At 71.8% G+C, this 54,319-nt stretch carries 57 protein-coding genes, 1 pseudogene and 2 riboswitches (1 of these 60 running past the window's edge); of the genes and pseudogenes, 33 read left to right on the top strand and 25 right to left on the bottom strand.

Annotated elements, in window-relative coordinates:
• Positions 1–454, top strand: the 3' portion of a protein-coding gene (locus ACPXCS_RS26305) for an HAD family hydrolase (RefSeq protein WP_425951103.1). 173 nt of this gene lie to the left of the window's left edge; 454 of the gene's 627 nt are visible here — the last part of the coding sequence; its start codon lies off the left edge, out of view; it ends in the stop codon at positions 452–454.
• A gap of 268 nt (positions 455–722) precedes the next feature.
• Here ACPXCS_RS26305 and ACPXCS_RS26300 read toward each other — a convergent pair whose 3' ends face one another.
• Positions 723–1,100: an STAS domain-containing protein gene (locus ACPXCS_RS26300; protein ID WP_425951104.1), complete on the bottom strand. Its 378-nt coding sequence runs from the start codon at positions 1,098–1,100 to the stop codon at positions 723–725.
• 163 nt (positions 1,101–1,263) lie between these two features.
• Here ACPXCS_RS26300 and ACPXCS_RS26295 point away from each other — a divergent pair, with 163 nt between their 5' ends.
• From ACPXCS_RS26295 to ACPXCS_RS26285, 3 genes are all read left to right on the top strand, one after another.
• Positions 1,264–1,743 carry an ATP-binding protein gene (locus ACPXCS_RS26295; RefSeq protein WP_425951105.1) on the top strand — a complete coding sequence of 160 codons (480 nt, stop codon included), beginning with the start codon at positions 1,264–1,266 and terminating at the stop codon, positions 1,741–1,743.
• 77 nt (positions 1,744–1,820) lie between these two features.
• Positions 1,821–2,720 carry a macrolide 2'-phosphotransferase gene (locus ACPXCS_RS26290; RefSeq protein ID WP_425951106.1) on the top strand — a complete coding sequence of 300 codons (900 nt, stop codon included), beginning with the start codon at positions 1,821–1,823 and terminating at the stop codon, positions 2,718–2,720.
• Positions 2,721–2,887: 167 nt separating this feature from the next.
• Complete coding sequence (locus ACPXCS_RS26285; protein ID WP_425951107.1) at positions 2,888–4,573, top strand: ribonuclease J; 1,686 nt, start codon at positions 2,888–2,890, stop codon at positions 4,571–4,573.
• On the opposite strand, the gene ACPXCS_RS26280 is transcribed toward ACPXCS_RS26285, so the two are convergent.
• Positions 4,560–5,000, bottom strand: coding sequence for a hypothetical protein (locus ACPXCS_RS26280; RefSeq protein WP_425951108.1), 441 nt, complete (start codon positions 4,998–5,000; stop codon positions 4,560–4,562). The two genes, ACPXCS_RS26285 and ACPXCS_RS26280, sit on opposite strands and share 14 nt — an antisense overlap.
• 284 nt (positions 5,001–5,284) lie before the next feature.
• Here ACPXCS_RS26280 and ACPXCS_RS26275 point away from each other — a divergent pair, with 284 nt between their 5' ends.
• Complete coding sequence (locus ACPXCS_RS26275) at positions 5,285–6,088, top strand: class I SAM-dependent methyltransferase (protein WP_425951199.1); 804 nt, start codon at positions 5,285–5,287, stop codon at positions 6,086–6,088.
• Between the two features lie 310 nt (positions 6,089–6,398).
• Here ACPXCS_RS26275 and ACPXCS_RS26270 read toward each other — a convergent pair whose 3' ends face one another.
• Positions 6,399–6,638, bottom strand: coding sequence for a DUF4383 domain-containing protein (locus ACPXCS_RS26270; RefSeq protein ID WP_425971028.1), 240 nt, complete (start codon positions 6,636–6,638; stop codon positions 6,399–6,401).
• Between the two features lie 45 nt (positions 6,639–6,683).
• Positions 6,684–7,250, bottom strand: coding sequence for a hypothetical protein (locus ACPXCS_RS26265; RefSeq protein WP_425951110.1), 567 nt, complete (start codon positions 7,248–7,250; stop codon positions 6,684–6,686).
• Between the two features lie 646 nt (positions 7,251–7,896).
• On the opposite strand from ACPXCS_RS26265, the gene ACPXCS_RS26260 reads away from it, so the two are divergent.
• The 5 genes from ACPXCS_RS26260 (at position 7,897) to ACPXCS_RS26240 (ending at position 10,327) form a co-directional block, all read left to right on the top strand.
• Positions 7,897–8,244 carry an ANTAR domain-containing protein gene (locus ACPXCS_RS26260; RefSeq protein ID WP_425951111.1) on the top strand — a complete coding sequence of 116 codons (348 nt, stop codon included), beginning with the start codon at positions 7,897–7,899 and terminating at the stop codon, positions 8,242–8,244.
• A 508-nt stretch (positions 8,245–8,752) separates the two neighbouring features.
• Positions 8,753–8,920: a hypothetical protein gene (locus ACPXCS_RS26255; RefSeq protein ID WP_425951112.1), complete on the top strand. Its 168-nt coding sequence runs from the start codon at positions 8,753–8,755 to the stop codon at positions 8,918–8,920.
• Positions 8,921–9,430: 510 nt separating this feature from the next.
• Positions 9,431–9,562: a hypothetical protein gene (locus tag ACPXCS_RS26250; protein WP_425951113.1), complete on the top strand. Its 132-nt coding sequence runs from the start codon at positions 9,431–9,433 to the stop codon at positions 9,560–9,562.
• Positions 9,563–9,710: 148 nt separating this feature from the next.
• Complete coding sequence (locus ACPXCS_RS26245; RefSeq protein WP_425951114.1) at positions 9,711–9,950, top strand: hypothetical protein; 240 nt, start codon at positions 9,711–9,713, stop codon at positions 9,948–9,950.
• Positions 9,950–10,327, top strand: coding sequence for a fic family toxin-antitoxin system, toxin component (locus ACPXCS_RS26240; protein WP_425951115.1), 378 nt, complete (start codon positions 9,950–9,952; stop codon positions 10,325–10,327). The genes ACPXCS_RS26245 and ACPXCS_RS26240 overlap by 1 nt, the downstream gene beginning before the upstream one ends.
• 51 nt (positions 10,328–10,378) lie before the next feature.
• Here the strand turns inward: ACPXCS_RS26240 and ACPXCS_RS26235 are convergent.
• A pseudogene (locus ACPXCS_RS26235) lies at positions 10,379–10,507 on the bottom strand (endonuclease domain-containing protein); the annotation flags it as partial.
• Between the two features lie 96 nt (positions 10,508–10,603).
• Complete coding sequence (locus ACPXCS_RS26230) at positions 10,604–10,984, bottom strand: helix-turn-helix domain-containing protein (protein ID WP_425951116.1); 381 nt, start codon at positions 10,982–10,984, stop codon at positions 10,604–10,606.
• 214 nt (positions 10,985–11,198) lie between these two features.
• On the opposite strand from ACPXCS_RS26230, the gene ACPXCS_RS26225 reads away from it, so the two are divergent.
• Positions 11,199–11,741 carry a JmjC domain-containing protein gene (locus ACPXCS_RS26225; RefSeq protein ID WP_425951117.1) on the top strand — a complete coding sequence of 181 codons (543 nt, stop codon included), beginning with the start codon at positions 11,199–11,201 and terminating at the stop codon, positions 11,739–11,741.
• A 587-nt stretch (positions 11,742–12,328) separates the two neighbouring features.
• Here ACPXCS_RS26225 and ACPXCS_RS26220 read toward each other — a convergent pair.
• The 5 genes from ACPXCS_RS26220 to ACPXCS_RS26200 form a co-directional block, all read right to left on the bottom strand.
• Positions 12,329–13,141 (bottom strand): ABC transporter ATP-binding protein, encoded by an 813-nt coding sequence (locus ACPXCS_RS26220; RefSeq protein ID WP_425951118.1) that lies wholly within the window; start codon positions 13,139–13,141, stop codon positions 12,329–12,331.
• The gene (locus ACPXCS_RS26215) at positions 13,138–14,214 is read right to left on the bottom strand and encodes a FecCD family ABC transporter permease (protein WP_425951200.1); all 1,077 of its coding nucleotides are present in this window, start codon (positions 14,212–14,214) and stop codon (positions 13,138–13,140) included. The genes ACPXCS_RS26220 and ACPXCS_RS26215 overlap by 4 nt, the downstream gene beginning before the upstream one ends.
• Positions 14,215–14,246: 32 nt before the next feature.
• Positions 14,247–15,290 (bottom strand): ABC transporter substrate-binding protein, encoded by a 1,044-nt coding sequence (locus ACPXCS_RS26210; protein ID WP_425951119.1) that lies wholly within the window; start codon positions 15,288–15,290, stop codon positions 14,247–14,249.
• Between the two features lie 29 nt (positions 15,291–15,319).
• Positions 15,320–15,517: riboswitch (cobalamin riboswitch) on the bottom strand.
• Positions 15,518–15,555: 38 nt separating this feature from the next.
• Positions 15,556–15,693 (bottom strand): hypothetical protein, encoded by a 138-nt coding sequence (locus ACPXCS_RS26205; RefSeq protein ID WP_425951120.1) that lies wholly within the window; start codon positions 15,691–15,693, stop codon positions 15,556–15,558.
• A gap of 52 nt (positions 15,694–15,745) precedes the next feature.
• Positions 15,746–16,594, bottom strand: coding sequence for a hypothetical protein (locus ACPXCS_RS26200; RefSeq protein WP_425951121.1), 849 nt, complete (start codon positions 16,592–16,594; stop codon positions 15,746–15,748).
• A gap of 70 nt (positions 16,595–16,664) precedes the next feature.
• Positions 16,665–16,908: riboswitch (cobalamin riboswitch) on the bottom strand.
• A gap of 211 nt (positions 16,909–17,119) precedes the next feature.
• Between ACPXCS_RS26200 and ACPXCS_RS26195 the strand changes: the two genes are divergently transcribed.
• Both ACPXCS_RS26195 and ACPXCS_RS26190 read left to right on the top strand, forming a co-directional pair.
• Positions 17,120–18,124 (top strand): ferric reductase-like transmembrane domain-containing protein, encoded by a 1,005-nt coding sequence (locus ACPXCS_RS26195; protein ID WP_425951122.1) that lies wholly within the window; start codon positions 17,120–17,122, stop codon positions 18,122–18,124.
• Positions 18,125–18,231: 107 nt separating this feature from the next.
• Positions 18,232–20,178, top strand: a complete 1,947-nt coding sequence (locus ACPXCS_RS26190) for an ATP-binding protein (protein WP_425951123.1) — start codon at positions 18,232–18,234, stop codon at positions 20,176–20,178.
• Here the strand turns inward: ACPXCS_RS26190 and ACPXCS_RS26185 are convergent.
• On the bottom strand, positions 20,132–20,854 hold the full coding sequence (locus tag ACPXCS_RS26185; RefSeq protein ID WP_425951124.1) for an alpha/beta fold hydrolase: 723 nt from the start codon (positions 20,852–20,854) through the stop codon (positions 20,132–20,134). The two genes, ACPXCS_RS26190 and ACPXCS_RS26185, sit on opposite strands and share 47 nt — an antisense overlap.
• A gap of 163 nt (positions 20,855–21,017) precedes the next feature.
• Here ACPXCS_RS26185 and ACPXCS_RS26180 point away from each other — a divergent pair, with 163 nt between their 5' ends.
• Both ACPXCS_RS26180 and ACPXCS_RS26175 read left to right on the top strand, forming a co-directional pair.
• Positions 21,018–21,887, top strand: coding sequence for a helix-turn-helix domain-containing protein (locus tag ACPXCS_RS26180; protein ID WP_425951125.1), 870 nt, complete (start codon positions 21,018–21,020; stop codon positions 21,885–21,887).
• Positions 21,888–21,979: 92 nt separating this feature from the next.
• A complete protein-coding gene (locus tag ACPXCS_RS26175; RefSeq protein WP_425951126.1) occupies positions 21,980–22,690 on the top strand; it encodes a helix-turn-helix domain-containing protein in 711 nt (236 codons plus the stop codon).
• Here ACPXCS_RS26175 and ACPXCS_RS26170 read toward each other — a convergent pair.
• Positions 22,672–23,247, bottom strand: coding sequence for a dihydrofolate reductase family protein (locus tag ACPXCS_RS26170; protein ID WP_425951127.1), 576 nt, complete (start codon positions 23,245–23,247; stop codon positions 22,672–22,674). The genes ACPXCS_RS26175 and ACPXCS_RS26170 overlap by 19 nt on opposite strands.
• 152 nt (positions 23,248–23,399) lie before the next feature.
• Here ACPXCS_RS26170 and ACPXCS_RS26165 point away from each other — a divergent pair, with 152 nt between their 5' ends.
• The 3 genes from ACPXCS_RS26165 to ACPXCS_RS26155 all read left to right on the top strand — a co-directional run bounded on the left by ACPXCS_RS26165 (position 23,400) and on the right by ACPXCS_RS26155 (position 26,153).
• Positions 23,400–23,849, top strand: coding sequence for a VOC family protein (locus ACPXCS_RS26165; RefSeq protein WP_425951128.1), 450 nt, complete (start codon positions 23,400–23,402; stop codon positions 23,847–23,849).
• A gap of 97 nt (positions 23,850–23,946) precedes the next feature.
• A complete protein-coding gene (locus ACPXCS_RS26160; RefSeq protein ID WP_425951129.1) occupies positions 23,947–24,852 on the top strand; it encodes a MerR family transcriptional regulator in 906 nt (301 codons plus the stop codon).
• 62 nt (positions 24,853–24,914) lie between these two features.
• On the top strand, positions 24,915–26,153 hold the full coding sequence (locus ACPXCS_RS26155; RefSeq protein WP_425951130.1) for an ATP-grasp domain-containing protein: 1,239 nt from the start codon (positions 24,915–24,917) through the stop codon (positions 26,151–26,153).
• A gap of 33 nt (positions 26,154–26,186) precedes the next feature.
• Here ACPXCS_RS26155 and ACPXCS_RS26150 read toward each other — a convergent pair whose 3' ends face one another.
• The 9 genes from ACPXCS_RS26150 to ACPXCS_RS26110 all read right to left on the bottom strand — a co-directional run bounded on the left by ACPXCS_RS26150 (position 26,187) and on the right by ACPXCS_RS26110 (position 36,991).
• A complete protein-coding gene (locus ACPXCS_RS26150) occupies positions 26,187–27,458 on the bottom strand; it encodes an MFS transporter (RefSeq protein ID WP_425951131.1) in 1,272 nt (423 codons plus the stop codon).
• Between the two features lie 94 nt (positions 27,459–27,552).
• Complete coding sequence (locus tag ACPXCS_RS26145; RefSeq protein ID WP_425951132.1) at positions 27,553–28,806, bottom strand: ATP-grasp domain-containing protein; 1,254 nt, start codon at positions 28,804–28,806, stop codon at positions 27,553–27,555.
• A complete protein-coding gene (locus ACPXCS_RS26140; RefSeq protein ID WP_425951133.1) occupies positions 28,799–30,061 on the bottom strand; it encodes an ATP-grasp domain-containing protein in 1,263 nt (420 codons plus the stop codon). Before ACPXCS_RS26140 ends, ACPXCS_RS26145 begins: the two co-directional genes overlap by 8 nt.
• Complete coding sequence (locus tag ACPXCS_RS26135; RefSeq protein WP_425951134.1) at positions 30,058–31,338, bottom strand: aspartate aminotransferase family protein; 1,281 nt, start codon at positions 31,336–31,338, stop codon at positions 30,058–30,060. Before ACPXCS_RS26135 ends, ACPXCS_RS26140 begins: the two co-directional genes overlap by 4 nt.
• Complete coding sequence (locus ACPXCS_RS26130; RefSeq protein WP_425951135.1) at positions 31,332–32,879, bottom strand: amino acid adenylation domain-containing protein; 1,548 nt, start codon at positions 32,877–32,879, stop codon at positions 31,332–31,334. Before ACPXCS_RS26130 ends, ACPXCS_RS26135 begins: the two co-directional genes overlap by 7 nt.
• Complete coding sequence (locus tag ACPXCS_RS26125) at positions 32,872–34,053, bottom strand: acyl-CoA dehydrogenase family protein (RefSeq protein WP_425951136.1); 1,182 nt, start codon at positions 34,051–34,053, stop codon at positions 32,872–32,874. Before ACPXCS_RS26125 ends, ACPXCS_RS26130 begins: the two co-directional genes overlap by 8 nt.
• Complete coding sequence (locus ACPXCS_RS26120) at positions 34,050–34,316, bottom strand: hypothetical protein (RefSeq protein WP_425951137.1); 267 nt, start codon at positions 34,314–34,316, stop codon at positions 34,050–34,052. The genes ACPXCS_RS26125 and ACPXCS_RS26120 overlap by 4 nt, the downstream gene beginning before the upstream one ends.
• Before the next feature lie 18 nt (positions 34,317–34,334).
• Positions 34,335–35,594, bottom strand: coding sequence for a pyridoxal phosphate-dependent aminotransferase (locus ACPXCS_RS26115; RefSeq protein WP_425951201.1), 1,260 nt, complete (start codon positions 35,592–35,594; stop codon positions 34,335–34,337).
• An 80-nt stretch (positions 35,595–35,674) separates the two neighbouring features.
• Positions 35,675–36,991, bottom strand: coding sequence for a KamA family radical SAM protein (locus ACPXCS_RS26110; protein ID WP_425951138.1), 1,317 nt, complete (start codon positions 36,989–36,991; stop codon positions 35,675–35,677).
• Between the two features lie 337 nt (positions 36,992–37,328).
• Between ACPXCS_RS26110 and ACPXCS_RS26105 the strand changes: the two genes are divergently transcribed.
• From ACPXCS_RS26105 to ACPXCS_RS26055, 11 genes are read left to right on the top strand one after another with little or no spacing between them, the layout of a single operon-like run.
• On the top strand, positions 37,329–38,069 hold the full coding sequence (locus tag ACPXCS_RS26105) for a thioesterase domain-containing protein (protein ID WP_425951139.1): 741 nt from the start codon (positions 37,329–37,331) through the stop codon (positions 38,067–38,069).
• Entirely contained in the window at positions 38,062–39,312 is a 1,251-nt protein-coding gene (locus ACPXCS_RS26100; protein ID WP_425951140.1) for a glutamate-5-semialdehyde dehydrogenase, read from the top strand. The genes ACPXCS_RS26105 and ACPXCS_RS26100 overlap by 8 nt, the downstream gene beginning before the upstream one ends.
• A gap of 33 nt (positions 39,313–39,345) precedes the next feature.
• Positions 39,346–39,627: an acyl carrier protein gene (locus ACPXCS_RS26095; RefSeq protein WP_425951141.1), complete on the top strand. Its 282-nt coding sequence runs from the start codon at positions 39,346–39,348 to the stop codon at positions 39,625–39,627.
• Positions 39,624–40,949: a TrpB-like pyridoxal phosphate-dependent enzyme gene (locus ACPXCS_RS26090; protein WP_425951142.1), complete on the top strand. Its 1,326-nt coding sequence runs from the start codon at positions 39,624–39,626 to the stop codon at positions 40,947–40,949. The genes ACPXCS_RS26095 and ACPXCS_RS26090 overlap by 4 nt, the downstream gene beginning before the upstream one ends.
• Positions 40,946–41,839 (top strand): hypothetical protein, encoded by an 894-nt coding sequence (locus ACPXCS_RS26085; protein ID WP_425951143.1) that lies wholly within the window; start codon positions 40,946–40,948, stop codon positions 41,837–41,839. Before ACPXCS_RS26090 ends, ACPXCS_RS26085 begins: the two co-directional genes overlap by 4 nt.
• Positions 41,836–42,099, top strand: a complete 264-nt coding sequence (locus ACPXCS_RS26080) for an acyl carrier protein (protein WP_390984484.1) — start codon at positions 41,836–41,838, stop codon at positions 42,097–42,099. The genes ACPXCS_RS26085 and ACPXCS_RS26080 overlap by 4 nt, the downstream gene beginning before the upstream one ends.
• A complete protein-coding gene (locus ACPXCS_RS26075; protein ID WP_425951144.1) occupies positions 42,096–43,205 on the top strand; it encodes an acyl-CoA dehydrogenase family protein in 1,110 nt (369 codons plus the stop codon). The genes ACPXCS_RS26080 and ACPXCS_RS26075 overlap by 4 nt, the downstream gene beginning before the upstream one ends.
• Positions 43,202–43,804 carry a 4'-phosphopantetheinyl transferase family protein gene (locus ACPXCS_RS26070; RefSeq protein ID WP_425951145.1) on the top strand — a complete coding sequence of 201 codons (603 nt, stop codon included), beginning with the start codon at positions 43,202–43,204 and terminating at the stop codon, positions 43,802–43,804. The genes ACPXCS_RS26075 and ACPXCS_RS26070 overlap by 4 nt, the downstream gene beginning before the upstream one ends.
• Complete coding sequence (locus ACPXCS_RS26065; RefSeq protein ID WP_425951146.1) at positions 43,801–44,679, top strand: hypothetical protein; 879 nt, start codon at positions 43,801–43,803, stop codon at positions 44,677–44,679. Before ACPXCS_RS26070 ends, ACPXCS_RS26065 begins: the two co-directional genes overlap by 4 nt.
• Positions 44,666–45,223 (top strand): flavin reductase family protein, encoded by a 558-nt coding sequence (locus tag ACPXCS_RS26060; protein ID WP_425951147.1) that lies wholly within the window; start codon positions 44,666–44,668, stop codon positions 45,221–45,223. Before ACPXCS_RS26065 ends, ACPXCS_RS26060 begins: the two co-directional genes overlap by 14 nt.
• A 14-nt stretch (positions 45,224–45,237) precedes the next feature.
• A complete protein-coding gene (locus ACPXCS_RS26055) occupies positions 45,238–46,818 on the top strand; it encodes an AMP-binding protein (RefSeq protein ID WP_425951148.1) in 1,581 nt (526 codons plus the stop codon).
• A gap of 45 nt (positions 46,819–46,863) precedes the next feature.
• Here ACPXCS_RS26055 and ACPXCS_RS26050 read toward each other — a convergent pair whose 3' ends face one another.
• Complete coding sequence (locus tag ACPXCS_RS26050; protein ID WP_425951149.1) at positions 46,864–47,742, bottom strand: LysR family transcriptional regulator; 879 nt, start codon at positions 47,740–47,742, stop codon at positions 46,864–46,866.
• A 355-nt stretch (positions 47,743–48,097) separates the two neighbouring features.
• Between ACPXCS_RS26050 and ACPXCS_RS26045 the strand changes: the two genes are divergently transcribed.
• The 3 genes from ACPXCS_RS26045 (at position 48,098) to ACPXCS_RS26035 (ending at position 51,206) form a co-directional block, all read left to right on the top strand.
• Complete coding sequence (locus ACPXCS_RS26045; RefSeq protein ID WP_425951150.1) at positions 48,098–48,664, top strand: PadR family transcriptional regulator; 567 nt, start codon at positions 48,098–48,100, stop codon at positions 48,662–48,664.
• An 81-nt stretch (positions 48,665–48,745) separates the two neighbouring features.
• On the top strand, positions 48,746–50,464 hold the full coding sequence (locus ACPXCS_RS26040; RefSeq protein ID WP_425951151.1) for an acyl-CoA dehydrogenase family protein: 1,719 nt from the start codon (positions 48,746–48,748) through the stop codon (positions 50,462–50,464).
• A gap of 94 nt (positions 50,465–50,558) precedes the next feature.
• Positions 50,559–51,206 carry a hypothetical protein gene (locus ACPXCS_RS26035; RefSeq protein ID WP_425951152.1) on the top strand — a complete coding sequence of 216 codons (648 nt, stop codon included), beginning with the start codon at positions 50,559–50,561 and terminating at the stop codon, positions 51,204–51,206.
• Positions 51,207–51,262: 56 nt separating this feature from the next.
• Here ACPXCS_RS26035 and ACPXCS_RS26030 read toward each other — a convergent pair whose 3' ends face one another.
• Together ACPXCS_RS26030 and ACPXCS_RS26025 are read right to left on the bottom strand one after the other, a co-directional pair.
• The gene (locus ACPXCS_RS26030; protein WP_425951153.1) at positions 51,263–52,078 is read right to left on the bottom strand and encodes an SAM-dependent methyltransferase; all 816 of its coding nucleotides are present in this window, start codon (positions 52,076–52,078) and stop codon (positions 51,263–51,265) included.
• 78 nt (positions 52,079–52,156) lie between these two features.
• The gene (locus ACPXCS_RS26025; protein WP_425951154.1) at positions 52,157–52,813 is read right to left on the bottom strand and encodes a TetR family transcriptional regulator; all 657 of its coding nucleotides are present in this window, start codon (positions 52,811–52,813) and stop codon (positions 52,157–52,159) included.
• A gap of 231 nt (positions 52,814–53,044) precedes the next feature.
• On the opposite strand from ACPXCS_RS26025, the gene ACPXCS_RS26020 reads away from it, so the two are divergent.
• Positions 53,045–54,208 carry an alkane 1-monooxygenase gene (locus tag ACPXCS_RS26020; RefSeq protein WP_425951155.1) on the top strand — a complete coding sequence of 388 codons (1,164 nt, stop codon included), beginning with the start codon at positions 53,045–53,047 and terminating at the stop codon, positions 54,206–54,208.
• Positions 54,209–54,319: the final 111 nt, after the last annotated feature.

The following is a 54,319-nucleotide window of genomic DNA, read 5'->3' as shown; positions in this document are numbered from 1 at the left end:
GCTGCGCGCCGAACTGGGGGATCTCGCGCCCCTCCCCGGCGTCCAGGAGACCACCGACTGGTGCTGGCGCAGCGGACTGGTCCCGGTCGCCCTGTCCCTCACCTGGACGCCGATCGCCGCTCACCTGGCCGACCGGTTCGGCTTCCACTCCTACTCGGGCCGGCCCCTGGAGGTCAGGTCGGGCCACTTCACCGGCCGCGCGACCGCCCCGGTGCGGGTCATGACACAACGCGAGTTCGCCGTGCGACGGGCCGACGAACTCGGTGTGCCTCTCACCGACTGCGCCGCCGTCGGGGCGTGCCCCGCCGAGGGCCCGCTCTTCGACGTGGTGGGCATCGGCATCGCCTTCAACGCTCCGGACGACGTCCGCGCCTTGGCGACCACGGCCGCGGACGGCGACGACCTCCGTACGATCATCCCCGCACTGGAACGGCTGGCCGCCCGGACGAGGTAGCGCACGTCCGCACGGCCCACCTCGCTCACCGCCGCCGGCGCGTCCGTGGCGGCGCTCGGGCCGGCCAGGTCCTGTCTGACAAAAGATCCTGGTTGGGTACGACCACGCCCATCCACCTGCGGCAACAGGGGCTCTATTCGCTCCCACGCCGTGGCCCGTCTAGTTTCTAGTCCTCGGCGGCGGCGGTGCTCAATGAGCGTCGCGTCCCTGGGCGGACGCCTTCCCCGCGGCTCATGAGCCCCCCGAGGGGGCCTGCGGCGGGAGCGGCTCAGTAGGCCAAGGCTTCATCCAGGGTGGGGTGGCATTCGATGATCTCGTCGATGCCGACGATATGCAGGACGTATAGGACGGAGTCGGTGGCTCCGGACAGGCGAAGCCAGCCGCCGGCCCCAGTGAGGGCCTGGTAGGCGGCGATGAGGATATTGATGCCGGTGGAGTCCATGAAGGTGACCTGGCGCATGTCGATCACAATCCGGGGCCGGGCGGTGCCGGTGACGTCCAAGGCGCGGCGCAGCTGGTCTCCGGTGTGGTGGTCGATCTCCCCGGTCACGGTGAGCACGCGGATGCCGTCTGTAGCGGTGGCCACGACCGACAGCCCGCCGGCCGGTGCAGCCCACCCGGTGCCTGTCTTTCGTTCCTCGGCCATTCGGTGATACTTGCACATCAAGACCTTCTGCCCGAAGTGCTGCCCTGCACGTGCGGGCGATGCTGCCGCGCCGGTGGGGAGCCGGCGCGGCAGAGTGGTGCGTGTGCCGCGCGGGTGCGGGTAGGCGCGGGGGTGTGAACGGGGTAGCAGAAGCGGGCCGTGAATGGAAGCAGTCCCTGTGAGTGAGGACGGCGCCGCACCAGAGGAGCAGACCATCCAGACCACGATGGCCCTGGAAGGTGACGGCACGGTCATCGCCCAAGCCCGCCACCTCGCGACACAGTTCCTCACCCGGGTCCAGAGCGAGCAGGGCCTGCCCGTCTCGCAGCGTGCGATGGACCTGACGCAGCTGGTGGTCAGCGAGCTGGTCACCAACGCCCGCAAGTACGCGCCCGGCCCGGTGCTGTTGAACCTGCGCATCGCCGGCGACATGGTGGAGGTAGTGGTGTGGGACTCCGAGCCGGTGCTGCCGGTGGCCCGGGCCGCGGATGCCGGACGGGTCGGACAGCACGGGCTGGAGATCGTGATGGCTGTCGCTCAGGGCTTCGAGGTCCAGCGCGAGCCGGTCGGCAAGCGCATCACCGCTCGCATCGCCCTGCTGGACGACCCCGGCGGAGCCATCACAGGACGCAGCCCTCAGTAGACGCAGTCGACGATGCGTGCCTGAGAGGAGCAGAAATGCGGTGGCTCCGTGGCTCTGGCCGGTGAGAGCGTGGGTGCATGAGTAGCATCGACGACATCGTCGCCCTGGCGGCCTCTCACGGCTTGCACCTGCTTCCCGCGACTGCGGATGTGAACGAGGCAGGCCTGGACTACCAGGTCGTCATGGCCTCCGAGAGCTCCGGACGACGATGGGTGCTGCGCGTGCCGCGACGGCCGGACGTCTCGGCCGGGATGACTGCCGAGGCACGCATCCTCGACCTGGTGGGCCCAGCGCTGGCGGCTGACGGCGTTGCTGTGCCGGACTGGCAGGTTCGCGAGCCCGGACTCGTCGCGTACCCGGCCCTGCCGGGGGCGCCCGGCCTGACCCTGACCGGCGCCGGCGAGCCCGAGTGGCACATGGACCCGGCCAGCCCGGACTACGCCGCACGGCTGGGCCGCCTGCTGGCACGTCTGCACTCCATCACTCCCGCCCAGGCCGAGGCAGCCGGCGTCGAGGTGCGCACCCCCGAACAGGTCCGGCAGGCGTGGAGGGACGACGTCGAGAAGGTGCGCGCGGAGTTCACCGTCGCGCCCGAGCTCCTGGAGGCCTGGGACGCCTGGCTGGCCGACGACTCCTGCTGGCCCCAGGCCACGGTGATGACCCACGGCGAGATCTACCCTGCGCACGTCCTGCTCGGCGAGGACGGCGCGATCACCGGGGTGTTGGACTGGACCACGGCGCGCGTGGACGACCCGGCCCGTGACCTGTCCGCCCAGTACGGCGCAGCGGGCGAGGAGATGCTGCAGGTCACCCTGGACGCCTACGCCGCAGCTGGCGGACGGCCGCACCCGGGTCTGGCCGCGCAGGCCAAGCACCTGTGGCAGGCCTCCCCGATCGGGTTCGCCCTGTACGCGCTGATCACCTGTACCGAGGAAGATCGCATGACTGCCGCCGCGATGCTGGAGCAGAGGGCCTGACCTCGCCCACCCGCTTCGGCTCTGCGACGGCCGGCACTGGCGCCCCTGCCCGGTCACTGTCTGCCAAGATGGCACGGTCGCTACGCGTCGGCTGCCCGCAGACCCTCCCGACACCCGCAAGGAGGGCAGTGGATCATCCCATCCCCGCCTCGGGGTAGCGTCAAAGGATGAGTCATCCGCACCCCGAACTTAAAACCGCTCCGCCCCTGCCAGAAGGAGGGCTGCGGGTCATCGCCCTGGGCGGCCTGGGGGAGATCGGCCGCAACATGACCGTCTTCGAGCACGCCGGCAAGCTGCTCATCGTCGACTGCGGCGTGCTCTTCCCCGAGGAGACCCAACCCGGCGTGGACGTGATCCTGCCGGACTTCACCTCGATCCGCGATCGCCTGGACGACATCGTGGCCGTGGTGCTGACCCACGGCCACGAGGACCACATCGGAGGCGTCCCGTACCTGCTGCGCGAACGGTCCGACATTCCCGTCGTCGGTTCCAAGCTGACGCTGGCTTTTCTGGAGGCAAAACTAAAGGAACACGGCATCCGGCCGCGCACCGTGCGGGTGCGGGAGGGCGACCGGCGCGGCTTTGGCCCCTTCGACTGCGAGTTCGTCGCGGTCAACCACTCCATCCCGGACAGCCTCGCGGTCGCGATCCGCACCGGCGCCGGGATGGTGCTGCACACCGGCGACTTCAAGATGGACCAGTTCCCCCTCGACGACCGCATCACCGATCTACGCGCCTTCGCCCGTCTCGGCGAGGAGGGCGTGGACCTGTTCCTCACCGACTCCACCAACGCGGAGGTCCCGGGCTTCACCACCTCCGAGCGTGAGCTGAACCCGGCGATCGAACAGGTGATGCGGACCGCGCCGCGCCGGGTCATCGTCTCCAGCTTCGCCAGCCATGTGCACCGCATCCAGCAGGTGCTGGACGCTGCTCACGAGCACGGCCGCAAGGTCGCCTTCGTCGGCCGGTCCATGGTCCGCAACATGGGCATCGCCCGTGACCTGGGCTATCTGAAGGTCCCGTCCGGTCTGGTCGTGAGCACGAAGGAGCTGGAAAAGCTCCCCGACCACAAGGTCACGCTGGTGTGCACCGGCTCCCAGGGCGAACCGATGGCCGCACTGTCCCGCATGGCCAACCGGGACCACATGATCCGCATCGGCAAGGGCGATACCGTCCTGCTTGCCAGCTCCCTCATCCCCGGCAACGAGAACGCCATCTACCGGGTGATCAACGGACTCACCCGGTGGGGCGCCCACGTGGTCCACAAGGGCAACGCCAAGGTGCACGTCTCCGGGCACGCCAGCGCCGGCGAGCTCGTCTACTGCTACAACATCGTCAAGCCGCACAACGTCATGCCGGTGCACGGCGAGTACCGGCACCTGCGGGCCAACGCCGACCTCGCCATCCGCACCGGCGTCGACCCCGAGCGGGTCGTCATCGCCGAGGACGGTGTCGTCGTCGACCTCGTCGACGGCCGTGCCCGTATCACCGGCAAGGTCCCCGCCGGCAACGTCTACGTGGACGGCATGGAGGTCGGCGGTGCCACCGAAGCGTCCCTCAAGGACCGACTCACCCTTGCGGAGGAGGGCGTCGTCACCGTGGTGGCCATCGTGGACGCGGACACCGGAGCCCTCGCCGAGGCGCCCGACTTCCTGGCCCGCGGCTTTGTCCACGACGACACCACCTTCGAGCCGGTCGTCCCCGTCATCGAAAAGACACTGGCTACGGCGGCCGAGGAAGGTGTCGGGGACGCACGCCAACTCGAACAGCTCCTCGCCCGCGCCGTCGCCAACTGGGCCTTTCGCACCCACCGCCGCAAGCCACTCATCATCCCCGTCATCATCGACGCCTGAACACGCCGCGCCCCGGGCGACGCCCGCGTCCCGGTAAGGACGCTTGGCGGAGAGGCTTCAGGCGCACGAACGGCAACAGTCCGGGGCCCAGGCCGCCGCGGCTCAGGGTGCGACGAACCAGCCTGCGGCCGGCCTCAGCCCGGGTGGCGGCCCGGGTGTTCGCACCGAACAGGAGATGTGGATGCAGGTTCGACTCGCCAGGCAGTTCACTCCTCGGGTCATCATCCGATGGTGTGAGCAGCGCGGGCAGCCGGCATCTGACGGCCGTGTACTTGAGCTTTGCGTTGATGGCAGGGCTCACCCTGATCGGTTTGCCGGGCTCGGTGGCGCCGTTGCAGGCCAGCTTGGCCGAGCGCGCGGTGGCCCTCTTCGTCGTTACGGTGAGGGCCTGGCGCGCGGGGGTGGGCGCCGCGGCGCTCAGCGCCATGACACTCACCACGGCGGCGACGACGCTCGTACTGACCCTCATACCTGCCAGGAACCAGCACGCGCCGGCTACACGGGGCAGCTGTGGTGGCAGGCCACCGGATAGCGCCGGTGCAGTGGGGACCTGCGTCGGTGCGGCGTGTCGCGGGTTCCCACGCAATCCGGTGGAGTCTCAGCGGCCGGAAGTGGTTGGGTCCTGCTCAATGCTTTGCTGACACGGCCCGGCGCAGTGCGAGGAGCAAGGTGCGCATCGCAGGCGCGGTCCAGTCCGCGTGTCGTCGAGTGATGGAGGTTATCGCGGTGGCTGGTTATGGGGCGCTTTCCGACGTGTACGAGTGGCTGATCGGGGACGACAGGTTGACCCCCGCCAAGGCAGCTGCGGTCTACTACAGCGATGTCGTGGGCTCTCTGCCGCCCAACGCGCGCGTCCTCGACTGCGCGTGTGGAACCGGCCAGCTCGCCGTCGGTCTCGCGAGTCTCGGCCTTGACGTGGTCGCCGCAGACGCCAGTGATGGGATGGTTCGCCGGACCGAGAAGGCCGCCGACGAGCAGGGTGTCTCGCTTCGAGCCCTCCGCGCGAGCTGGGACGAGCTGCCCGACCACCTGGAGGACTCCACGTTCGATCTGGTGTTCTGCGTCGGTAACTCGCTCGGGCACGCCAAGGGCGCAGCCGGGCGCCTGACCGCACTGGAGGCGATGTCGCGGCTGCTGGCTCCGGGCGGACGCCTTGTGCTCCACTCACGCAACTGGGAGCTCGTGCGCTCCGCCGGCTCACGGGTAGACGTCCGTGATCGACTCATCCGCCGTAACGACCGCGATGCGGTCGTCAGCTACTACTGGCAGATCGAGCAGCGCTGGGAGCAGGAACACTTCCTTGAGATCGTGGTCGCCCAGATCGAGCCGGACGGGGCAGTGCGAGCCTGCTCGGAGCGGTTGTCCATCTGGCCCTACCGGTACGAGGACCTCGTGGCGCAGTTGCGGAGCGTCGGGCTCACGGTGCAGTCCACCACCTTCGACCCAGAGAGCGATGGATACCTGGTGGTCGCCAGCCGCGACCAGGCGCGAGGCACGTCTGAGCCGGCGCGCTGATCCGCCTTTCGTCGTTGTCGTTGCCGACCTGCCGGCTCGCGACCACCTGCAATCCGTCCTCACCTTGCATCTGACCTGCTCAAGCGGAGTGGAAACAGCTCACGAACTGCCTCGCCATCAGCTCACATCTGTGGCCGGGGAATTACCCGAACTTCCGCCTGGGGAATTTCGCGATCGTCCACACCGTTGCGGCAACCGCAAGGCGCAAGGGCGCGATGTGGGGGATCGGCAGGCGGTCTGACCGCAAGGTGCCATGGCCTCGAAGCGTTGGCCGTGTTTGTCCGAACTGCTCCACGAGTGCCTGCGCCGATCACCCGGCGGCCTGTGTCGCGTTCCGTCCTCGGCTGAGCAGAACGCCCAGTGCGATCACCCCTGGGCCCAGCAGTTTGGCCTCGGAGTGGTGGGCCGCGAACCGCATGGTGTCGTAGTTCGTGGTGATGTCCGGGATGAAGCCGAGAACACCGACCAGGAGGAAGACCGCCCCACGATCAGGGCGGCCTGCTGAACCGGTGTCCGGCGGGCAGGACGGGCCGTGTGTGCAGACATGCAAACTCCTGCCCAAGACGCGAGAATGCCGGGTCGTCCAGCAGCACCCTTACCTCAGGTGGGTAGCGGAGCGGGCTCGCTCCCACATGCCGGGAATCTGCTCCGTTGGACGCTGCTGTTCGCCGTGCAGAGCGTTGAGCACTACCAAGCATCCGGTCAGGGCTGGCACCGCCCACTGGGCGGCGGCCAGCTGCCGCCGAGCCTTGTCCAGATCGATCGGGTGCTGCTGGGCCTTTTCCGCGTCAGCGGGATCGGTGGAAGAGGCCAACTCGACCTTCTTGCCCAGGATGCGGGCGTAGGCGGTGGCGGCCAGAGCAGCGGCGGTGATGACGGTCTTGGCCGCCGTAGAAGCGCCGACACCCTGCTGCGTGGCGACACGGTGCGCGTTCACGGCGAGCAGCCCGCCACCACCGAACAGGTGCGCTCCGATCGCGCCGGCGTTGACCGGTGCCCACTTCGCCCAGCCTGACGAAGAGATTCGGTCCCGGTTCGCCTCCGTGCCGCCTTCGTCTTGGGCCGCCCCGTTGAGGCCTACCGCCCCCATCAGTGAGCCGCCGAACCATGCGGCCAGACCAAGGTCGTGGAGGCTGCGGATGGCGGTGTTGCGTTCAGACATGGCCAGGCTCCTTCTTCAGGTTGCTGGAAGGGCTTGGCCGTCGTGGATGGCGAAGCCCATCCCACCCTCACCGCAAGGTGTATGCCCTGCCATCAGGGCAGGCCAGACGGGTGACGCCGGGGGCAGGACCTGTTTCGACTCCCCGTCCCGGCCCGTGGTTGGGAGCGGGATGCCTGGGGTCTGCGACCGGCGCCTGCCGGCTCTTCCGGGAAGGGCCCGGGAGTACCACGCCGGCATCCAGGGCCCTGAGGCACGGACAGCGTGGGGACGTACCTCACCAAGGCCACGACGCGCACCCACAGCATGGCCTGGGTCGCAGCGGCGCTAGGCGCCGGGTCGGACATTCATGGCGCGAATGCCCGGTTCAACGGCAGCTCTGAGCGGCGTGTCAACGCTCGCGCACTGGATCTTCACAGCCAGGCCGCGCTTCATCCTCGTACAGGCGTGTCGGCGCACCGCTGAGGGTGACTCGGCGGGTGAGGGGTTGGGACGTAGCCTCTCGGGGTTCTTCGCCGGCCGGATGGCACGGCCGGCGAAGAACCCTCACGGCTTGCGTGTGGTCTTCGCGCAGGTGGCAGGTCTCGCGGCTCCGTGACCGGGCAGGCGTACTGAAAGCAGCCCTCGTCCCGTGATGGAGACCCCGGCGATGACGACTTCCCGTGCACAGCACCACATATCCGTGGACGGTCGAGAGGGCGTGGTGGCCCGGCTGGAGCGGGAGAACGCGCAACTGCGCCATGCGGTCGCTTCGCACGCCACGGTCGACCAGGCCATCGGTGTCCTGCTCACGGTGCACCGGCTTGAGCCGGGGGCCGGCTTCGACGTACTGCGCGAGGTGTCCCAGCACACCAACACGAAGCTGCACACGGTCGCCGAAGCAGTCATCGAGTGGGCCCTGCGCGAGGAGCCTTTGCCACCGCCGGTCGACCGGGAACTGCAGGCGGCACTGCAGCGGCACCCGCAGATCGGCAGCAGCCGGCACCCATCCGGTTAGCGCCCAGGACGGAAGGCAGGGCACCGGCGACGCGCAGCCACCCGCCCGCGTCGTCAACTGCCAATCCCAGCCTGCTCCTCGGCCGGAGCAGGGGGCGCGCAGTTGATTCTGTCCGAGCCCGGCCCCCGGGCGCACCCGTGTGCCCGCAGGCAGAGTGATGTGCCCGCCCGAGCGGCATTCGCACCCGAGGGGCGTGGTACTGGCGGGCGAGAGAGAAGCAAGGGCGAGGTCATCGGGATCGGATGCCGAAAGCGGCCGTAGCGGCTGGGCGACCACCTGATGCGCGCGGGCTACGCCCTGAGCGGCAGCCGCTGCATCGCCGAAGCCAGCCAGCACGCCACCGTCTTCTTCAACCAGGCCGCAAGCGACCACCAGGTGACCGTATTCGCACGGTAAGGGAGCTCACGCGGCTGGTCGTCAGCGAGTTCGTCACCAATACCCGCAAATATGCCCCCGGCCCTGTGCTGATGGAGCTGCGCCTGACCGCCCGTACCGTGGAGGTCGTCGTGTGGGACAGCGACCCCACAGCCCCTGTGGTACTGCCCCTGATCCCGCCCAGATCGGCCGGCACGGCCATCACACCACCCTCGCAGCCGAGGACCTGCTGGAGCTGGCCGCCGCCGCCCTCGTCGGCGCCCCGGACGCGGGCGGCGCCGGCCACGCGACCGTGCTGTAGCGCCTCGTAACGGCAGCCATCGCCGCCGCTGCGAGCGCTGCACGCTACCCCTAAAATTTGGCGCGAGCCCACCCGGCCTGTACGGCTTCCCGAGCCGCGCCGGCATCGCGTCGCCCCTCGGCCGCAGTTTCCGGCCGGCATGCCGGCAGCGCCGCCCGGGTGCCGGCCGGCAGCTCCGCGGACCGGTGCAGCGCCGCTCTCGTGCGCGCAGTCCGAGACGCCACAGCTATAAGGCGCGTACATCGTCCCCCATCGCGCCGTACGCAGAGCCTTAGGGTTCCAGCATCCCCTCCCGCTGGAACGGCGATACACCGGATGAGGACGCGCGGCTCCCGAGCCGTTGGTGCGCCGATGAGCCGGTCCGGCCCGCCCGGCCGCTGGCGGTGCCCGGCGGCGGCAGCATCGGCCGGATACAGGCACGCCGCCGAGCGGTTCAGTCTCTCTCCTGAGCCAACCCGGTCCGGCGGGGGTCCCAGGGACACCGGCCCGATCGAAGCCGTCTCCGGCGGGATGGGTACGGAGGGGCAGTGGGTCCTGGCGGCGGTGGAGCTGGAGCAGGCCCAGGAGGCGCAGGATGCACAGGTCGCCGAGGAGGCCATCCAGGGTGCGGTGGGCCCGGAACAGGCCGCGTTCCGGCGTTGAGGGCCGGGGGCCGTGCCCGAGCGGCGGGCCAGCCAACTGGACGCTGGTCATCAACGCCTGGGCACCTGCCCTCTTCGACGGTACTGGACGGGGCAACCACCGGTTCGCGGCCACCCCCTATCCCGGTAACAGCTGTTACCATGCTGGCATGGCGAAGACACAGCTGGGCGCACGCGTGGACGAGGACGTTGCGGAACTCGCGAGGAAACGCGCCGCAGACCTGGGACTGAGCATCGGGGACTACCTCGCCAGGCTGGTACAGGACGATGCCAGCGGCCTGCGCGCCCGAGCGGTGGACGCGGCCGCCCGTTTCCTGGCCGAACACCAGGCGGTCTTCGACGAAGCCGAGCAAGCCCAACAGGGATCCAGGGGAGCACGCGCGGCCTGATGGACCTCAGCATCGACGTTCCCTGGATCCTGCAAGTCGCCGAGGCTGCCGGGGCGCACGATCCGGCCCCCGACGACTACGGTGTCCCCATCGCGGCGGTTGCCCGCCACCGCGCCGAGTTGTTCGAGCAGCCCGTCTACGGCGGCCCCTACGCAAAAGCCGCCGCCCTGGTGCACACACTGGGCCGGTGCCGCTGGCTGGAGCGCTCCAACATGGCCGTCGCCGCCGCGTCCGGCGTCATGTACCTCGAAGCCGCCGGGATCTCCGTCAAACCCGGCCGCGAGGACGCCATCGCCCTGAAGGACCTGCTCCTTGACCCCGCCTGCACCGCAGGGAAGATCGCCGCTCTGCTGCGGACCTGGCCCACCACCACCTGACGCCCCTGAGGACACCGAGTACGAGCAACTGGCTGGGCCTTTGCCATCCAAGGTGTTGCCACTGGCGCAGAGTGGGCCGCGGACCAGGTCGTGTCCGTGGCAGTGGTCCCGCACCGAGGCCCTGCTCGACTGGCACAGCCGGCACAGGTAGTCGTCGGCCCGCAGCTTCCGGGCCCTCATCTGCCCGTACGGCACGCCGCGCAGGTGCCCGATGTACGCGGTGAAGTGTGCTGCAACATCGTTGTCAGCGCCTGCTCGGACCCCCGGGGTGGCGGCTTATGTACTGGCCCCACGCCGGGCCGACGGCATGGGGACGCCGAACTCCGGCATTGGCTCGCCTGGTCCTGGGCCGCGCCGGGGCGGGTGGATCGGGCGGTCGGGCGCGCGCATCCGGCTGCCGAGGGCCACCCCCAGCTGGAAGCGGTTGTCGACCCCCAATCTGTCCATGAGCGCGCGGAGGATGTTCGTCACCGTGCGGGGGCTGATGCCGAGCCGGCCGGCCGCGCTCGCGTCCGTGTGCCCGGCGAGCAGCAGCGCCACCAGTTTGCGCTGGCGCTCGTCGAGGGGCATGACCGTGGCCAGCCTCTCCTCCAAGGCCGGCCGTACGGGGACGGACCGCTGCTCGCCGCCAGGAGTCTGGCGGCTGCTGCGGCGCACAGGTGTGGGGTTCGTTGGGCTAAGCACGGGACTCCCCTGGTCGCTGTGGTCGGATGTGGTGCGGCGGTCGGACCCGTGCGCGGGCAATGGTGCCCTGAAGTGCCGGGTGTCGGTTCCGAGGGGGATACGCTGGTTGAGATGGTGACCGGAGGGTGACTGTTGTCAATAAACGGCTAACGGAAGAGAGCGGTGGCCGTATCAGAGCCCTGCGGGAATGCGTATCCTCCGGCTTCCCGGGAAATCGGCACACCGGCCGGGTTCGCCGACGCCCGCAGCATTCGAGAACTACAGCTGGCACGCGGGCCGGGTCGCCGATCAGGACGGTCCCCGGCCGGCCGAAATCCTGGAAACCACCCTGCGCCCCGGCGATGTCCTGTACGTCCCGCGCGGCTTCGCTCACCTGGCCACCGGGGATCAAGGGCTGTCCGCCCACCTCTCCCTGACCATCCGTGAGGTTGGCGCCGCCGAGCTGACCGACACAGTGCGATCCCTCATCTCCGACGAACTGCAACCCGCCGCACGCCCGTTGGGCGAGGAGGCGCTGCTCTCTGCCGCGACCCGGCTGCTCGCCCGCACCGTCGAACGCCTGGCCGCTCTGACCCCGGCCGACCTGCTGGCCCGGACTCGGGCGCGCGGCCGGGCCACCATGCCCCCGACGCCCGACACCACCTCCTTCACGGAGCTGGCGGCTCACTGGCCGGCATCACCGGACACCGGGTCTCCGTCCGAGCCCCGCCGGCTCACCGGCATGCCCTGACTGGCGTCGCCTTGGCCCGCTGGCCTGGCCTGCACGGCCACGTGCGTCGGCGGCGGAGGCTGTTGATCACCCGCGCCCAACGCGTGCTCCCCGGCCGGATACCGCCGCTCCCACCCCGCACCCACCGGCCGGCCACGACCAGTCTCTCTTGCACTGGCCCGGTTGCACGCACCAGCTGGCGTGCATCACCGTGACTCGCCCAGGGCGGAGACCGCGGCGGCTACTGGCACAACCGCTGCGAACTGCATCACGACGCAGGGTCCGCCGGCGGTCCTCCTCGTCGCGTACCTGGCTGACATGGTGGTGCTCGGTCAGCCGGCGTGACGAGGTAGTGACCGTCGAAACGGTCCAGCGAGGTGAGGCGCGCGAGGGTGCGCTGGTCGATGCCGGGGCCGCGACTGGGGATCTTGAGGACGGAGGTGCTCTTCCGTACACGTGCCGGTACTGCAACGAGGTGCGGTTCACTCGATCGGCACGCTCGTGCTCGCATGGGGCGAGCGCCACCTCCCGTTGGGAGGACGCGCACGCTCGTGCTCGCATGGGGCGAGCGCCACCTCCCGTTGGGAGGACGCCCCCAGGGGGAGTGGTCACGGCTTCGCTGCCTTGGCCAAGGCGGCTGGATGTGGTTCGCCGGGGAGGAACGTCACCTGCGGTGCGCCCGTCCGTGGATGGATCGTGACCTCGCTCCTCACGCCGTAGACCTCGTCCAGTAGTTCGGGTGTGAGGACGTCGGAGGGTCGGCCGGTGGCGGTGACCGTGCCGTCGCGCAGGACGTAGAGGCGGTCGCAGTAGTACGCGGCGAGGTTGAGGTCGTGCAAGGCGAGGAGCACCGTGGTTGGCAGGCGGCGCAGCGTGTTGAGGACATCCAGCTGGTGCCGGATGTCGAGGTGGTTGGTGGGCTCGTCCAGGACGAGCAGGGACGGCTGCTGGGCCAGCGCGCGGGCGATGAGGATGCGTTGGCGTTCGCCGCCGGAGAGCTGGTCGAACGGGCGGTGGGCCAGGCCGGTGGCGTCCACCGCATCCAGGGCCGTGTCGATCAGGTCGGCGTCCTGGGGGGTATCCCCATCCAACAGCCGCTTGTGCGGGGTGCGGCCCATCGCGACGACCTCGCGCACGGTCAGGTCGAAGTCGGCGCCCGACTCCTGGATCACCGCCGCCACGGTGCGGGCCAGTCGCCGCACGGGCAGCGACCAAGCGTCGGTGCCGTCGACTCTGACATGACCGGCAGCGGGGCGCAGGACGCGGTAGACGGCGCGCAGCAGGCTGGACTTGCCGCTGCCATTGGGGCCGACGACGCCGATGACCTCGCCGGGGCGTGCGGTCAGGGAGACGTCCTCGATGAGGCGGTGTGCACCGGCGGTGAGGGTGACGCCGTCGATGACGAGTTCGGTGGCGGTCATGCCCCTCCTCGGTCGGTGGTCTGCCGTGCGTCGCGGCGCATCAGCCACAGGAAGAACGGGCCGCCGCACAGGGCCGTGAGTACGCCGACGGGGATCTCCATGGGGGCGGCGACCACGCGTGCGGCGATGTCGGCCCAGATGAGGAAGACCGCGCCGCCGAGTGCGGCCGTGGGCAGGACGCGGCGGTGGTCGCCGCCGACGGCCAGGCGGACGATGTGCGGCAGCATCAGCCCAACGAAGCCGATCGGCCCGCACGCCGCCACGAGGACGCCGGTGACGAGGGAGAGCAGGACGAACATGCGTGCGCGGAAGCGGGCCACGTCCAGCCCCATGGTCGTGGCGGCCTCCTCGCCGGCGAGGAGCAGGTTCAGGTTGCGGGCCTGCACCATCAGGACGGCGATGCCCACCAGCAGGGCAGCGCTGGGCAACCACAGAGTGTCCCAGTTGACGCCGCCGAGGCCGCCGAGGGTCCAGGCGAGGACCGCGCGGGCCTCATTGCCCCGGTCGGTGGTCAGCAGCAGCAGATACAGCACCGCGGTCAGGACCGCGGCGATGGCCACTCCGGACAGGACCAGCCGCGCGGAGGTGATCCGGCCGCCGGTGCGAGCGGTTGAGTAGACGAGCAGCAGTGCGCCGAGCGCGCCCGCGAACGCGGCAACGGACAGCGACACCGGCCCGAACACAGTGATGCCGAAGACGATCACTACCACGGCGCCCAGCGATGCCCCGGAGGAGACACCGAGCAGGTAGGGCTCGGCGAGCGGGTTGCGGATCAGAGCCTGCAAAGCGGCCCCCACGACGGCGAGCCCGGCACCGGCCACCGCGCCGAGCAGTACCCGTGGCGCACGGACGTCCAGCACGATGGTCTCCCGCGCCCGCGACCAGTCCTGCTTGACCCAGTCGGCGCCCAGCGCGTGCGTCGTGATGCCCCACACCTGGCCGGGCGGTACCTGAACCGAACCGATCGCCAAGCCCGCTGTGGCGGATACCACCAGCAGGACGGCCAGGACGACGAGCGTGACGGTGAGACCGGCCCCGCCGCCGCGCCTGTCGTCCCGCTTCCCCGCTCGCACGGCCCGCCCGGCGGCGGCGGTGACCGGGGCCCTCACGCGAAGCTCTCGGGATGGATGCCGCGGGCCAGGTCCTGCACCGCGTATGCCGAGCGCACGCCTACCAGCGTCGCGGTCAGCGGCAGCACGACGAACCGCTTGTTGCTGATGGCGGGCACGTCCCGCAGAGCGGGCTGAGCGAGCAAGAACTTCTTCTTCTGCTCGACGCTTCCGGCGCCCGCGTAGTCGTAGATCGCGATGACGTCTGGTTTGCGCTCGACGACCTGCTCCCAGGAGACGTCACCGAAGACGTCGTCGAGGTCGGCGAAGACGTTCTTGCCGCCGGCCAGCCGGATCAGTTCGGTGCCCAGGCTCTTGCCGCCCGCGGTGAAGGCGGTCTTGTCGCCACTGTCATAGACGAAGACGGACACCGGGCGCTTGCCCTTGACGGCGCTGGTGGCTCTGTCGACCCGTGCCTGGAGGTCGGCGACCAGTTTGTCCGCGCGGTCGGGCACGCCGAAAATCGTGCCGACGGTGCGGACTTCGTCGTAGGAGTCCTGCATCGTCACGCGCTTCTTGCCGCAGTACTCGCGGTTGAGGTGGGTGTCGATGCCGACGTCGGCGAACGCCTTGCGGGAGCGGCCCTCGTTCTCGGCGAAGGCGCTGCCGTAGCCGCCGTACACGAGGTCCGGCTCGGCCTCCAGGACGGTCTCGAAGGAGGGCTCCTTCTTCGCCAGTTCGGGGATCGCCTCGTAGTCCCTCTTCAGCTCGGGCAGGACGGCGGAGTCGGGGAAGGCGGTGCCGACCATGCGGTTCTTCAGGCCCAGGGACAGCATGAGTTCCGCCGGGTGCTGGTGGATGGTGACGACACGCTCGGGGGCCTTGTCATACGTCGTCTTCACGCCGCAGTTGTCGACGGTGACGGGGAAGCCCCCGGCCGACGGGGCCGTGGCTTTCGTGTCCTGGGCGGTGTTTTGGGACGATCCGCAGCCAGCGGTCAGCAGTGCTGCCGACAGGGCCACGGCCGCAGCCGTCGCGCGCAGGGCACGGCGTCGGCGGGCAGGGGTGAACAGCGGGGGACGGGACGTGCCGTCGTACACGTGAAGCCTCCTGGGAGTCCGCGCTCCTCGGAACGGGCCCGCGACAGGCCAGTGTCCTGACTCCCGGATCGACGCTTTCCCTCGCCTTCCCGCGCGGCGCGCAGTGGCGTGTTGAAGGGTGCACTCCCCGGTCACAGTGGCGGGACCGTGCCGGATTCGCACCGGCTTCCTGTCTCCCGTCGCGGTGATGACCCGCTGATTCTACGGCCTGCCGGCAAGTGGCCAAAAGGGCGTGCGAACAAGCCCGAGCGCCCCTGCCAGGCCCTCACGCCTCACGCACTGCCCGCAGTATCAGCCGCTCGGCGTTCTCGTCGTAGGGGCGGCCGTCGAAGCCGCCGAAGACCTCCACCCGGCCGAACCCCACCTCCGCCACCATCCGCCGCAACTCCACTGCGCTGTACACGAACCACACCCGAGGTCGGGGACCTTCAGGGCGTCGGCGATGTGGGGGTGGATCACCCGTAGCCTCCTTGGGCGAAGGAACACTGGTGGCCGAGCGAGTGGAAGAAGGCGGAGAGGTCGGACTTCTGGTCGGCGTCCAGGCGACCGGGGAAGAGGTAGCCGATCAGGCAGCCGGTGTGGGCGACGAAGATGCCGTCGGCGCCGAACCGCTCCTGGTGGCCGAGCATGCTGTCGAACGTCGTCTTGGGCAGCACGCTCTGCGACAGGGTCGCGCTGGCTGTGGCCGCCCGGGCGACGGCGGCCGGGTCGCCGGAGGCGAAGCCCTTCAGCAGGTCGGTCAGGCACCGCTCGTACTCCTCCCCGTGCCGCCGGTAGTGCGCCAGCAGCAGGTCGGTGACGGCGGTGGTGTCCACCGTCCCGGGTTCGCTGATGTACGCCGTGTGGAAGCCGATGTCCGTGCCCAGGCGCCGCACCATCCGATGCCGGCCACTGAGGTACAGCGCGAACTCCTCGAGGAAGACGCTGTCGGCCCGCTCGACCGCCGCCAGGATGCCCAGCACCACGTCCCTGTCGTAGGGCAGCGCGAAGAGCCGGAACAGGCAGCGCAGGGTGGCAACGATGTCGGCGGTCGAACTCGCCATCCCCACACCCACCCGCAGGTCGGAGTGGGCACTCCAGCGACCCGGCGGCAGCGTGAGCCCGAAGTGTTCCAGAAAGAGCCGGGCCGCGAGGGCGGCCTTCTCGCCGAGTGGCGGCGCGCCCGGCGGCTCGGTCCCTTCGGTGAAGTGTGTCCAGGAGTGGCGGTCCACGGGGAACGACACGATGGCGATGTCCGGCTCCGTGCCCGCCCGCAGCGGGCCCTGATACAGCTCGCCCAGCGTGCCGTGGCAGACGCCGGACACGGTACGGCCCTCACGAACCTTCCCTTGCCGCCGACCCGGTCCTCGAGGTCACCGTGCACAGCCCGCAGATCGCCTACGGGCGCAGTGGCAGGTCTTCGGACTCGTGGGCTCGCTCACCGGGGACACCGCTCACCAGTGGGCACCTACCGGCCGTCGCTTCCCCGGCCCCCGCACGACTCGGACCCAGTGCTGTTGACGGCTGTCGTTCCCACTCACCGCTGCGGGACAGCCCCGGATTCCCACCGGGTTCCCTCTTGCGTCGCGCCACCGGATCCTGACGGCCGGGAGCTCGAACCGACTGCGTCCATCAGCGTAGGGCGGCTCCCGCCGCTGCGGCAGGGGCGGGGCCGGAGTTGTCCGGATGCGGTCGGTCGGGTGGCGGCACCGGAACCTTGAACCGATCCGGCCTACCGGGAGAACGACTCTGGCCGGATGTGCCCTCGGTGATCCCGGCCACGCTCGTCACACTGGGGCGTCGACGTCACCCTCACCTCCCCGCGGAGGACCGCGCCCGGAAGGCCCAGGATGCTGCCAGAGACGACGCCGGAGGACAGCGGCACGACGAACCCGCCACCCGCACGGGACAAGCGCCCGCCCGAGCGTGTCGTCCTGCGAGCCGACCTGCGTGCCGCGCTCCCCGACGCGAGCGCGGCTGTGCTGGTCACGATGGCGGTCTTCGCGTTCCTGTACGCCCGCATGGAGTCGGGTGACGCGGCGACGGTCGCCGTCATGCCGTTCATGAACGACGCCGGCACCTACTGGATGTATCTGCTCAGCCAGGCATTCGGCTGGTCGGGCCTGCTGTGGGCCTGGGGCACGGTCATGCTCGGCCTGCTGCTGTCGGGGCCGCGCCCCACCCGGCTGCGGGTGTCACGGCAGGTGCTGGAACGCTGGCACCGCACCACGAGCCTGACCACGATGGCCCTGATGTTCGCGCACGCGCTGATGTTCGCGGCGGAACTCGTGTGCTATGAGGCCCAACTGGCATGGGCCCAGCGGTTGTGGGCGGGATTCGCGGACACGTTCGTGCCCGGCTGGTACGACTCCGGAACCGGCCGGATCGCCATCCCCCTAGGCCAGGGCGCTCTGTATCTGGCCGTCCCGTTGGGCCTGTTGTTCTACATCCGCCACCGTATCGGCGGCAACACCTGGCGCCGACTGCACCGCTTCGTCATCGTCGTCTACGTCCTGAGCGTGTGGCACACCCTGCTGTACGGCACCAACGTCTGGTACGGCGAATGGCCGCGCACCGTCCTGTGGCTGCTGCAACTCCCGGTCGCCGTCCTGCTGTTGCTGCGCCTGCTGCGGCCCGCCCGGCGGGCCGAACGGCTGGGCGCGCCAAGACGCCGGGAGGGCGGGCCGCTGCCGGCCCGGGCGATGCCGGGCTGGGTGGCGCGGGCCGCCGGCCGGGTGGCCGCCGTGGCCGTCGTGGTGGGGCTCGTCCTCGTCGTGGCGTCAGGCCGAGACGGCGGCAGGGAACGCCCGGCCGAGCCGCCCACGACCACCCCGCACGCACACGAGTCCGGTTGATCCCCGGCCACGGGCCGGGGCCGGCCGGTACGGGCACCAGAGGGCGGGGACCTGGCTGAGGGGGTGATGGACGGTGACTGCGCGGCTCCGCGTTCTTCGACGACTCGGTGCGACGCGGTGAACCCTCCGACGATGTCGACGTCCTGGCCGACCGGCTCGACGGCCGTGAGAGCCTGCTCGTCGTCGACAACTGCGAGCATGTGATCGACGCCGCGGCGCACCTGATCGCGGCGCTGCTGCCGCGGTGCGCGGGACTGCGGGTGCTGGCAACCAGCCGCGAGCCCCTGGCCATCGACGGGGAGACGCTGGTCCCGCTCGGCCCCCTGCCCCTGCCCCTGCCCGGCCCGGACGCGGGCATCGAGCAGGTCCGCGACGCACCGTCGGTACGCCTGTTCACCGAGCGGGCAGCCGCCGTGCGCCCCGGATTCGAGGTCGACGACCACACGCTCGCCGATGTGCCGCGCATCGTGCGCGGACTGGACGGTCTGCCGCTCGCCCTCGAACTGGCGGCGGCCCGCCTGCGCACGTTCTCCCTGACCGACCTGGCCGATGGGCTGTCGGACCGGTTCGGGCTGCTCACCACCGGCAGCCGGACCGCTTCCGCCCGCCACCGCACGCTGCGCGGGGTCATCGCGTGGAGCTGGGACCTCCTGGACGAGGACGCGCGTACGGTCGCGGAACGCATCGCGGTGCTGCCCGGCGGCGTCAGACCCGCGTCGGCCGCCGCGGTCTGCACCGGGACGACCGTGCCCGTCCGCAGCATCCCCGAACTCCTCGCCGACCTGGTCGACCGCTCCCTGCTGCACCTCGAGCCCGACACCGGCCGGTACCGCATGCTGGAGACGATCCGGGAGTACGGTCTGGATCGCCTGGCCGCGCACGGCACCCTGGCCGGCGTGCGGGAGCTGGCCGCCCACTCCATGGCAGACCTGGTGGCCCACTACGATCCGCTGACCCGCGGCCCCGGCCACTTCGGTGCCCTGCACACGCTGCGCGCCGAGCACGACAACGTGATCGCCGCCCTGCGCCACCTCTGCGACAGGGGAGCCGCCGACGCCGCGACCGCACTCGCGCTCGACCTGACCTGGTGCTGGCGGATCCGCGGCCGCCACGAGGACGCCGCCCACTGGCTCGGGCGGACGGTCGCACTGCCGACCGAGCACCCGGGCGCCGGGCACGACATCGCCCGAGCGCTGCTCCGGCTCGACTCCCGCACCAGCCGCAGCGCGCTGTTCACCGACCTCTTCCACGAGGACGGGCAGGACCTGTCGGCCCTCACCGACCGTCTGCTGTGCCACCGCGAACTCCCCGGCTTCGCCGGTGCCCTGACCATCGTCAGACTCGCCCTCCTCCACCCATCCGAAATGAGCGAGGCGCTCGTCCAGGGCCTCGTCGACGGGCCGGACCTCTGGCTGGCCGGCTACGCCCGCATCTCACGCGCCCATGCCGCCGAGAACCAGGGCGACCTCGACCAGGCACGCGACGACGTCTCGGCAGCCCTGCACTGCTTCACCCGGGCCGGCGACCACTGGGCCGTGGCCACGGCACTGCCACTGCGCTCACTCCTGCGCCCGTACGACGGCGAACTCCACGCCGCGCTCGACGACTTGCGGGAAGCCGAACGGCTGTCCGGTGCGTTCGGAGTACTCAGCCTCAGCGACGAGGTCTTCATCGCGCTGCGCCGGTTCGACCTTCTGGTCCGCCTCGGCCGGACCGCACAGGCCACCGAGCTCATCACCGCGACCCGGGACCGCGCCCTGCGCTCGGTCTCACCGGAACTGGCCGTCCTGCTCGACGCACGCGAGTCCCGCCCGCACGTGCAGACGGGCGATCTGGAGCGCGCCGGCCGGCTCATCGAGGCGGCCCAGACGGGCCTGCGCGCGCGGGGTCCGCAGGCCGGCGAGCACGGCCGGGCGCTGCCACGGGCGCCACGATCGGGAGGTCCCGGCTGCACAGCGCGGCGGCCGCTGCTGACACCGGCCCCGGCGCTCGCGGTCGTGCGGAGGGTCAGACCAGCCGGAGCAGCAGCTCGGCGAGTTCGGCCGGTGTGGTGATCATGCAGTCGTGGCCGGTCGCCAGCTCCCACACCTGCGCCGGGGTGCCGTTGGGCTGCAGTTCGGGCACGGGACGCCTGACGAACCCCTCCGGCAGGTCCGTGCAGTGGATGTGCGTACGCGGGATCCTCGTCGCGGCCGGCTCGTGCAACCGCACCGGTTCGCGCAGGCAGTTCACCGGCTGGTCCGACAGCATCGTGCGCAGCCAGGCGACATCGTCCGGGTCGGTCACGCCGAACAGGCCCGCGGGCGGCGGCATCTCGGGCGGGGGCGGCACCCGCCAGCCGCTCTTCGACCGCAGGGCGAGGTCGATCAGGGGCTGCGTGAGGGGGAGGACGTCGACCGCGGTCTCGCCGTCCTCGGGGACCATCGCGTCGAGGTAGACCAGCTGCGCGATCCGGTCCGGGACGTCGTTGGCCACGGACGAGATGACCAGCCCGGCGTAGCTGTGCCCGACGAGGATCACCTCGGTGAGGTCCTCCCCGGCGATCAGCCCGACGATGTCGTCGACGTGCGTGTCGAGACCCACGTCGGGGCCGGCCAGATGGCTCCTGTCGCCGTATCCGGTGAGCGAGGGTGTGATCACGCGGTGGCCCGCCGCCGTCAGCAGCGGAACCACCCGCTCCCAGCACCTGCCGCTGTGCCAGGCGCCGTGGACCAGGAGGAACGTCGGCATGGTCGTGCTCCTTGCTGTGCCGGCCCGTTGCCGGGGCCGGGGGAGGGATCGACGGGGTGCGCCGGTCACGTTGCCGTGGCGGTGCCCGGCGAGCCAGGGCCGTCGCGGTCCTGGGGGTGACAGGGCCACCCGCGGCCGCGGACGGGCGCACTACCGTGAGGTCATGACCGGCGACCCGAACCTCCTGGGCGACTACGTGCGCGCCCGCCGTGAGCTCGTCACGCCCGAGCAGGCCGGCGTGCCCGTGGTGGGAGTGCGGCGCGTGCCGGGCCTGCGCAGGGAGGAGGTCGCGATGCTCGCCGGCATCAGCGTCGACTACTACCTGCGCCTGGAGCAGGGCCGCGACCGCAACCCCTCCGTGCAGGTCCTGGAGTCCCTCGCCCGTGTGCTGCTCCTGGACGACGACGCGACGGAGCACCTGCTCGCGCTCGGCGCCGCCCGTCCCCGACGGCGTCGGCGACGGCCCGTGAAGGAGACCGTTCCGCAAGGCGTCGCCCAGCTCGTCGCCACGCTTCCGCTGCCCGCGCTCGTCGAGGGCCGCTGCTTCGACGTCCTCATCGCCAACCCGTCGGCGACGGCGCTGTCACCGCGCTTCACGGCGGGCGCCAACCGTCTGCGCAGCCTCTTCCTCGACCCCGCCGAGCAGGCTCTCTACCCCGGCTGGGAGAAGGCCGCCGCCGGTATGGTCGCCGGCTTCCGCCGGTCCGTCGGCGCGGGCACGGACGACCCCCGGTGCGTCGAGCTGGTCGGCGAACTCTCCCTCGCCAGCCCCCTGTTCAGCCGCCTCTGGGCTCGCCACGACGTGGTGGCGTGCGAAGGCGCGCCCAAGCACATCGACCATCCTCAGGTCGGCGGCCTGTGGCTGAACCGGGAGCGACTGAGTGTCGACGGCGCGGCCGGTCAGACACTCGTCGTCTACCATCCCGCTCCCGGCACGGACAGCGCCGACCGACTGGCGCTGCTCGCCTCCACCGCACGGCCACCGTTCAGGCCTTCCGGAGCGGATCAGCGGGCCCCCGCTCCTCAGGGGTGACGCGGGAGACCGATGCGGCCCACGAACGCGCGTGGCACCGGGCGCCCCGCGCGGCCGACCAGGGCCGCCCGGCCCGTCGTATCCTGCGAGGTGTGGAGCTGCGCTTCGATATCCGCCGGTCGGACTCACCGTGGGTCGACAGCGTATGGACCTGCACCAGCGAGCAGGTCACGACGATGACGTCCGTGGCGGGTGTCCGCTGGGGCCTGGTGTTCTGGGAGCAGGACGGCCGGTCCTACGCGGCCGTCACCGGCCCGGAGACCCGGACGAGCACCGCCCCCGTCCCGGAAGGCGCCGCCTTCACCGGCATCGAGTTCGCCGTGGGCACCGCCCTGCGGATCCTGCCCACGCCGGAGCTCGTCGACGGCGGCGTGGAGCTCCCCGACACCACACGCCGGACGTTCCGGCTGGACGGCGCCCGCTGGCAGACCGCGGGTGCCGATGACGCCGAGGCCCTGGTGGAGCGGCTGGTCACAGCCGGGATCGTGCTGCGTGACCCGCTCGTGGCCGAGGTTCTGCGAGGCCACGAACCGGCGGTGTCGGGACGGACCGTGGAGCGCCGCTTCCGGGCCGCCACCGGTCTGACGCGGGGGGCGGTACGGCAGATCGAGCGGGCCCGTACGGCGGCGGAACTGCTGGCGTCCGGGGACACGGCCGCCGACGTCGTCGCCAAGCTCGACTACTTCGACGAGCCGCACCTCGCCCGGGCGCTGCGCACCTATGTCGGCCGCACCGCCGGTGAACTGCGCGAGGGCACGGGCGGCGCGATCGCACTCGACCTGGGTCAGCGCCTGACGTCGTAGATCAGCTTCAGGATCCCGTTGGAGTAGCATTCCGACTCCCGCAAGGACAGCATCTGCTTGTCCTGGTCGGCCCGGTGGAACAGGCTCTTGCCGGCGCCGAGCAGGACGGGGAAGACGAGCAGGTTGTACTGGTCGATCAGGCCGGCCTCCGACAGCCGCCGGGCCAGTTCGGCACTGCCGTGGATGTAGATTGAGCCGCCGTCGGTCTGCTTGAGGTCGGCGACGTCCTGGGTGCTGCGCAGGATCGTCGACGGGCCCCAGCCGTCCACGAGGGCGTCGTCCGACAGCGTGCCCGACACCACGTACTTGGGCAGTTCCTTGTAGGCGGCGTGGTCCTCCGAGTCGGGCCAGACCGACGCGAAGGCCTCGTAGCTGCGGCGGCCGAACATCAGCGCCGTCGTGTCGGCGAGCTCCTCGGCCTTCAGCGACCAGGCCTCCGGGACGAAGTCCAGGTCCTTCACGACCCAGCCACCGCTGCGGTGCCCCTCCTCGGGCCCACCGGGCGAGTCCAGGACGCCGTCGAGCGACATGAATCCGGTGTAGACCAACTTGCGCATCGGTGTCTCCTCATCACGGGCTGAGCTTCTGGGAGCAGGCTAGGCCGCGGCCGGGGCGGACGTCTTGGACGGAAACGACATCGGGTGGTCCGCCGGCGGAGGTTCCCCCGAGTGGGTCGTTCGGGCGGGGCCGGGCCGGGCACCTGGAGTGCATGAACAACGACGCAAGCCGCATCCGGCTGGTGCAGACCGTGATCGACAGCACCGACGCCCGGAAACTCGCCGAGTTCTACCGGTCCCTGCTGGGGCTCGAGTACGCGGCAGGGGACGAGCCGCCTCCCCCCGGCCGGCAGGACGAGCACGGCAGGGACTGGCTCGTCCTGCGCAATCCCGGCGGCGGACCGCAGCTCGCCTTCCAGCAGGTGGAGCGTCTGCGCGAACCGGACTGGCCCGACGGCCCGGTGTCCCAGCAGATGCACGTCGATCTGAGCGTCGGCTCGCTGGCGGAACTGCGCAACCAGCACGAGCGTGTGCTCGCCCTCGGCGGCAGCCTGCTCAGCAACCGGGACCAGCCGGATCCCGACGACGAGGAACGCTTCCGCGTCTACCGGGACCCCGAGGGCCACCCGTTCTGCATCTTCGTCGCCGAGCGGGACGCCTAGGCCCCGTCTACGGTCGTGCACGGGGTTGCACCTTCCGTAGCGGCATGTGGTCCGGTTGGGCTTGACGTCCCGGTCCCTTGAGGAAAGGTCCCCGCTCATGCCCTTCGTGCCACCTCGCCAGGTCAAGATCGGCGACGCGGCGGCCTTCGCCGGCACCACGCCGCGGGCGATCCGCCACTACCACGAGATCGGCCTGCTCCCCGAGCCCGAGCGGGGCGGCGACGACCGCCGCCGCTACGGGTACGAGGACATGATCCGACTGCTGTGGATCCGCAGGACGGCCGACGCGGGGATCGCCCTGGACGACATCCGTGACGCCTTCACCACCGGCACGGCTTCCGCCGGTGCGGACAGCGGGGACGGCATCGCCGGCATCCTGGAGCGGCTGGAGGAACGCCTCGCCGAGCAGGAGGCGGAACTGCGGCGGCAGCGTACCGCCGTGCGGCGGATGCGCACCGAAGGCAGCCGGAGAGGCCTGCTCTCCGACTTCGTCACGGACCGTCTCAAGAGCCTGCCCGAGGGGTCCCTGCGTCAGGCGGACCTGGACAGTCTGCTGGTCACCGAGCGGATCTTCGGTCCGCTCGGCGCGGCCGTCCAGGCCACCCGCTTCGTCGTCCTGGCCACGCATCCCGCTCTGCGGGAGGAATCCGACCGTATCGACCACGCCGAGGCGGCACTCGATGACGGCGTCGCCGTCGACGATCCGCGGGTGGCCCGGGTGGCCGCCGAGCGGCACGCCTTCGAAAGCGCCCTGCAGGCCGTCATCGAGGAGTCCGGCCTGGGGAAGGACGACGACGCCCTCTTCGACGCCTGGGACGCTCTGCACCCCCCTGCCGCCGCTGACGGCGGGGACGAGGCCGACCTCGGCCTCGGCAGGCGGGAGGCCCACTCCCTGAGCGTGCTCGAAGCCATCGGCAAGATGCCCTACGACTTCTCCCCGGCCCGCCTGCGCTGTATGGAACTGGCCGAGGAACTGTCCGCCCAGGAGCCACCCGCCACCTGAATCACGGCCCGGCCCGGGACGCGCCAGGGACTCGCCCCGCGGTGCCCGGGTATCCGGTGCCCATGACGATGGGACACCTGCTCGTGATCACGCCCGGCATCCGCGCATACCGCGAGTACCTGCTGCAGTCGATCAGCCGTGACTTCCGCGTCCACCTGGTGCTGACCGCACCTCCCACCTGGGAACGGGCGTACCTGGCAGGTCACACCGTGGTGCCCGACCCGGCCGATGTCGACGCCCTCGTGCGGGTCGCCCGCTCGGTCGGCGCCGAGCAGCCGCTGGACGGCGTCATCTGCTGGGACGAGACATGGATCGAGCGAACCGCGCGGGTGGCCGCCGCCCTCGGACTGCCGGGTGGGGACCGGCGGTGCGTCGAGCGCTGCCGGGACAAGTACCGCACCCGCGCGGCCCTCGACGCCGAAGGGGTGCCCCAGCCACGGTCGGTGCTGGTCTCCGGGCGCGAGGAGGCTCTCGCGGTGGCCGGGGACATCGGCTACCCGGTCGTCGTCAAGCCGCGGGCCCTGGCCGGGAGTTTCGGCGTGGTCCGGGCCGACTCACCCGCCGAGCTGAGGGAAGCCGTCGAGTTCACGGACGCCAGCGGCGCGTGGGCGCCCGACCTTCCGACGCACGAACGGAACATCCTGGTCGAGGAGTTCGCCGAGGGACCGGAGGTCAGCGTCGACAGTGTGGTGCATCGCGGCACCGTGACCCCGGTCTGCCTCGCCCGCAAGGAGGTCGGCTTCGCGCCCTACTTCGAGGAGACCGGGCACGTCGTCGACCCGGGCGACCCGCTGTGGTCCGACGGGACACTGGCGGACGTGGTCGTGCGGACGCACGCCGCCCTCGACTTCACCGACGGCGTGACCCACACGGAGATCAGGCTGACGCCGGCCGGGCCGAAGGTCATCGAGGTCAACGCCCGGATCGGCGGGGGCATGATCCCCCTGCTGAACCTCATGGGCGGTGGCCCGGACCTCGCGCTCGCCGCCGCCGACGTCGCGTGCGGCAGACCGCCGAGGATGCCGGCACCCACCGGACACCGCCGGGTCGCCGCCATCCGCTTCTACTACCCGCCCAAGGACGACTCCGTCATCGCGGAGGTCCGCTTCGAGAAGTCGGGGCTGCCGGAGCAGGTGGTGCGCTGCGGCCCGCTGGCGGCACCGGGAGAGGTCAAGTCGCCCCCGCCCCGCGGACTGATGGACGGCCGGGTCGCCTACGCGATCGCCCTGGCCGCCGACGCGGACACCTGCCGTGCCGCGTTGGACGAGGCGGGACACGCCCTGCGGGTGGACGTGGCCTGAGACGACGGCCCGGGCGGGCGCCGGACCGCGGCCTCAGGGCGTGCTCGTCGGCGCGGCGGCCCGGGCCTCCTCGGGGGGCTCGGGCCTGATGCTGTCCAGACTGCGCACCGTGCGCAGCGGGGACAGGATCAGGAAGAGACTGGTGCTCAGCAGCCCCACGGTTCCCACCACCAGCGCCCCCCGCAACCCCAGGTGGGTGCCCAGCCAGCCCCCGAGCAGCGCGCCGACCGGCTTCATGCCCAGGGCGACGAAGAGGTAGGCGGCGTTGGTACGCCCCAGGAGCCGCTCCGGCGTGACTGTCTGACGGATCGTCATGGTGTGCACGTTGCAGGCGGTGATCCCGAAGCCCTGCACGAAGAACGCCGCGGCCAGCAGGGGAGCCGCCCACGTACCGCGCTGCGCGACCGGCAGCAGCAGCGGGGCCAGGTCGCCGATCACCGCGGCCAGCACCAGCGTGCGGCCCAGCCCCACGCGATGAGCGAGACGGTCGGTGAACGCCGCGCCGATCAGTGCGCCCACCGCACCGACGGACAGGACGACGCCCAGCGTCCCCGGGCTCATGTCCAGTTCCTTCACCGCGAACAGGGTGAGGATCGTCAGGACGATCTGCCAGCACAGGTTGTAACTGGCGGCCTCGCCGAGGGTGGCCCGCAGGTAGGCGCTGGAGAAGGTGAAACGGAAACCCTCTCCCACCTGGGACCGTAACGGCGCGGGATCGGCGCGGACGGCCTTCTCGCGCTTGCGTACCGCCGAGACGCCCACCGCGGAGGCGAGGTAGGACACCGCGTCGACGAGCAGGGCGAACGGCGCCCCCACGAGCTGCACCAGCGCGCCGCCCAGCCCCGGGCCGCCGATCTCCGCCACCGACTCGCTGGCCGTCAAGCGGGAGTTGGCGCCGGTCAGGTGTTCCGGCGGCACGATCGCCGGCAGGTACGAGCGGTAGGCGATGGTGAAGAACACGCGCGCCGTCCCGGCCGCGCAGGCCAGCGCCAGCAGCCGGCCGAAGGTCAGCAGGTCGAGCGCCGCCAGCAGGGGGATGGCGCCGATCGCCAGGGCCTGCCCCAGGCTGGAGAGGATCAGCACGCCGCGCCGCTGCCACCGGTCGACCAGGACACCGACGGGCAGACCGAGGATGACGTACGGGGCGAACGTCAGCGCCCCGAGCAGCCCCAGCTGTGCGGGGTTGGCGTCCAGGGTGAGAACCGCGGTCAGTGGCATCGCCAGCTGGTACACCTGGGTTCCGACCAGCGAGGCGGTCTCGCCCGCCCAGACGAAGTTGAAGTCTCTGCGCCAGCCCTCGGCCACGATGCTCCCTAGGTGTCGGTCCTGTCGCCGGTACCGGTCGGCACCGGCGCCGCCGCCCCGGGACGACCGGTGCCGGGAACGGCGGTGAGACTTCTCAGTGCCCCGGTTCCACGTCGTAAAAGCCGAAGCCGTCCAAGTAGCAGACAGTGGCGAAATCCTGCAGGAGGACGGAGCGGTCCGGGTGGATGAGACCCACCGTGACCGGTTCGCTCTCGTCGTCGATCGTGCGCACCAGGCGTTCGCCGGGTTCGTAGCGCCGGGTGACGCCCCGGCAGCTCTCCAGCTCCTCGATCAGGCCGATGTGCGGATAACCGCGCAGGACTCCCTCGTACGGCGAGGCGAAGAAGGCCATGGCGCCGTGGTGCTCCACGGCGTACGGGGCATCGACCTCGGCCAGGAACCGCTCCGGGTCGGCGTACGCCTGCACGGTCCGGTCGATCTGGGACTCTCCGGTCAGCAGGACGGCGTACCGGGCGACGTCCGCCCCGCACAGCCGTGCGCCGGCCTCGACCAGGCGCGGACCCGCCCCCGTGATCATGACCTCCAGGTGCACCGGGCCCCAGCGGATGCCGAGGGCGTCGAGGACGCGGGAGGAGTACTCGGTGACGGTGTGCCAGTCCCTGTCGTCGCCCGGGACCGAGGTCATGCCGTTGATCCGGTCGCGCATGCCGTTGACGGTGATCTTCTGGTAGCGCCAGACGTCCGTGACCCGGTGCCGGCCCCGGCAGCTGACGGTGTTCACCACGAACTCCACGCCCCGGAGGTACTCCTGGGCGACCACGCCCTCGTTGGGGACGTCGAAGACGCTGTCCCGGGACATGATCCGGTGGTACGCGGCGACCGACTGCCCGGGGGTGTCGCAGAACGACACGCCGTCGTTGCGGGCGCTGCGCACCGGCTTCACGACGATCCGGCCGCCCAGGGACCGGTGCCAGGCTTCCAGTTCCTGCGGGGAGCCGACGCGTTCTTGCCGGGTGGTGGGTACTCCGGCCGCCCTGAGCGTCTCGATCTGGACGTACTTGTCGCGGCGTGCCTCGCTGAGCGCGGTTCCGTTGCCGGGCAGTCCCAGGGCCTCGTTGAGCCGGTCGGTGAACTCCACCCCCAGCTCGCTGCCCACCACGACGGCCCGCGGGTCGAACTCCGCCAGCCGCTCGACCATGTCCTCGAAGGTTCCGTCGTGGACGAGGTCGTCCCGGTAACCGGTGAGGTCCGCCGGTCCGTAGGAGGGCGGGACCTGCGGTGTGGACTGGACACGGACGCAGTCGAGGCCCGCCTCGCGGAATGCCCGGCCCACCTTGTTGACGGCGCCGTAGGGGTCGACGAGGGCGATCGTGCGTGGGTCAGCCATGGGGTTCCCGTTCCACTTCGTAGAAGCCGTGTCCGTCGAGGTAGCAGACGGTCTGGAAGTCCTTCTCGACGGTCGCGGCATCGGCGTGCGCCAGACCGACCGCCAGCGGCTCGGTGCCGTCGTCGACCGTGCGGCGCAGCCACTGCCCCGGGGTGACCCGCAGCGCCATGCCCTGGTAGCTGTCGAGGCGTTCCACCTCGCCGAGCAGCGGATACCCCTTGAGGCGGCCCTCCAGCGGGGAGGCGAGGAACGCCATCGCGGCGTGCCCGTCCCTGCGGTAGGGGGTGCCGACGTCGGCGAGGAAGGCCTCCGGGTCCGTGTACGCCTGCACCGTGCGGTCGATCTGCGACTCGCCGGTGACGAGGACGGCGTACCGGGCCACGTCCGCGCCGCACAGGCGGGCGCCTACTTCCACCAGACGAGGCCCGCCGGAGGTCAGGATGATCTCGAGATGAGCGGGCCCGTGGGCGATGCCGAGGGCGTCGAGCACCGAGAAGGCGTAGTCCCGCAGCCGGCCCCAGCGCGGGTCCGAAGGCGGCAGCGAGAGAATGCCGTTGATGCGGTCCCGGACGCCGTTGACGTCGATCTTCTGGTAGCGCCAGGTGTCGGTGACGCGGTGCCGCCCGTCCCGGCTGACGGTGTTGACCACGAACTCCGTGCCGGTCAGGTACTCCTGTGCCACCACCCCCTCGTTGCGCACGCCGAAGTCGTTGACGGCGCGGTGGATCCGCTCGTAGGCGGCGACGGACTCGGCCGGGCCGTCGCAGACGCTCACCCCGTCGTTGCGGGCGCTGCGGACCGGTTTGACCACGACCCGGCCGCCCAACCGCTCGTGCCAGGACCGTAGTTGCGCGGCGTCCTCGACCGTCAGCTGACGGGCCGTGGGCAGACCCGCCGCCGCCACGGTCCGGGTCTGCACGTCCTTGGTACGCCGGGCGTGGCTGAGCGCGGTGCCGTTGCCCGGCAGGCCGGTCGCCTCGCACAGGGCGTCGGCGAGTTCGACGCCCTGCTCGGCTCCGGCGATGACGGCGATCGTCCCGCGGCCGGCCAGCCGCGCGGCGGTCGCCTCCACGTCGCCGCTGTGGACGAGGTTGTCCGTGTACAGGCCGAGGTCCAGTTCACCGCGGTAGTGCGCGGGTATGTCGACGGTGCTCTGCACCCGCACGCAGTCGTGCCCGGCGGCGTCGAACGCCTTCGCCAGCCGGGCGGCGGACCCGAAACCGTCGACGACCGCGACGGCGGGACGCCGCGTCACGAGCCGTGCCCCGCGACGGTGCGCAGCGCGGCGGTCAGCCGCTCCACCAGCTCGTCGGCCTCCTCCTGCGCCAGCACGAGCGGGGGCATCAGCACGAGCGTGTTGTTGGTGCTGGTCAGCAGCAGGCCGGCCGCCTTGCAGGCGGCGCGCACCTGCGCCATCTCGCTCTCACCCGGACGGCCCGACTCCCGGCGCAACTCGACGCCGATCATCAGGCCCTCGCCGCGCACGTCGTGGATCAGCGGGATCTCCTCGGCCACCGTGCGCAGCCGCCGGCGGATCTCCGCCCCGGTCGTGCGCACCCGCTCCAGGAGCGTGCCGTCGGCCAGTTCGTCCAGGACGGCCAGTCCGGCGGCCATGGCGGCGGGATGGCCGTCGGCGGTGCAGCCGTGCGGGAAGACGTACTCCGGGCGGGAGACGGCCTCGTCGAAGACGGCGTCCGAGCAGACCAGGGCGGCCAGCGGGAAGTAGCCGGACGTGATGCCCTTGCCCAGCACCAGCATGTCGGGCAGGACGCCCTGCGCGGCCATCACCGACAGCGCGCCCGTGCGGCCGAAGCCCGTGGTGACCTCGTCGGCGATGAGATGGATGCCGTGCCGGTCGCACAGGTCCCGGATCGCGGCCAGGGCCCCCTCGGGCGCGGGCACCACATCGGTGCCCATGATCGGCTCGACGATCACGGCGGTGATGGTCTCCGGACCCCGGCGCTGCACGGCCCGTTCCAGGGCGTCCAGGTCCCAGGGCCGGACATGGTGCACCTCCGGGGCGAGCGGGGCCTGCAGCGCGTGCATCTGCCGCTCGCCGGTGAGCGCTCCCGCCAGGCCGCCGGTGCCGTGATAGCCGTTGGTGAAGGCGAGAACCTTCACGCGCTGCGTCTCGCCGCGGACCTTGCGCACGAAACGCGACATGAGTACCGCGGCGCTGGTCATCTGGGAGCCGGTGCTGCCGAAGCGCACATGGTTGAGAGGACCGGGCAGTTCCGCGACCAGCCGGCGGGCGTAGCGCAGGGCGACCTCGGGGGGCTCCGCGTAGCGGATGATCTGGGCCACCGGCAGCCGGCGGAGCTGCTCGGTGACGGCGTCCACGATCCGTTCGCAGCTGTAGCCGAGGGTCGTGTTCCACATCGCCGCCCGGGCGTCCAGATACCAGGTGCCGGTGGCGTCCTGCACGCGGCAGCCCTTGCCGTCCACGAGGGCGCCGGTGTCGAAGCCGCCGTCCCGGACGGTCCGCGGCGTGAGCGAGTTGTGCCAGAGTGCGTCGTGGTCGTTCCTCAGCATGCCAGCGTCTCCAGCTTCTTGCGGTCGAGCTTGCCGTTGTCGTTGAGCGGGAAGCGGTCCACCCGCAGGAACCGGCCGGGGACCATGTAGGCCGGCAGCCGGCCCGCGACCCATCCGGCCAGGTCCGCCACCGGCACCGAGGCACCGACATAGAGAGCCCTGAGGTCCGTGCCGTCGAAGAGGACGGCGGCGTCCTCGACACCGGGGTGGCTGCGAAGGGCCGCCTCGACCTCCCCCAGCTCCACGCGGTAGCCGTGGACCTGCACTTGGGCGTCCAGCCGGCCGAGGTGGGTCAGCACCCCGTCCTCCTCCACGACCCGGTCGCCGGTGCGGTACCACAGCCGTTCCGGCGGGGCCTCGTGCGTGTCGTGGACGCGGGCGGCGGCGCCGGGCTCCCAGTCGAGGAAGCGGCCCGCGTTGTTCTCCGGGTCCAGGTAGCCCGCGAAGCGCTGCACGCCGCGCACGCACAGCTCGCCCTCGGCCGCGGGGCCGCCCGCCTCGTCGAGGACGACGTGCTCCAGGTGCGGCAGGCGGCGGCCGATCGGGACGGAGGCGTTGCGGGTGCCCGGCCAGTCCTCGGGGTCGGCGGGCAGCCGGTAGGCGGTGCAGGTGACGGTGAGTTCGGTGGGCCCGTACAGGTTCTCGATGACCGCCTGCGGTGCCGCCCGGTGCCAGGCGGCCGCCTGGTCGAGGGTCAGTTGTTCCCCCGCGAACAGACCCCACCGCAGGTCGGGGAGGCACCCGGCCGGCAGCCTGCGCATCCGTGCGGCCAGCGACACCACCGACGGCACGGAGAACCAGTGCGTGAGCCGATGCTCCCGGGCGAAGGCGGCCGGGTCTGCGAGGTCCTCCCGCTGCGGTACGACCAGGGTCGCGCCGCCGGCCCACGTGACGAACATGTCGAACACGGACGGGTCGAAGGTCAGGTCGAAGGTCTGGCTCAGCCGGTCGCCCGGAGTGACTTCGTAGCGTTCCACCTGGTGGGCGATGTAGGGGAGCACGTTGCCGTGCGCGATGGGCAGGCCCTTGGGGACACCCGTCGAACCCGACGTGAAGAGGATGTACGCGGGGGTTTCGCCGGCGGGCGGTGACGCGCCCGGGCCACCCGCCCCGGGCGTGGGTCCGCCGGCCGGCGCCGCCGGGGCGGGGTGTCCCGACGGGGTGCCGTCCGCCGTCGCCAGGACGAGCGGGACCGCGCTCTCGCGCATCAGGTCCCGCAGCGCGATGTCGGTGAGAACGCACCGCAGACCGGCCCGGGCGGCGATGGCGGCGTTGCGCTGCGCGGGGAAGACCGGGTTGAGCGGGACCACGGTCGCTCCGGTGCGCAGGACGGCCAGGTACCCGGCGTACGCCAGCGGGGAGCGGGAGGCCAGCAGCCCGATGCGCGCTCCCGGCGGAACCGGGCCGAGGTGCGCCGCGAGGCGTTCGGCGGCCCGGGCCAGCTCCCGGTAGGTGAGGGTCGTACCGGCCGCGCGCAGGGCGGGCCGGTCCGGGTGGCGCCGTGCGCTTGCGGAGAACAGCTCGAACAGCGAGTCAGACATGGCGGACCTCCCGGTCCATGAGGGCCAGCTTGCCGTCCGCCGCGTGCAGGCGGTCGTTGCTGTAGTTCAGCGGGGCGGACCGCAGGTCGCGCAGCGTCCGCTCCAGGCCGGTCGGCGAGTCGCGCAGGTAGCCGTGGCGCATGCCCATCAGGTCCACCAGCTCCTCGGCCGCCGCCGGGCACAGCTCCGACGCGGTCAGCTTCACCGCGTTGAGCAGGAGTTGCACCGGCGCGCTCGTGGTGTCCTCGGCCGAGGCGAGGACCGACGCGGCGTGCGTGATCAGCGCGTGGACGGTGTCCAGGCGCTGGCGGACCCGGGAGAGGCGGGTGAGCAGCAGGGGGGAGTCCAGGTCGTAGCGGCCCCGCTCGGCCCGCAACAGGGTCACGACCCGCTGCAGCGCGCCGTCGGCGGCACCCTGCCAGCACGCCGCCCAGCCGAGGTGGGCCAGTGGGGCGAAGGTGCGTACCGCGATGTCCCGGAACGCCCCGTGCCCGCCGATGACCTGGTCGCGGGGGATCTCGCCGGCCAGGTGCAGGGGCGCGCTGTGGGTGGCGCGCATACCCATCGGATCCCAGTCCCCGCGCACCGTGACGGTGAGCCGGTCGCGCTCGGCGTAGACCAGGGACAGCTGGGACGGGGACGTGGCGTCGGGGGCCAGGGCGGTGATGAGGAACCCGTCGGCGTGGCTGCCCCCGGTCACCACGGGGGCGAAGCGGTCCACGCGGACGGTGGAGTCGCCACCGGCCGTCAGCGAGGACCCGGAGGACAGCAGGTGCCCGCCGGTGGCGGCCTCGGTGGTCACCGAGGCCAGGTACAGCTCGCCGCGGACGATGCGGGGCAGCAGCCGTTCCCGGAGGGGGCCGCCGTCCCGGACGACGGCGGCCACCTGCTGGCAGTGCATGGTGAAGATCATGCCGACCGACATGCAGGTGCGGGAGAGGCGGCTGCTCACGGCGAGCAGTTCCGCCGTGCCGCCGCCGGGGCCGCCGTCCTCGGCGGGCACCAGGAGCCCGAGGAGGCCGGTGCGGCGCATGGCCTCCAGTGCCTCGGCGGGGAAGCGTGCCTCGCGGTCGCAGGCCTCGGCGTGCCGGGCGGCCTCCGCCTCGACCTCGGCCACGGCACGTTCGAGGTCGGCGGGGCGCCAGCCTGTGCGCGGGAGGTCGGTGACGGTCATCCGGGCACTCCGCTGGTGCGCAGGGTCCGCTCGAACAGGGCGATGAGCGTGTCCAGGCGGCTGAGGTTGTCCGGGGTGAGTTCGCTCGCCTCGACCTCGGTGTCGAGTTCCTCCTCGACCCGCTCGACGATCTCCACGATGCGGAAGGAGCTGAACGTGGGCAGGTCGGTCAGCGCGCCGGTGCCGTGCAGGTCGGTCCGCTCGACGCCGAGGACCTCGGCGGTGATGCCGGTGACGACCGCGCGGACGTCGGGTGAATCCATGGTGTCTCTCCGATGGGGTCAGGCGCCGAGTTTGGCGAAGCCTTCTGCGACGCGGATGAGGGCGTCGGCGACGTGCGGGAGGGCGAGCGGGTCGGGGGCCGCGAGGGCGGCCTCCTGTTCCTCGTCGGTGTCGCCGTAGAGCATGCTGGTGGCGGCCTTGAAGCGCAGTGCGCCCGGATCGTCGCCGAGGTGGTGTCCCGCGAGGACGGCCAGGCCGTGCTCGTCCAGCAGGTGACGGGCCAGCGCCGCCGATCCGGCCACCCCCCGCTGCGCCAGCGCCTCGCGCCGCGGCTCGAAGTCGGGGTAGACGTAGAACGCCCCGGTGGGTGGCCGGCACGTGGCTCCCGCGGCGATCGCCGCGGCGTGCACGGCACGGGCCACCGCTCCGTGCAGTCGTGCGCTCGCCGCCAGGCGCCGCCGGATCTCGGGCGGGTCGCCGAAGGCGTACGCGGCGACCTGCTGCATCGGGCCCGACAGCGTGGACCACATGTCGCTGGCCGCGGCGACCAGTCGGGCGCGCAGATCGCGTCCCCGGGCGCCGGGGGGCACCCGCAGGCCGCCGACGCGCCAGCCGCCGAGCGCCAGGGACTTGGACAGCCCGGTGGTCACCACGGTGCGCTCGGGGGTCACTTCGGCGGGGCTGAGGAAGGGGGCGTCGGGCCGGTGCATGACGTCGCGGTAGATCTCGTCCGAGACGACGACCAGGTCCTCCGCCTCGGCGATCCGGCACACCCGCTCGATCAGCCGGGCGCCGGCGAGGGTGCCGGTCGGGTTGTCGGGGAGCGTGAGGACGACGATGCGGGGGTCGCCGCCCGTCCGGCGGGCGCGCTCGATGGTCTCCGGCAGGGCGTCCGGGTCGGGGATGCCGCCGCATTCCGCGGGGATCGGGACGCCGTACGCCTTCTTCCCGGCCATCCGGGCCTGCGGTGCGTAGGAGTTCCAGCTGGGGCGGGGCAGGAGCACGTCTCCCGGCAGGACCAGGTTCAGCGCCATGAGCAGGGGCTTGCTGCCCGGGCCGAGCAGTACGTCCCGCGGGCCGGTGGGCAGGCCGCGGCGCTCGAACCAGCCGGCGAGGGAGGCGAGGGCGTCGGGCGCTCCGGCCACGGGCCCGTAGGCGTTGCGGTGGGCGCCGGCGCGCAGTTGCTCCACCAGGGGGGCGAAGGCGGGCAGCCGGGACTCGCCGAAACCGAGGTGGACCACGGACCGGCCCTGGGCCCGCAGCCGTGCGACCTCTTCGTTGAGGGCGAGGTTGGGGGACATGGAGGCGTTGGGGGACATCGGGGCGTTGGGGAACACTGAGGCGTCGGGGGACACCGAGGCGGTGGAGGTCATCGAGGCGGTGGAGGTCATCAAGGCGTTCACGACCGCAGCGCCTCCCGGATGTCCTGCGGCGTGTCCGCCGCGATCTGGAGGTCGCTGAGCCAGGTGGCACTGGGGTCGTAGTGCGCCCGGAACGGGCGGCCGACCAGGGCGGGGTTGCGGGCCTGCGCCAGCCGCAGCTGGAAGTACCGCTCGCCGCCGAGGGTCTCGACGCCGTCCACCACGACCTTGCCGGGCGTCGAGGACATCACCGGGCCGCGCACGGTGCGGGCGAGACCCGGCAGGGTGCGGTAGGCGGTGTGGAAGATCTCCATCGCGCGGGCCAGCGGCACCTTGAAGTAGTCGTAGGGGCCGGTGTCGCGTTCGACGAACATGTAGTACGGGACCGCGCCGAGCGCCAGTTCGGACTTCCACATGGAGGCCCAGGTCTCGGCGTCGTCGTTGATGTGCGCGACCATCGGCGCCTGGCAGTAGACCACGGCCCCCGTGGCCCGGATCCGCCGCACGGCCTCGGTCACCCAGGCGGTGCGCAGCTCGCGGGGGTGGGTGAAGTGGGCCATGACGGCGACCTGTTTGCCCGCCGCCGCGATCCGCTCGAAGAGCCGCAGCAGCGAGTCCGCGTCCGTGTCGCTCACGAAGCGCTGCGGCCAGTAGGCCAGCGACTTGGTGCCGATGCGGACGGTGTGGACGCTCTCCACGCCGAGCAGCGGCTCCAGGTGCCCGGTGAGGCGGTCGGTGCTCATCACCATCGGGTCGCCCCCCGTCACCAGGACGTCGCTGACCTCCGGGTGGTCGTGCAGATAGGGGACGAGCCGGTCCGGGCCGGGGGCGGCGAAGCGCAGGGAGGGATCTCCCACGAACTGCGCCCACCGGAAGCAGTAGGTGCAGAAGGAGTGGCAGGACTGTCCCTGCGTGGGGAAGTACAGCACCGTCTCGCGGTACTTGTGCTGGAGGCCGGCCAGCCGTTCGCCCTCGTGCACCGGCACGTTGTACTCGCGCTGCCCGGAGGGGTGGGGGTTGAGCCCGGCGCGGATCCGTGCGACCTCGGCGGCCATCTCGCGCTTGGTCGCCCCGGAGCGCACGAGCGACTCCAGGGAGCGCTCGTCGTCCTCGGGGAGCATGCCGCGCTGGGGGAAGACCAGGCGGAACAGCGGATCCCGCGCCGGGTCCGTCCAGTCGATCAGCTGGTCGAGCACGTATTCGTTGACGCGGAACGGCAGGACGTGTGCCAGCAGGGCGATGCCGTCCCGGATCTTCGGGGAGAGCCCGTAGCGCCGGGCGATGTCGTCGATCTGCCGCGGGCCGAAGGCACGGAAGCGGCTCGTGCCGACCGGCTGGTCGAGCATCAGTGTCATGCGGGGTCCCTCTGCATTCGGCGGAATGGCTGGGTGACGGCAGGCCGTCCCTTGTCGGCGGTCGTGGCGTCCAGCGCCGATTACCCCGCTGGGATTCGTTGATTCGAGTTCTTTTCCCCTGCCATAAAGGCTTCGCATGGCGCCGATAAGAGTGTCTAATTTCGCACCCTGACCTGCTTTCATAATGCCCGCGGCCGATGCGGATAAGGGCCCTTTATGGGGTGCGAACTGATTTCGTTTGAAAGGTGGGTGGCGCGGAAGTCGCTTCTCGTCAGTTCCGAAGAGTGCGGAAGGAAAGATCATTGATGATCGGTTGCCCGCGTCGCGGACGCACACCATGAGCCGCGCGGACGTCGCCCAGCCCGTGCTCGTGCCGATGGGCCGGCCCCGGCCCGGGAGGTGCAGCGTCCTCGTCCACGCCGCCGGCGGTGGTGTCGGGGCCTACACGGGCGTCGGGTTCGCCCTGCGCCGGTCCGGCCCGGTCGTCGCCCTGCGCGGGTACGGGCTGGCGCCGGGGGAGGAGCCGGACCGCAGCGTCGCCGCCATGACCGACCGCTACTGGTCGCTGCTGGCGGAACTCCCCGAGCCGCCAGGGCTGTTGTTCGGCTGGTCCCTGGGCGGCGTGCTCGCCTGGGAACTGGCCGCGCGGCTGGCCGAGGAGGGACGGCGGCCACGCGTGGTGATGGTCGACAGCCCCGCCGCCCGCATCGACCGTGACCCGGCGGCCGCACGGCGGTGGCGCGAGCGGGTCCACGCCTCCCTCGCCGCCGACGACAGCGGCGTCCCCGCCGACGACAGCGGCGTCCCCGCCGACCGGGTCGCCGCGACCGCCGACGCGCACCTGGACGCCGTCGTCTCCTACCGGGCCGAGGTGCGCCACGACTGCCCCACCCTGCTGATGCCGTGCGCGGACGAGGACAACGAGGAGCATCTGGCGGCCTGGCGCGAGGTGGCCACGCACCTGACCGTACGGCCGCTGCCCGGCGACCACTTCACCGCCTTCGACGGCGAACGGCTGCCCCTTCTCCTGGACCACCTCGGGGCCTTCCTCACGACCACGGAGGAGCAGCATGCCTGACGGTCTCCTGAGCCGGGCCCGCGCGGCGTTCGACGCGGCCCCGCCCGTGGGCGACCCCGCCTACGACCGGTACTGCCGTTTCCTCGGCGAGGAACTCGTCACCCACTGGCCGCAGATCACCCGGGCCAACGCGGCGGACGTCGCCGCGGCCCAGCGACTGGGCATGCCGCCCACGCTGGTGGAGCGGCTGCGTCTGACCGACGTCCACCGGGACCGGATGGTCGAGCTCACCGCGATGACCCGGGACGAACTGCGGACGGTGTGCGAGACGGAGGTGCCCGTCTCAGGTGCGGCGCGGCACGTCCACCGCGTCCCGCGGCCCCTCGGCGTCGTCCTGATGGTCTACGAGGCGCGGCCCACCGTCACCGTGGACGGCGCCCTGCTCCCGGTCGCCGTCGGGAACGCGGTGCTGCTGCGCGGCGGCAAGGAGACGGCCGCCACCAACGCCGCCGTCGAACGGGCCGTGCACGCCGCGCTCACCCGGGCGGCACTGCCCACGGGCCTCGTCACGGTGCTGGACGACCCGCAGCGCCGGCTGCTGCGGGCCCTGCTCAAGCGGCCCGACGAGGTGGACGTGCTCATCCCGCGCGGCAGTCCCGCGCTGGTGGAGCACTGCCGTACCAGCGCCATCCCGCTGATCGCCGGTGGCGGTGGCGTCAACCACCTGTATGTGCACCGCAGCGCCGACCTGGACCTCGCCGTGCGGGCCACGCTGGACAGCAAGCTGCCCGAGCCGGCCGGCTGCACCTCCGTGGAGACGCTGCTGCTCGACCGCGCCGTCGCCCGGGACTACCTCGAGGCCCTGGCGCGCGGGCTGGCGGGCCGTGAGACGGAGCTGACCCTGCACACGGCCCCCGAACTGACCGCTCTCGTCCCCTCCGCGCTCAAGACCGAACCCCTCGCCGCGCACGATCTGGGCCGGGAGTTCCTCGACCCGGTCGTCGCCGTCGTGCCGGTCGACGACGAGAACGCGGCGCTGGACCACGTCCGCCGGCACGGCTCCGGGCACACCGAGGGCGTCATCGCCCGCGACCGGCACGTCATCGACGCCTTCCGCCGCCGCGCCGACGCCGCGATGGTCGTGGTCAACGGCTCGCTGCGGCTGCACGACGGTCCGACCCTCGGGCTGGGCACCGAGATCGCCATCGCCACCGGCCGTCTGCACGTGCGCGGTCCCGTGACGCTCGGCGCACTGGTCACCCACAGCTACGTCACCGACGGCGCCGGCGCCCTGCGCGGCTGACGTCGGGCCTCCCCTCCTCCCGAAAGGCCTGCCATGCCCCAGGAACTGTCCCTCGACCGGGACGCCGTCGCCACCGTCGTCAAGAAGGTGGTCGTCGCCGAGTCCCGGCTGTCCCTTCCGCCCGACAGCGTCAGCGACGACGAACCGCTCGTCGGGGACCTGCTGAACGTGAACTCGCTCGGCTTCGTCGGCATGCTCGTGCGGATCGAGGACGAACTGGACGTCACCCTCCCCGACGACCTCTTCGTGGGGCGCAGCTTCCGTACCGTCCGGGACCTCATCGACGTCGTGACGGCCGCGGAGGTGCTGCGGTGACGCACGGGATCCCGGCCCGCTGGCGCAGCGTCCTGCCGCACCTGTCCGAGCCCCTGCCTCCGGACCGCACCCCGCCCCGCTCGGGTGGCGAGGCCGGAGAGATCAAGATCAACCTGCCGACCGAGCTGATCCGGCACAGCATCTCCGCCCGTGAGTACTGGGACATCCCCGCCCCGGTCGTCGAGCGCTACCGGCAGTACCGCCCGACCCCGCTGTGGCGTGCCCGCGGTTTCGAGGAGGCCGTCGGCGCCCGCGTCCCCGTGTACGTCAAGAACGAGGGCGTCAACATCTCGGGCAGCCACAAGCTCAACACGGCGCTCGCACAGGCCCACTACTACCGGCAGGCCGGTGTGAAGGAGCTGGTCACCGGCACCGGGGCGGGCCAGTGGGGCACCGCCATGGCGGCGGCGTGCGCCCTGTTCGGACTGCGCTGCCGGGTCTTCATGGTCGAGTCCAGCCTTCGCCGCAAGCCCTACCGCGGGGTCCTGATGCGCATGCTGGGCGCCGAGGTGCACGCCAGCCCCAGCGGCATGACCAAGGTCTCCGCCGACGAGGGCCCGGCCGCCGGCAACAGCCTCTCGCTGGCCATCGGGGAGGCCGTCGAGTACGCCGCGGAACACGACCGGGTGGCCTTCTGCATCGGCAGCGGGGAGACGTACAGCATCCTGCACCAGTCCGTGATCGGCCTGGAGGCCGAGGAGCAACTCGCGGAGCTGGACGCCGGGATCGGCGTGGTCGTCGGCTGCGTGGGTGCCGGATCCAACTTCGGCGGCATCGCGTTGCCCTTCCACGCCACGGCCAGGGCGGCGGGCAGGGAGGGACCCCGGCTGGTCGCCGCCGAGTCCAGCAGCACACCGAAGCTGACCCGCGGTGTCTACGCCTACGACAAGACCGACGCCACCGGCAGCGGCCCGATGGAGGCCATGTACACCATCGGCAGCGACTACCGGATCCCCGACGCGCACACCGCGGGCCTGCGCTTCCACGGCGCGGCGAAGCTCATCTCCGCGATGCGGCACAGCGGCGACATCGACGCCATGGCGGTCAGCCAGGCGGACGCCCTCGACGCGGGCCGGCTGCTGGCCCGCCACGAGAGCGTCCTGCCGGCGCCCGAGTCCGGCCACGCCCTGGCCGCCGCCGCCCACCTCGCCGCCTCGCCCGACGCCACCGGCGGGGTCCTGGTCTGCGTCAGCGGCCACGGCTACCTGGACCTCGGGGCCTACGAGCACTTCCTCGACGGCGGGGTCGAGGACCAGTCCCCGCCCGACGAAGCACTCGCCCGAGCCGTGGCCGGGCTGACGCCGGTGGGGACGCGACGGTGACGGCCACCGCCGCCCCGTCCGTGCGGACCGCGATCCTCGACTGCGTGCAGGTCAACCTGGCGGTCCTCGCGGACCGCCGGCACGGGCCGGGACGGCATCTCGCCCTGGGGGCGCGGCTGCGATTCCGGCCCCGGCCCGGCCCCGACGGTCTGCCCACGGTGGACCCCCCGCCGCAGGAACACCTGCGCGAGTCAGCCGCTCTGGTGGGCCTGCGGCCGGACGGCCTCGCCCACCGCGTCGCCGCGGACGGGCTGCGCGCCATGGCCGAACGGGCGTCCGTGGTCTACGCCGTGGCCGACTCCTACGACATGCCGTGGCTGCCCTACGCGGGCCGGGCGCGCATGGAGCACAGCTTCCTGGTCGGTGCGCACCCGGACGGCGCCGAGGTCGAGGACGCCTACGACAACGAGACGGCGTGGGGCGCGGCGCGGCCCGGCCGGTGGACGCTGCCCTGGGAGCGCCTGCCCACCGCCTCCTTCGCGTGCACCCTGTCGCCGGTGCCCGACCACCACGCACCCCGGCCGGAGCTGTCCCTGGACGATCCGGCGGCCTACGCCGAGGCCTACACCGCCCATCCCGACCGGCTCGCCGCGCTGCGCCGGCTGACCGCGGAGACCTGGCTGCTGGCCCGGGCCCGGCACCTGCACGCCGCCTACCGCGAGCACCTCGGCGAGCGGCTGGACGCGCAGGACCACCTGCGCCGCTGGGACCGGCTCACCGCGAGCGCGTTCATCGCCCAGCGGCGCGCCGAACGGGGCAGGCCGGTCCCCGAGGGCCTGCTGCCCGAACTGGCGTCCCTGATCGGCGCGGACCGCGAGGTGTTCGCCGTGCGCTCCACCGAGCCCGGCCCGCCGATCCCCACCACCACCCAAGCGACGGAGAAGCCGTGAACCAGCCCTTCATCGACCTGCTGACGCCCTTCCTCCCCAACCTCGGGGACCGTCCCCTCACCGAGGACAGCCGCCTGCACGACCTCGGGATGAACTCCATGAAGGCCATCGACCTGCTCTTCGCCATCGAGGACGGGCTCGGGGTCTCCCTTCCGGACGAGGACCTCAACGACACCACCTTCGCCACCGCCGGCAGTCTGTGGGCCGCGGTGCAGCGGGCACAGGGTGCCGCCGAGGGAGACCGCAGGGCGGTGGCATGAGCGTCTCCGCAGTGCGGGAACCCTCCGCCGCCGGCTCCCGGCTCGGCGCCCTGCCCGCCGACGCGAGCGGTGCCGACCTCTGGCGTGTCCTCGGAGCGGAGAACCGGCTGGCCGGGGTCTACCGCGGCGACGACCCGCGCCGGGGCGTCGACGCGGCCGCGCTGAGCGCCCTGCTGACGGACGTCGACCGCCGTTTCGGCGTCGGCTCGACGCTGGCCGTGACCGTGCCCCTGGCCACCTGCCTGCCGCTGCTGGCCGGGGGGACCGGCCCGGCCGCCCGGACGCTCGCCGACAGCCTCGACGGGCACACCGTCGTGGCCCTCGCCGCCACCGACGAGGACTCCGGCTGCGACCTGGCGGCACTGGGAACGCGCCTCTCTTTCGACGGGGACCACGTCCGGCTCGACGGAACCAAGCGCTGGATCACCAACGCGACGACGTGCGGCGCCGCCCTGGTCCTCGCCCGGCACCGGCCCGGACCCCACTTCACCAACTTCACCTGGGTGCTCGTACCGGCCGACGCGCCCGGCGTCGGCGTCGCACCGGCCGAGACGGAGCTGTTCGACGGCTCCGGGACCGGCCACCTCACCTTCGACGGCGTCCGGCTGACCCGCGACCACGTCGTGGGCGGTACCGGCCGAGGACTGAGCGCGTTCGCGGCGCACATCGCCACCGAGCGGCTGGCCGGGGCACTGTGGGCGGTCGCGCTGTGCGAGCGGGTGCTGCGCGACACCGCCCGCCACCTGAGGCGGCGCCGCCACGGCGACGGGGTCCTGTGGGAGCGGGAGGGGATACGCCGGCGCTGGGCGGGCGCGCTGCTGCGCTCCCGTCAGCACCGCGCCCTCACCGAGAGCCTCACCGAGGCGGTCGCCGCCCGCCGCGACACCGCGGCCGCCGCGCTGCTCAAGGCCAGCGCCGCCGAGACCGTCGAGCACGTCCTCGACGTGTGCGCCCACCTCCAGGGCGCGCACGGCTTCCGTACCGGCGGCCCACAGCAACTGCGGGCGCAGGGCGCCCTGTTCGGGATCGGCGGCGGCACGACCGAGGTCGTGCTGGGCATCGTGGCCGAAACGGCCTCCCCGAGCGGTCCGGGGGAGCTGCCGTGAGGGTCGTGGAGATCGGTCCGGGAGTGTGGGTGGCCACCGGTGAGGCGTCCACCGGCCGCCTGACCGCCGCCGACCTCGCCGCGGCACGGGGCCGGCCCGCCTGGCGCGCGCGCCAGACGCTGGCGGGGCGCGCGCTCCTGCGCGGGCTGCTCGCCGAAGTGGCACCCGGCGAGGCCGGCGAACCGGTGGTGGCCGGCCACAACGGCAAGCCGCTCCTGCGGGGCAGGTCCCGGCCCGGCATCAGCATCTCCCACGACGGGGAGCACACCGTCGTGGCCGTCGCGCCCGGCCGCCGCGTCGGGGTCGACGTGCAGGTACCGCCGCGGCACGTCGGCCACTCGATGGTCCGGCGGTGCGCCGCCCCGTACGCGAACCACCTGTACCGCATGCCGGCGCCCCTGCGGCACACCGTCTTCACAGAGATCTGGACAGTCCAGGAGGCCTGCGTGAAGGCCCACGGCACCGGCATCGGAGGGTGCCCCTGGAGCATCGACGTGCCCCCGCACCTCGACCGCGGTGACTGGCGCGGACTGCGCTGGCACAAGGTGCGAGACCTCATCGACGTACCCGTGGCCTGCGCCTGGGAGGCGACACCATGACACCTGCCCTGTCCTGCTACTCCACCGCGCTGGTGGAGCACCTGGGAGGCGCGGCGGCCGGCCGGCTGGCATCGGCGGTGCACCTGTGGGTGCGCACCGACGCACCGGACGGCACGCTCGCCTTCTCCCACCACGACCGCATCGACGGCGGGACCCTGGTCCACGACCACCGCCCCGACTGGCCGTCGGCCCGTGCCGCGCTCGCCGGCCTGCTCGCCGAACAGGGGCAGGTGATCGTGGTGGGCAACGCCTTCCACCTGCCCTGGTCTCCACACCACGGGGTGCGCGCCGTGCCCCACTGGTTCCTGCTGCGGGCCCACGACGCGGGGGGATGGCACGTGACCGACCCGTTCCACGCCCTGATGCCCGGCGGCGAGCAACGGCCTTACGCCGATGTGCTCGACGACGACTCGCTGCGCCGGGCGCTGACACCGGTGGGCCGGCTCGACCCGGTCGTGCGCAACCGGGACGTGCACGCGCTGGGGGAGCCGCTGGACCCCGGCCCGACGGACGCCTACCGCTGGCTGCGCCGGGCCGGCACACCCCCGGCCGGTGCCCCGGGGCGGTGGCCGGGCACCTGGCTGCGCGACCCGCGGGAGGTGCTCGCGTACCTGCGGGACCGCCTCACCCGCGACGGGGACCTGCTGGAGCGGCACATCGACGACCTGTGGGCGGCGTCCCGGCACCAGCTGCACCGCCTGGGGCCGCACCCCGACCCGGATCTGGCCGACGCCTGGACGCAATTGCCCAAAGCCCTGCGGTTCGCCGCCGACTCCGCGCAGCGCGGGCGGCCCCGCACCGGTGTGGTCGAGCGGGCGCTCGACCATCTCGCCGCGCTCACGACCGGCAGGGAGGTGACCCGTGCTCGGGGTTGAGACCTCGACGGCCCAGGCGGCCCCGTCGGCCGGGACCGCCGTGGACGAAGCGCTCTTCCGCGCGGCGATGACGGGTCTGGCCAAGTGCGTGGCGGTCACCACCGCCCTCGGACCGAACGGGCCGGTGGGGTGCACCACGACCTCGCTGATGTCGCTGTCCGTGGCGCCGCCGAGTGTGCTGCTGGCCTTCGGCACGGGCGGACGCACCCTGGACCACCTGCTCGGCGCCGGCCGTTTCGCCGTCAACGTGCTGTCCCACACGCAGGGGCCGCTGGTCCGGCGCTTCGCCACCGGTACCCCCGCCCAGCGCTTCCGGGACACGCCGCACGCCGTGGTCCGGGGCGTCCCGGTCCTGCACGACGCCGCCGTCGTGATGACCTGCGACGTCACGGAGACCTTCACCTCCGTCGACCACGTCCTGGTCGTCGGCACCGTACGCCACCTGAGCACCGCCCCCGGTTCCCCGCTGGTGCTCGTCACCGGGGAACCGCACATCGCCACACCCGTACCGCCCGCCCCGGCCTCGGCCGGCAACCTGCGTTGACCTGGAGACAGACCATGCCAGCGACCCCCGCACCTGCGGTGACCCACCGGCCCGACGAACGCTTCGACGAGTTCCTCCTGGCGGCCGCGGCCACACACCCCGACCATCCCGCCGTGGTGGAGTACGCGGACGGCGCGGAACGGGTCACCACCTTCCGCGGCCTGCGCGAGGCCGCCGAGCGGTATGCCGCCGAACTCGACCGCTTCGGCCTGCGGATCGGCGACCGCGTCATGATCGTCTCGGACACGTCCGCCGAGGCCGTCGCCCTCGTACTGGCGTGTGCGTCGCGCGGCCTGCCCTTCGTCCCGGTCAGCCCGGAGACGCCGGCCGAACGGCGGGAGACGATCGAGCGGCTGGCCGAGCCCGCGCTGTGCCTGACCGCCGACGGGGACCCGGGGGCGGCCGTGGGGCACGGCCGGTTCGGCGGGGGCACCGTCGAGGTGCCGCGCCCGCCCGTGCCCCGTGAACGGCTCAGGCGTGCCGTGACGCCGACCGACACCGCCTACATCGTCTTCACGTCGGGCACCACGGGCCGGCCCAAGGGCGTGGTGATGAGCCACCGGTCCGTCGTCGCCTTCTACCGCGGCATGCTCGCGGAGCAGTTCGTGTCGCCGGGCGACCGGGTGGCGTCGACCTCCCCGCTCCAGTTCGACTTCTCGCTGCTGGACATCGGCATGGCGCTGGGCAGCGGAGCGGCGGTGGCCCCCGTCCCGCGGGCGCTGCTGCGCTGGCCGACGAGGTTCCTCAAGGTGCTGCGCGTCACCCGGGCCACCCATGTCAACGGCGTGCCGTCCATCTGGCGGCAGTCCCTGCGCCACCTCCCCGACCAGCTGGCCGACCTGCCCGAGCTGCGCGGCGTGCTCTTCTGCGGGGAGGATTTCCCGCTGGGCGAACTGCGCCACCTCCAGCGCCTGCGGCCCGGCATCCGCCTGATCAACTGCTACGGGGCGACGGAATCCATGGCGGCCAGTTTCGCCGACGTCCCCGACCCGCTGCCCGGCGACGTGACGCACCTGTCGATCGGCAACGGGCACCGGGGCACCGACATCCTCCTGCTGGACACCGAGGGGTCGCCCGTGCGCGAGGAGGGCGTCGTCGGCGAGATGTACCTGCGCAGCCCGGCCCTGATGACCGGCTACTGGGGGGACACCGAGGCCACGGACGCCGTTCTCGTCACCGACCCGCTGGAACCCCGCTCGGGGCAGCGCCTGCTGCGGACCGGTGACCTGGCCTACCGGGACGCCGACGGCGCCCTGCGCTTCTGCGGGCGCAGGGACTCCCAGGTGCAGATCCGCGGCAACCGCGTGGAACCGGCCGAGGTACAGCGACGGCTGCTCGCCCACCCTGAGGTCTGCGAGGCGGCCGTCGTGGTGTACAAGGGGCCCGACGGCAACGCCGAGTTGAGCGCGTTCGTCGTGCCGGCCGAGGGAGCGGCCCGGCCGGCCGAGAGCGATCTGCTCGCGTTCTGCCTGCGGTCGATGCCCGCGTACATGGCGCCCGGCGTGGTGCGCATCGTGGAGAGCCTCCCCGTCAACCAGCACGGCAAGACCGACCACCGGCGGCTGCTCGCCCAGCTCCTGACGGACGCCGCCTGAGCGGCCCGCGGGCTCCGTGGCTCCCACAGCGGGCCCGGAGCCCGTTCAGTCCGCGCTGACCACGTCGGAGGCGGCCTTCAGCACGGCGGCGAGGGCGGGGTGCCCGGCGTCGCCGCGCCGCCACAGGGCCTGCGTGTAGGTGGAGGTGGCGGGCCGCCAGTCCACGACCCTGCGGAGCCGGCCGTCGGCGATGTCCTCGGCCACGGCGACCTCGGGGAGCAGTCCCACGCCGATGCCGCTCTCGGCCATGCGCTTCACCGCGGTGACGGAGTCGAGCCGCAGCGTCCGCCCGGGTCGCAGGGCCGACTCGACCTCGCTCAGCAGCCCGCCGCAGTGACGGACGTCGAGGTCGGCGCTGACGAGGATCGACGACACCGTCTCCTCGGGCCCCGGGCGGCGCGGACCCGGGTGTTCCCCGGCCACGAGGGCGAACGGCTCGGGGCAGAGGTCGCAGTGCTCCAGATCCTCGTCCGACGCTCCGCTGCCTATCATGAACACGCAGTCCATCTCCCCGTTGTGGAGCATCACCAGGGCCTCCTGGGGAGTGGACAGCCTGAGGGACACGTCCATGTCCGGATAGCGCAGGAGCAGGTATTCGATCAGCGGCAGGAGCCGGTGGTTGACGAGGCTTTCCGACGCGCCGACGCAGATTCTCCCCTGCGGTGTGAGTGACGCGTCCGCGATGCGCCGGACATGACCGCTGAGCCGCAGTATCTCGCGGGCCTGTTCGAGGATGGAGCGACCGGCTCTCGTCGGCCGGACACCGCCGGGTAAGCGTTCCAGCAGAGGCAGGCCGAGCGACCGTTCCAATGCCTTGATGCGATTGGTCACCGTGGGCTGGGTCACCCGGAGCACGCTCGCGGCCCGTGTCACACTTCCCGCGTCCACGGCGCCCAGAAATGCCTCAAGATGCCGCGTATCCAATTCTTCCCCCGTGTCGGTCGACCCGTTTGAAGGAAAGCCGGTGCTACGTCGGCTTTCTTCCCCCGCTGAATGATCCCGCCATTCTGGTCGCGAATGACATTCGAGCATTCAGGGTGTCTGCGAGCGTAGCGTCACGCTTCCCTCTCATCAATATGTTTGGTAGGGGCATTTATGGGGAGGTCGCCTTTTCGGGACGGTCGATTTCACGTCAGTTCCGTCGGGCCGTCAGTTCGGTGTGGCGAGGCGAAGTTCCCGGTGCGCGGGCGCGGTCCTCGCCCATCCGCGGAGCGTGAGCCGTGTCTCACCTGGGCTGTGCCCCTTGGCTATGCAACGAGTTGCATATGAGGATCTCGGTATGGCGCTCGAGCACGCGATCCTCGTCTCCCTGCTGGAGAAGCCGGGCTCCGGCTATGAACTGGCCCGGCGGTTCGAGCGGTCCATCGGCTACTTCTGGACCGCCACGCACCAGCAGATCTACCGCGTCCTCAAACGCATGGAGGGTGAAGGACTGCTGGCCGTCCGCGAGTTGCCGCAGCAGAGCCGACCGGACAAGAGGGAGTACTCCGTGGTGGCCCCCGGCCGCGCCGCCCTCTCCCGGTGGCTGCACGAACCGATCCAGCCCGAGAGCATCCGGCACGAACTCGCCGTGAAGATCCGCGGTGCGGCCTTCGACGATCCCGCCGCACTGATCGACGAGGTCGAACGGCACCGCCAGGTGCACAGCGACCGGCTCGCGCACTATCTGGCCGGAGAACGGCGCGACTTCACCGGCCCGGAGGCCGGCACCCCGCTCGACGCGGGTCAGGAACTGCAGCATGTGGTGCTGCGGGGCGGCATCGCGTACGAGCGGATGACCATCGCCTGGCTCGACGACGTGCTCGCCACTCTCCGCCGGATCGGCACGCCGCACCGGCCTGCCTGACCTGCCGGCCCCACACGCCTCACGCCACGCGCCCGGCAACCCCTGACGCGAAAACCCTCAACCACCGGAAGGCGGTTCTCCATGGCCGACACCCTCCTGTTCAACCCGCGCACGTACGACCCGGCGCAGTTCGACCCCGAGACCCGCAGGTTGCTGCGTGCCACCGTCGACTGGTTCGAGGACCGCGGCAAGCGCAGGCTCATCGAGGACTACCGTTCCCGCGCCTGGCTGGCCGACTTCCTCGCCTTCGCGGCCAAGGAAGGACTGTTCGCCACCTTCCTCACCCCGGCGTCCGCCGCCGGTGGCAAGGACCAGCGCTGGGACACGGCCCGGATCGCCGCCCTCAACGAGATCCTCGGGTTCTACGGTCTCGACTACTGGTACGCGTGGCAGGTGACCATCCTCGGTCTCGGCCCGGTCTGGCAGAGCGGCAACACCGCCGCGCGCACCCGCGCGGCGGAACTCCTCGCCCAGGGCGAGGTGTTCGCCTTCGGTCTCTCCGAGAAGACCCACGGCGCGGACATCTACTCCACCGACATGCTGCTCACCCCGGACGGCGACGGCGGCTTCAGGGCGACGGGCTCCAAGTACTACATCGGCAACGGCAACGCCGCCGGGCTCGTCTCGGTCTTCGGCCGGCGCTCCGACATCGAGGGCCCGGACGGCTACGTCTTCTTCGCCGCCGACAGCCGCCACCCGTCCTACCACCTCGTGAAGAACGTCGTCGACTCGTCGAAGTACGTCAGCGAGTTCCGGCTCGAGGACTACCCGGTGGGCCCGGACGACGTCCTGCACACGGGCCGTGCCGCCTTCGATGCCGCCCTCAACACCGTCAACGTGGGCAAGTTCAACCTCTGCACCGCCACCATCGGCATCTGCGAGCACGCGATGTACGAGGCGATCACCCACGCGCACAACCGCGTCCTGTACGGCCGTCCGGTCACCGCCTTCCCGCACGTGCGCCGGGAACTGGCCGACGCGTACGTCCGCCTCGTCGGCATGAAGCTGTTCAGCGACCGGGCCGTCGACTACTTCCGCTCCGCCTCGCCGGAGGACCGCCGCTACCTGCTCTTCAACCCGATGACGAAGATGAAGGTGACCACGGAGGGCGAGAAGGTCATCGACCTGATGTGGGACGTGATCGCCGCCAAGGGCTTCGAGAAGGACACCTACTTCGCCCAGGCCGCCGTCGAGATCCGCGGGCTGCCCAAGCTCGAGGGCACGGTGCACGTCAACCTCGCGCTGATCCTCAAGTTCATGCGCAACCACCTCCTGCACCCGGCGGAGTTCGAACCCGTACCGACCCGACTCGACGCGGCTGACGACACGTTCCTCTTCGAGCAGGGCCCGGCCCGCGGGCTCGGTTCCGTGCGTTTCCACGACTGGCGTCCCGCCTACGACGCGTACGCCGGTGTGCCGAACGTCGCCCGCTTCCGGGAGCAGGCCGACGCCCTGTGCGAGTTCGTCACCACGGCGGCCCCCGACGAGGAGCAGAGCCGCGACCTCGATCTCCTGCTCGCCGTCGGCCAGTTGTTCGCGCTGGTGGTGCACGGTCAGCTGATCCTGGAGCAGGCCCGCCTCATCGGCCTCGACGAGGATGTGCTCGACGAGCTGTTCTCCGTCCTCGTCCGCGACTTCTCCGCCTGCGCCGTCGAACTGCACGGCAAGGACTCCGCCACTGCGGAGCAGCAGCGCTGGGCACTCGGTGCCGTCCGGCGTCCCGTGGTCGACGAGGCCCGTTCGGGGCGTGTCTGGGAGCGCGTGGAGGCACTGTCCGGGGAGTACGAGATGGCGCCGTGACCACCCGCTGAGCGGGCTCGGCCGTTAGGCTCTGGTCGCTGTGGAGTCGACCCGCCGGCCGTCGCCCCACGGCCATTCCGGGAGGGGGAACGTGATGATCGCTGCGGAGTACGGCTACGAGGTGCTGCCGGGACCGGCGGTGGACACCCCGGGCGTCGAGGACGTCCTGCGGCGACGTGAACGCGGCCTTGGCTGGGGCGTCCTGGCGCTGACCGCCGAGGTGCTGCTGCTGGCGGCCGTCCTCTCCGTGGTCGGCCCCGAATCCGCCCCGGGCTTGATCACCACGGTCTGCCTGGTCCCCGTCATCGCTGTCACGGCCGGCCTGACGCTGCTGTGGCGCCGGGCCCGGCGCCGGGAGCGGCTGGTGATGTCCACCTACGGCTGGCAGGTCTGGCCCGTGCGGACCCAGGACGTCCGGGTGGTCGCCGGCGAGGGTGAACGGGTCCAGGGCCGTCGCTGGGGGACCGACGGGCGGGTGGTGCTGCTCCAGCCGGACGGCCAGAGCCACTGCTCGTTCCCCGTGCCCGCGGACGGCTGGGACGGCCCACGGCCGGGCGGGCCCCGTCCGGCGGACCGGGTGTGGTTCGCGGGCGACACCCGGTTCGGCGGCATGGTCGCCGAACCGGGCGGGCTGCCCTTCCGTTACGTCGTCCGCTCGACGCCGGGCAAGCGCCGGGGCATCGGAGCGGAGGACGAACTGGCCCGCCGCACGGGCCTGATGCCGCGGAGCCGACGGCGGTAGACGTCCCCGATGCTTCTCAGCCGGCTGCCGGATGCCGGGTGCCTGCCGGATGACGCTCACGGCTTGCGCGCGAGACCCCCGTGCTCGGCGATGACCTCCGGGGCCGGATCGGCGGGATCGGGCCGCCAGTGGGGGACGGACACGACACCGGGGTCAAGGAGCTCCAGACCGTCGAAGAACGAGGTGATCTCGTCGACGGTGCGCAGGTTGTACGGGACGGCGCCGCTCTCGTTGTACGCGTCCTGGGCCTGCTCGAAGACCGGGTCGACGCCGCGCGAACCGTCGTTGATGGAGAGGTAGCTGCCGGACGGCAGTGCTCCCATCAGCCGGGTGACGATCGAGCGCGCCTGGTCGTGGTCCGGGACGTGACCCAGGATGTTGCTGAGGATGAGGGCCGTCGGCCGGCTGAAGTCCAGTGTGTCGGCGGCGGCTGCCAGGATGCGGTCCGGGGCGAGCACGTCCGAGTCGACGTAGGCGGTCGCCCCCTCCGGCGTGGAGTAGAGCAGGGCCCGGGCGTGAGCGAGCACCATCGGGTCGTTGTCGGCGTACACGATCCGGGACTCCGGGGCGATCCGCTGGGCGACCTCGTGGGTGTTGTCGGCGGTGGGAAGCCCTGTCCCGACGTCGAGGAACTGCCGGATGCCCGCCTCGGCGACCAAGTACGTGATGGTGCGGCGCAGGAAGGCGCGGCTGCTGCGGGCGATGGTCACGATGCCGGGGAACACGGCGGTGTAGGCATCGCCGGCCTGCTCGTCGACGGGGTAGTTGTCCTTCCCGCCCAGCCAGTAGTTCCAGATACGGGCCGAATGCGGCACAGAGGTGTCGATGTTCTGATGCGCTGACGGTCCGGGAGGGGTCGCGTGGTCGGTCATGTCTGGCGTCTGTCTTTCAGCCGAAGCGAGGAGTTCGGGTCACAACCTATGACCCGACACCCTGCCTCCGTAAGACGGTTACCGTATCCGGTGGTCGGGGCGTCCGCCGACGGGAACCGGCGGAACCCCCAGCACGGCGCATACCGCGCGAGTCACCCGTTCGGGCACGTCACCCTGTCCGGATACCGGCAGCAACATGTGGCTGAGCGTCAGCCGCACGGCGAGGTCCGCCGCTTCGTCCCGCTGCCGCCGGTCGACCTCCGGTACGGCCTCGGCCATCCAGGCGTTCAGCACGTCACGCGCCGAGGAGAACACCGGGTCCGGCCGGCTCGTCAGGAACGGCAGCAGAGCGTCGGTTCCTCCCCGGGCGGCGGTGAGCACGGCGCGGATGAACGGGCTGCGGCTGCCCTCTTCGAGCGTGTGGGTGACTCCTCTGCACAAGGCACCGGCAAAGCCGTCCCGGTCGGAGTCCAGTACGGCCGCGAGGCGGGTCAGGAACCGCTCCGTTTCCCGCTCCACCAGGGCCCGGCCCACCCCGGCCCGGTCGCCGAACTCCTTGTAGATCGACGGCCGCGACACCTCGGCCCGCTCTGCCAGGTCTGCGACCCGCACCCGGTCCCAGCCGTTCCGGGCGGCCAGGGCCCAGGCCTCCTCCAGGACCCGCTCCCGCATCTGGATGCGCCACGCCACGCGCGGCGGGGGAGGGGACTCGACAACGGGATCGGCGACGACCATCGGAGCAGTGTGCCAGAGCGGCACGGACCTGCCGAGAGCACGGGGCCTCGGTGAAGGGGGACAGAGAGGGCAACGTCCATCTGTCTGACGGCCTATCAGAATGTTGACACTGCGCCGGGTTTGTCAGCGCCATGCACGGCTGGCACGCTCGGGGCTCCCCCCCCAGTTGTGCTTCCGCCGCTTCCCCGAAGACGGCGGCGGAAGCGCAACGTCTGCGAAAGGGAGTCCCTCATGGCGAAGCGCGGCGACAAAGACGCCCTGACGTGGCGTGATCCGAAGCGGTACCTCTGGCTCCTTGCTCTGGCCGTCCCCACACTGCCCTTCCAGGCGGCCGGCCTCGTCTCCCTGACCGGTGCGGGCGCTCTGTGGTGGTGGGGGCCGCTCTTCGCGTTCGTCGTCCTGCCCGTGCTCGATCACGCCACGGGCAAGGACAGCGCCAATCCGCCCGAAGAGGCGATGGCGCGCCTGGAAGCGGACCGCTACTACCGCTGGTGCACCTACCTGTACCTGCCCCTGCAGTTCGGCGCCCTGGTCTGGGCGTGCGACCGGTGGGCCGACGGCACGCTGTCGGTCGCGGACAGCCTCGGTCTCGCCGCCACCACCGGTGTCGTGGCGGGAGTGACGATCAACACGGCCCACGAACTGGGCCACAAACGTGAGCAGTTGGAGCGACGGTTGAGCCGGATGGCTCTCGCCCAGAGCGGCTACGGCCACTTCTACGTCGAGCACAACCACGGTCATCACGTGCGCGTGGCCACACCCGAGGATCCCGCCAGCTCACGGATGGGTGAGAGCTTCTGGCGCTTCCTCCCGCGGGCCGTCGCCGGCAGTGTGCGCTCGGCCTGGCACCTGGAGCGGCGTCGGCTGGAGCGCCGCGGACGACGCGCCGTCAGCCGCCACAACGACGTACTGACGGCGTGGGCACTGACAGTGGCCCTGTTCGGGGCGCTGTCCCTCGTCTTCGGCCCGGTGGTCCTTCCCTTCCTGCTCCTTCAGGCAGTGGTCGGTTTCTGTCTGCTGGAAACGGTCAACTACCTGGAGCACTACGGGCTGCTGCGGCGGCGCCGCCCGGACGGACGCTACGAGCGGGTCTCTCCCCGGCACAGCTGGAACAGCGACAACACGGTCAGCAATCTGTTGCTCTTCCAGTTGCAACGGCACTCCGACCATCACGCCAACCCCCTGCGCCGGTATCAGACGCTGCGCCATTTCGACGAGGCTCCGCAGCTCCCTTCCGGCTACGCCACCATGATCGTCGTCGCCTGGTTCCCGCCGCTGTGGCGGCGCATCATGGACCCTCGGCTCCGGGCTCACTACGACGGGGATCCCTCCCAGGCGAACGTCCGCCCCGGCACGGGGAAGACCCAACCGAAGGCCGCCCTGGGGCGTCCCTGAGGAGCAAGTCGCGGTAGTCGGCGGGGGGATGTCGCGCGCCGCCACCGAGTTCACCGCAGCCCTGCGCGAGGGCGCTCCGACCTGCGCCGCGCCGATCGGACTGTGGTGTGC

The organism is Streptomyces sp. DT190, assembly GCF_049846985.1.
Taxonomy (GTDB): Bacteria; Actinomycetota; Actinomycetes; order Streptomycetales; family Streptomycetaceae; genus Streptomyces.
This window is presented reverse-complemented; position numbering and strand designations above follow the sequence as displayed.

What these genes read in the sequence shown, in the direction of transcription:
- ACPXCS_RS26145 (WP_425951132.1), bottom strand. Translation starts at nt 28,806, where the DNA reads ATGGCTGACCCACGCACGATCGCCCTCGTCGACCCCTACGGCGCCGTC.
- ACPXCS_RS26240 (WP_425951115.1), top strand. Translation starts at nt 9,950, where the DNA reads ATGGACCTCAGCATCGACGTTCCCTGGATCCTGCAAGTCGCCGAGGCT.
- ACPXCS_RS26100 (WP_425951140.1), top strand. Translation starts at nt 38,062, where the DNA reads ATGCCTGACGGTCTCCTGAGCCGGGCCCGCGCGGCGTTCGACGCGGCC.
- ACPXCS_RS26280 (WP_425951108.1), bottom strand. Translation starts at nt 5,000, where the DNA reads ATGGCGCTGAGCGCCGCGGCGCCCACCCCCGCGCGCCAGGCCCTCACC.
- ACPXCS_RS26245 (WP_425951114.1), top strand. Translation starts at nt 9,711, where the DNA reads ATGGCGAAGACACAGCTGGGCGCACGCGTGGACGAGGACGTTGCGGAA.
- ACPXCS_RS26065 (WP_425951146.1), top strand. Translation starts at nt 43,801, where the DNA reads ATGACACCTGCCCTGTCCTGCTACTCCACCGCGCTGGTGGAGCACCTG.
- ACPXCS_RS26035 (WP_425951152.1), top strand. Translation starts at nt 50,559, where the DNA reads ATGATCGCTGCGGAGTACGGCTACGAGGTGCTGCCGGGACCGGCGGTG.
- ACPXCS_RS26105 (WP_425951139.1), top strand. Translation starts at nt 37,329, where the DNA reads ATGAGCCGCGCGGACGTCGCCCAGCCCGTGCTCGTGCCGATGGGCCGG.
- ACPXCS_RS26295 (WP_425951105.1), top strand. Translation starts at nt 1,264, where the DNA reads ATGGAAGCAGTCCCTGTGAGTGAGGACGGCGCCGCACCAGAGGAGCAG.
- ACPXCS_RS26275 (WP_425951199.1), top strand. Translation starts at nt 5,285, where the DNA reads ATGGAGGTTATCGCGGTGGCTGGTTATGGGGCGCTTTCCGACGTGTAC.
- ACPXCS_RS26030 (WP_425951153.1), bottom strand. Translation starts at nt 52,078, where the DNA reads ATGACCGACCACGCGACCCCTCCCGGACCGTCAGCGCATCAGAACATC.
- ACPXCS_RS26285 (WP_425951107.1), top strand. Translation starts at nt 2,888, where the DNA reads ATGAGTCATCCGCACCCCGAACTTAAAACCGCTCCGCCCCTGCCAGAA.
- ACPXCS_RS26130 (WP_425951135.1), bottom strand. Translation starts at nt 32,879, where the DNA reads ATGTCTGACTCGCTGTTCGAGCTGTTCTCCGCAAGCGCACGGCGCCAC.
- ACPXCS_RS26110 (WP_425951138.1), bottom strand. Translation starts at nt 36,991, where the DNA reads ATGACACTGATGCTCGACCAGCCGGTCGGCACGAGCCGCTTCCGTGCC.
- ACPXCS_RS26225 (WP_425951117.1), top strand. Translation starts at nt 11,199, where the DNA reads ATGCGTATCCTCCGGCTTCCCGGGAAATCGGCACACCGGCCGGGTTCG.
- ACPXCS_RS26155 (WP_425951130.1), top strand. Translation starts at nt 24,915, where the DNA reads ATGACGATGGGACACCTGCTCGTGATCACGCCCGGCATCCGCGCATAC.
- ACPXCS_RS26195 (WP_425951122.1), top strand. Translation starts at nt 17,120, where the DNA reads ATGCTGCCAGAGACGACGCCGGAGGACAGCGGCACGACGAACCCGCCA.
- ACPXCS_RS26095 (WP_425951141.1), top strand. Translation starts at nt 39,346, where the DNA reads ATGCCCCAGGAACTGTCCCTCGACCGGGACGCCGTCGCCACCGTCGTC.
- ACPXCS_RS26165 (WP_425951128.1), top strand. Translation starts at nt 23,400, where the DNA reads ATGAACAACGACGCAAGCCGCATCCGGCTGGTGCAGACCGTGATCGAC.
- ACPXCS_RS26160 (WP_425951129.1), top strand. Translation starts at nt 23,947, where the DNA reads ATGCCCTTCGTGCCACCTCGCCAGGTCAAGATCGGCGACGCGGCGGCC.
- ACPXCS_RS26135 (WP_425951134.1), bottom strand. Translation starts at nt 31,338, where the DNA reads ATGCTGAGGAACGACCACGACGCACTCTGGCACAACTCGCTCACGCCG.
- ACPXCS_RS26185 (WP_425951124.1), bottom strand. Translation starts at nt 20,854, where the DNA reads ATGCCGACGTTCCTCCTGGTCCACGGCGCCTGGCACAGCGGCAGGTGC.
- ACPXCS_RS26025 (WP_425951154.1), bottom strand. Translation starts at nt 52,813, where the DNA reads ATGGTCGTCGCCGATCCCGTTGTCGAGTCCCCTCCCCCGCCGCGCGTG.
- ACPXCS_RS26055 (WP_425951148.1), top strand. Translation starts at nt 45,238, where the DNA reads ATGCCAGCGACCCCCGCACCTGCGGTGACCCACCGGCCCGACGAACGC.
- ACPXCS_RS26170 (WP_425951127.1), bottom strand. Translation starts at nt 23,247, where the DNA reads ATGCGCAAGTTGGTCTACACCGGATTCATGTCGCTCGACGGCGTCCTG.
- ACPXCS_RS26125 (WP_425951136.1), bottom strand. Translation starts at nt 34,053, where the DNA reads ATGACCGTCACCGACCTCCCGCGCACAGGCTGGCGCCCCGCCGACCTC.
- ACPXCS_RS26020 (WP_425951155.1), top strand. Translation starts at nt 53,045, where the DNA reads ATGGCGAAGCGCGGCGACAAAGACGCCCTGACGTGGCGTGATCCGAAG.
- ACPXCS_RS26300 (WP_425951104.1), bottom strand. Translation starts at nt 1,100, where the DNA reads ATGGCCGAGGAACGAAAGACAGGCACCGGGTGGGCTGCACCGGCCGGC.
- ACPXCS_RS26180 (WP_425951125.1), top strand. Translation starts at nt 21,018, where the DNA reads ATGACCGGCGACCCGAACCTCCTGGGCGACTACGTGCGCGCCCGCCGT.
- ACPXCS_RS26075 (WP_425951144.1), top strand. Translation starts at nt 42,096, where the DNA reads ATGAGCGTCTCCGCAGTGCGGGAACCCTCCGCCGCCGGCTCCCGGCTC.
- ACPXCS_RS26290 (WP_425951106.1), top strand. Translation starts at nt 1,821, where the DNA reads ATGAGTAGCATCGACGACATCGTCGCCCTGGCGGCCTCTCACGGCTTG.
- ACPXCS_RS26260 (WP_425951111.1), top strand. Translation starts at nt 7,897, where the DNA reads ATGACGACTTCCCGTGCACAGCACCACATATCCGTGGACGGTCGAGAG.
- ACPXCS_RS26115 (WP_425951201.1), bottom strand. Translation starts at nt 35,594, where the DNA reads ATGTCCCCCAACGCCTCCATGTCCCCCAACCTCGCCCTCAACGAAGAG.
- ACPXCS_RS26220 (WP_425951118.1), bottom strand. Translation starts at nt 13,141, where the DNA reads ATGACCGCCACCGAACTCGTCATCGACGGCGTCACCCTCACCGCCGGT.
- ACPXCS_RS26120 (WP_425951137.1), bottom strand. Translation starts at nt 34,316, where the DNA reads ATGGATTCACCCGACGTCCGCGCGGTCGTCACCGGCATCACCGCCGAG.
- ACPXCS_RS26045 (WP_425951150.1), top strand. Translation starts at nt 48,098, where the DNA reads ATGGCGCTCGAGCACGCGATCCTCGTCTCCCTGCTGGAGAAGCCGGGC.
- ACPXCS_RS26250 (WP_425951113.1), top strand. Translation starts at nt 9,431, where the DNA reads ATGGGTACGGAGGGGCAGTGGGTCCTGGCGGCGGTGGAGCTGGAGCAG.
- ACPXCS_RS26265 (WP_425951110.1), bottom strand. Translation starts at nt 7,250, where the DNA reads ATGTCTGAACGCAACACCGCCATCCGCAGCCTCCACGACCTTGGTCTG.
- ACPXCS_RS26040 (WP_425951151.1), top strand. Translation starts at nt 48,746, where the DNA reads ATGGCCGACACCCTCCTGTTCAACCCGCGCACGTACGACCCGGCGCAG.